This window comes from Hymenobacter terricola (assembly GCF_017921975.2).
Classification (GTDB): Bacteria; Bacteroidota; Bacteroidia; order Cytophagales; family Hymenobacteraceae; genus Hymenobacter; species Hymenobacter terricola.
This window is the reverse complement of the sequence record NZ_JAGEMO020000016.1, coordinates 169,814-226,735: the sequence shown is the minus strand read 5'-3', so window position 1 is coordinate 226,735 and position 56,922 is coordinate 169,814. Positions and strand designations below refer to the sequence as shown.

At 61.8% G+C, this 56,922-nt stretch carries 51 protein-coding genes (2 of these 51 only partly in view); 23 read left to right on the top strand and 28 right to left on the bottom strand.

All coding sequences use genetic code 11. From position 1 onward, the window contains the following. From J4G38_RS14020 to egtB, 3 genes are all read right to left on the bottom strand, one after another. A protein-coding gene (locus J4G38_RS14020) for a pyridoxal phosphate-dependent aminotransferase (RefSeq protein ID WP_210517193.1) crosses the window boundary here: on the bottom strand, positions 1-693 show its 5' portion. Its footprint begins 417 nt before the window's first position; only the first 693 of its 1,110 coding nucleotides appear in the window; it begins with the start codon at positions 691-693; the stop codon falls past the left edge of the window. A 16-nt stretch (positions 694-709) separates the two neighbouring features. After that, positions 710-1,672, bottom strand: a complete 963-nt coding sequence (gene egtD / locus J4G38_RS14015; RefSeq protein WP_210517196.1) for an L-histidine N(alpha)-methyltransferase — start codon at positions 1,670-1,672, stop codon at positions 710-712. Between the two features lie 131 nt (positions 1,673-1,803). Beyond that, a complete protein-coding gene (gene egtB / locus J4G38_RS14010; RefSeq protein WP_210517199.1) occupies positions 1,804-3,111 on the bottom strand; it encodes an ergothioneine biosynthesis protein EgtB in 1,308 nt (435 codons plus the stop codon). A 301-nt stretch (positions 3,112-3,412) separates the two neighbouring features. Between egtB and J4G38_RS14005 the strand changes: the two genes are divergently transcribed. From J4G38_RS14005 to J4G38_RS13990, 4 genes are all read left to right on the top strand, one after another. Then, positions 3,413-3,676 carry a KGG domain-containing protein gene (locus J4G38_RS14005; RefSeq protein WP_210517202.1) on the top strand — a complete coding sequence of 88 codons (264 nt, stop codon included), beginning with the start codon at positions 3,413-3,415 and terminating at the stop codon, positions 3,674-3,676. 39 nt (positions 3,677-3,715) lie between these two features. Further along, positions 3,716-4,786 (top strand): o-succinylbenzoate synthase, encoded by a 1,071-nt coding sequence (locus J4G38_RS14000; RefSeq protein WP_210517205.1) that lies wholly within the window; start codon positions 3,716-3,718, stop codon positions 4,784-4,786. 68 nt (positions 4,787-4,854) lie between these two features. Further along, on the top strand, positions 4,855-6,120 hold the full coding sequence (locus J4G38_RS13995) for an aspartyl protease family protein (RefSeq protein WP_210517208.1): 1,266 nt from the start codon (positions 4,855-4,857) through the stop codon (positions 6,118-6,120). A 49-nt stretch (positions 6,121-6,169) separates the two neighbouring features. Then, entirely contained in the window at positions 6,170-6,556 is a 387-nt protein-coding gene (locus J4G38_RS13990; protein WP_210517211.1) for a DUF423 domain-containing protein, read from the top strand. Positions 6,557-6,668: 112 nt separating this feature from the next. Here J4G38_RS13990 and J4G38_RS13985 read toward each other — a convergent pair whose 3' ends face one another. From J4G38_RS13985 to J4G38_RS13970, 4 genes are all read right to left on the bottom strand, one after another. Then, on the bottom strand, positions 6,669-7,208 hold the full coding sequence (locus tag J4G38_RS13985; protein ID WP_210517214.1) for a DUF1573 domain-containing protein: 540 nt from the start codon (positions 7,206-7,208) through the stop codon (positions 6,669-6,671). Between the two features lie 264 nt (positions 7,209-7,472). After that, positions 7,473-8,903, bottom strand: a complete 1,431-nt coding sequence (locus J4G38_RS13980) for an ATP-dependent DNA helicase (protein ID WP_210517217.1) — start codon at positions 8,901-8,903, stop codon at positions 7,473-7,475. Positions 8,904-8,933: 30 nt separating this feature from the next. Continuing rightward, the gene (locus J4G38_RS13975) at positions 8,934-9,182 is read right to left on the bottom strand and encodes a hypothetical protein (protein WP_210517219.1); all 249 of its coding nucleotides are present in this window, start codon (positions 9,180-9,182) and stop codon (positions 8,934-8,936) included. 6 nt (positions 9,183-9,188) lie between these two features. Beyond that, the gene (locus J4G38_RS13970; protein WP_226163403.1) at positions 9,189-9,644 is read right to left on the bottom strand and encodes a PaaI family thioesterase; all 456 of its coding nucleotides are present in this window, start codon (positions 9,642-9,644) and stop codon (positions 9,189-9,191) included. 214 nt (positions 9,645-9,858) lie between these two features. On the opposite strand from J4G38_RS13970, the gene J4G38_RS13965 reads away from it, so the two are divergent. From J4G38_RS13965 to coaD, 4 genes are all read left to right on the top strand, one after another. Then, positions 9,859-10,452, top strand: a complete 594-nt coding sequence (locus J4G38_RS13965; protein WP_226163401.1) for a DUF4126 domain-containing protein — start codon at positions 9,859-9,861, stop codon at positions 10,450-10,452. Between the two features lie 166 nt (positions 10,453-10,618). Continuing rightward, complete coding sequence (locus tag J4G38_RS13960) at positions 10,619-11,089, top strand: NUDIX domain-containing protein (protein WP_210517222.1); 471 nt, start codon at positions 10,619-10,621, stop codon at positions 11,087-11,089. 101 nt (positions 11,090-11,190) lie between these two features. Continuing rightward, entirely contained in the window at positions 11,191-12,066 is an 876-nt protein-coding gene (locus J4G38_RS13955) for a DUF3822 family protein (RefSeq protein ID WP_210517224.1), read from the top strand. Positions 12,067-12,072: 6 nt separating this feature from the next. Further along, complete coding sequence (coaD, locus tag J4G38_RS13950) at positions 12,073-12,540, top strand: pantetheine-phosphate adenylyltransferase (protein WP_210517226.1); 468 nt, start codon at positions 12,073-12,075, stop codon at positions 12,538-12,540. Between the two features lie 6 nt (positions 12,541-12,546). Here the strand turns inward: coaD and J4G38_RS13945 are convergent, their stop codons facing one another. Both J4G38_RS13945 and J4G38_RS13940 read right to left on the bottom strand, forming a co-directional pair. Next, positions 12,547-13,035: a hypothetical protein gene (locus J4G38_RS13945; protein ID WP_210517228.1), complete on the bottom strand. Its 489-nt coding sequence runs from the start codon at positions 13,033-13,035 to the stop codon at positions 12,547-12,549. A gap of 16 nt (positions 13,036-13,051) precedes the next feature. Continuing rightward, entirely contained in the window at positions 13,052-13,756 is a 705-nt protein-coding gene (locus J4G38_RS13940; RefSeq protein ID WP_210517230.1) for an NUDIX hydrolase, read from the bottom strand. 138 nt (positions 13,757-13,894) lie between these two features. Between J4G38_RS13940 and J4G38_RS13935 the strand changes: the two genes are divergently transcribed. Next, positions 13,895-14,398, top strand: a complete 504-nt coding sequence (locus J4G38_RS13935; RefSeq protein WP_210517232.1) for a metallophosphoesterase family protein — start codon at positions 13,895-13,897, stop codon at positions 14,396-14,398. Between the two features lie 284 nt (positions 14,399-14,682). Here J4G38_RS13935 and J4G38_RS13930 read toward each other — a convergent pair whose 3' ends face one another. Continuing rightward, entirely contained in the window at positions 14,683-15,033 is a 351-nt protein-coding gene (locus J4G38_RS13930; RefSeq protein ID WP_210517718.1) for a hypothetical protein, read from the bottom strand. 225 nt (positions 15,034-15,258) lie between these two features. Here J4G38_RS13930 and J4G38_RS13925 point away from each other — a divergent pair, with 225 nt between their 5' ends. From J4G38_RS13925 to J4G38_RS13910, 4 genes are read left to right on the top strand one after another with little or no spacing between them, the layout of a single operon-like run. Next, the gene (locus J4G38_RS13925) at positions 15,259-16,302 is read left to right on the top strand and encodes a threonine aldolase family protein (protein ID WP_210517234.1); all 1,044 of its coding nucleotides are present in this window, start codon (positions 15,259-15,261) and stop codon (positions 16,300-16,302) included. Between the two features lie 41 nt (positions 16,303-16,343). After that, positions 16,344-17,636 (top strand): cation:proton antiporter, encoded by a 1,293-nt coding sequence (locus J4G38_RS13920; RefSeq protein WP_210517235.1) that lies wholly within the window; start codon positions 16,344-16,346, stop codon positions 17,634-17,636. Positions 17,637-17,681: 45 nt separating this feature from the next. Further along, a complete protein-coding gene (locus tag J4G38_RS13915) occupies positions 17,682-18,374 on the top strand; it encodes a metallophosphoesterase family protein (RefSeq protein ID WP_210517237.1) in 693 nt (230 codons plus the stop codon). Between the two features lie 3 nt (positions 18,375-18,377). Further along, entirely contained in the window at positions 18,378-19,010 is a 633-nt protein-coding gene (locus tag J4G38_RS13910) for a DNA-3-methyladenine glycosylase family protein (RefSeq protein WP_210517240.1), read from the top strand. 108 nt (positions 19,011-19,118) lie between these two features. Here the strand turns inward: J4G38_RS13910 and J4G38_RS13905 are convergent, their stop codons facing one another. Both J4G38_RS13905 and J4G38_RS13900 read right to left on the bottom strand, forming a co-directional pair. Next, positions 19,119-19,679, bottom strand: a complete 561-nt coding sequence (locus tag J4G38_RS13905; protein WP_210517242.1) for a 2'-5' RNA ligase family protein — start codon at positions 19,677-19,679, stop codon at positions 19,119-19,121. 71 nt (positions 19,680-19,750) lie between these two features. Beyond that, positions 19,751-20,308 (bottom strand): DUF1572 family protein, encoded by a 558-nt coding sequence (locus tag J4G38_RS13900; RefSeq protein WP_210517245.1) that lies wholly within the window; start codon positions 20,306-20,308, stop codon positions 19,751-19,753. A gap of 168 nt (positions 20,309-20,476) precedes the next feature. Here J4G38_RS13900 and J4G38_RS13895 point away from each other — a divergent pair, with 168 nt between their 5' ends. From J4G38_RS13895 to J4G38_RS13885, 3 genes are all read left to right on the top strand, one after another. Continuing rightward, the gene (locus tag J4G38_RS13895) at positions 20,477-22,696 is read left to right on the top strand and encodes a hypothetical protein (protein WP_210517248.1); all 2,220 of its coding nucleotides are present in this window, start codon (positions 20,477-20,479) and stop codon (positions 22,694-22,696) included. A gap of 123 nt (positions 22,697-22,819) precedes the next feature. Then, entirely contained in the window at positions 22,820-23,596 is a 777-nt protein-coding gene (locus tag J4G38_RS13890) for an acyl-CoA desaturase (protein ID WP_210517250.1), read from the top strand. 164 nt (positions 23,597-23,760) lie between these two features. Beyond that, complete coding sequence (locus J4G38_RS13885) at positions 23,761-25,671, top strand: ABC-F family ATP-binding cassette domain-containing protein (protein ID WP_210517253.1); 1,911 nt, start codon at positions 23,761-23,763, stop codon at positions 25,669-25,671. Positions 25,672-25,822: 151 nt separating this feature from the next. On the opposite strand, the gene J4G38_RS13880 is transcribed toward J4G38_RS13885, so the two are convergent. The 3 genes from J4G38_RS13880 to J4G38_RS13870 all read right to left on the bottom strand — a co-directional run bounded on the left by J4G38_RS13880 (position 25,823) and on the right by J4G38_RS13870 (position 28,966). Beyond that, complete coding sequence (locus J4G38_RS13880; RefSeq protein ID WP_210517256.1) at positions 25,823-26,245, bottom strand: RidA family protein; 423 nt, start codon at positions 26,243-26,245, stop codon at positions 25,823-25,825. Between the two features lie 242 nt (positions 26,246-26,487). Next, on the bottom strand, positions 26,488-27,333 hold the full coding sequence (locus J4G38_RS13875; RefSeq protein WP_210517259.1) for a class I SAM-dependent methyltransferase: 846 nt from the start codon (positions 27,331-27,333) through the stop codon (positions 26,488-26,490). A 115-nt stretch (positions 27,334-27,448) separates the two neighbouring features. Continuing rightward, positions 27,449-28,966, bottom strand: coding sequence for a pyridoxal phosphate-dependent decarboxylase family protein (locus J4G38_RS13870; protein WP_210517262.1), 1,518 nt, complete (start codon positions 28,964-28,966; stop codon positions 27,449-27,451). Between the two features lie 232 nt (positions 28,967-29,198). On the opposite strand from J4G38_RS13870, the gene J4G38_RS13865 reads away from it, so the two are divergent. After that, a complete protein-coding gene (locus tag J4G38_RS13865) occupies positions 29,199-30,536 on the top strand; it encodes a type IX secretion system plug protein (protein WP_210517265.1) in 1,338 nt (445 codons plus the stop codon). 14 nt (positions 30,537-30,550) lie between these two features. On the opposite strand, the gene J4G38_RS13860 is transcribed toward J4G38_RS13865, so the two are convergent. Continuing rightward, entirely contained in the window at positions 30,551-31,393 is an 843-nt protein-coding gene (locus J4G38_RS13860) for a hypothetical protein (protein WP_210517268.1), read from the bottom strand. 265 nt (positions 31,394-31,658) lie between these two features. On the opposite strand from J4G38_RS13860, the gene J4G38_RS13855 reads away from it, so the two are divergent. Then, complete coding sequence (locus tag J4G38_RS13855; RefSeq protein WP_210517270.1) at positions 31,659-33,122, top strand: M48 family metalloprotease; 1,464 nt, start codon at positions 31,659-31,661, stop codon at positions 33,120-33,122. A gap of 107 nt (positions 33,123-33,229) precedes the next feature. Here J4G38_RS13855 and ychF read toward each other — a convergent pair whose 3' ends face one another. Beyond that, the gene (ychF, locus tag J4G38_RS13850) at positions 33,230-34,330 is read right to left on the bottom strand and encodes a redox-regulated ATPase YchF (protein ID WP_210517273.1); all 1,101 of its coding nucleotides are present in this window, start codon (positions 34,328-34,330) and stop codon (positions 33,230-33,232) included. 168 nt (positions 34,331-34,498) lie between these two features. Then, positions 34,499-34,867, bottom strand: a complete 369-nt coding sequence (locus J4G38_RS13845) for a DUF3276 family protein (protein WP_210517276.1) — start codon at positions 34,865-34,867, stop codon at positions 34,499-34,501. Positions 34,868-35,038: 171 nt separating this feature from the next. Between J4G38_RS13845 and J4G38_RS13840 the strand changes: the two genes are divergently transcribed. The 5 genes from J4G38_RS13840 to J4G38_RS13820 all read left to right on the top strand — a co-directional run bounded on the left by J4G38_RS13840 (position 35,039) and on the right by J4G38_RS13820 (position 37,368). Further along, the gene (locus J4G38_RS13840) at positions 35,039-35,956 is read left to right on the top strand and encodes a DUF58 domain-containing protein (RefSeq protein WP_210517279.1); all 918 of its coding nucleotides are present in this window, start codon (positions 35,039-35,041) and stop codon (positions 35,954-35,956) included. A gap of 107 nt (positions 35,957-36,063) precedes the next feature. Next, a complete protein-coding gene (locus J4G38_RS13835; RefSeq protein WP_210517282.1) occupies positions 36,064-36,285 on the top strand; it encodes a hypothetical protein in 222 nt (73 codons plus the stop codon). Positions 36,286-36,396: 111 nt separating this feature from the next. Then, positions 36,397-36,603: a hypothetical protein gene (locus J4G38_RS13830; RefSeq protein ID WP_210517285.1), complete on the top strand. Its 207-nt coding sequence runs from the start codon at positions 36,397-36,399 to the stop codon at positions 36,601-36,603. Positions 36,604-36,651: 48 nt separating this feature from the next. Further along, complete coding sequence (locus J4G38_RS13825) at positions 36,652-37,110, top strand: hypothetical protein (protein ID WP_210517288.1); 459 nt, start codon at positions 36,652-36,654, stop codon at positions 37,108-37,110. Positions 37,111-37,194: 84 nt separating this feature from the next. After that, positions 37,195-37,368: a hypothetical protein gene (locus J4G38_RS13820; protein ID WP_210517290.1), complete on the top strand. Its 174-nt coding sequence runs from the start codon at positions 37,195-37,197 to the stop codon at positions 37,366-37,368. Between the two features lie 92 nt (positions 37,369-37,460). Here J4G38_RS13820 and J4G38_RS13815 read toward each other — a convergent pair whose 3' ends face one another. From J4G38_RS13815 to J4G38_RS13770, 10 genes are all read right to left on the bottom strand, one after another. Then, positions 37,461-38,222 (bottom strand): SDR family NAD(P)-dependent oxidoreductase, encoded by a 762-nt coding sequence (locus J4G38_RS13815; protein WP_210517293.1) that lies wholly within the window; start codon positions 38,220-38,222, stop codon positions 37,461-37,463. A 77-nt stretch (positions 38,223-38,299) separates the two neighbouring features. Then, the gene (locus J4G38_RS13810; RefSeq protein WP_210517295.1) at positions 38,300-38,719 is read right to left on the bottom strand and encodes a helix-turn-helix domain-containing protein; all 420 of its coding nucleotides are present in this window, start codon (positions 38,717-38,719) and stop codon (positions 38,300-38,302) included. Positions 38,720-39,175: 456 nt separating this feature from the next. Then, positions 39,176-44,596 (bottom strand): beta strand repeat-containing protein, encoded by a 5,421-nt coding sequence (locus J4G38_RS13805; protein ID WP_226163399.1) that lies wholly within the window; start codon positions 44,594-44,596, stop codon positions 39,176-39,178. A gap of 610 nt (positions 44,597-45,206) precedes the next feature. After that, positions 45,207-48,797, bottom strand: coding sequence for a PAS domain S-box protein (locus J4G38_RS13800; RefSeq protein ID WP_210517299.1), 3,591 nt, complete (start codon positions 48,795-48,797; stop codon positions 45,207-45,209). A 34-nt stretch (positions 48,798-48,831) separates the two neighbouring features. Then, positions 48,832-50,178: a sigma-54-dependent transcriptional regulator gene (locus tag J4G38_RS13795; RefSeq protein ID WP_210517302.1), complete on the bottom strand. Its 1,347-nt coding sequence runs from the start codon at positions 50,176-50,178 to the stop codon at positions 48,832-48,834. Between the two features lie 404 nt (positions 50,179-50,582). After that, complete coding sequence (locus tag J4G38_RS13790) at positions 50,583-51,821, bottom strand: DUF1972 domain-containing protein (RefSeq protein ID WP_210517304.1); 1,239 nt, start codon at positions 51,819-51,821, stop codon at positions 50,583-50,585. 75 nt (positions 51,822-51,896) lie between these two features. Next, positions 51,897-53,051 carry a glycosyltransferase family 4 protein gene (locus J4G38_RS13785; RefSeq protein WP_210517306.1) on the bottom strand — a complete coding sequence of 385 codons (1,155 nt, stop codon included), beginning with the start codon at positions 53,049-53,051 and terminating at the stop codon, positions 51,897-51,899. Continuing rightward, the gene (locus tag J4G38_RS13780; protein WP_210517308.1) at positions 53,048-54,298 is read right to left on the bottom strand and encodes a glycosyltransferase family 4 protein; all 1,251 of its coding nucleotides are present in this window, start codon (positions 54,296-54,298) and stop codon (positions 53,048-53,050) included. Before J4G38_RS13780 ends, J4G38_RS13785 begins: the two co-directional genes overlap by 4 nt. Further along, a complete protein-coding gene (locus J4G38_RS13775; protein WP_210517310.1) occupies positions 54,295-55,023 on the bottom strand; it encodes an acyltransferase in 729 nt (242 codons plus the stop codon). The genes J4G38_RS13780 and J4G38_RS13775 overlap by 4 nt, the downstream gene beginning before the upstream one ends. A gap of 9 nt (positions 55,024-55,032) precedes the next feature. Then, positions 55,033-56,922, bottom strand: partial view of a nucleoside/nucleotide kinase family protein gene (locus tag J4G38_RS13770; RefSeq protein WP_210517312.1) — the 3' portion only. The gene runs 579 nt beyond the window's last position; the window shows 1,890 of its 2,469 coding nt (coding positions 580-2,469); its start codon lies beyond the right edge, outside the window; the stop codon is at positions 55,033-55,035.

Here is a 56,922-nt window from a genome sequence, read left to right as displayed (position 1 = left end):
CTCGGGCGGGGCCACCAGGCAGCCCACGCCCCAGCCCGCCAGCGCCAACGACTTCGAAAACCCACTCACGGCTACGTGCCGCTGGTGTGGGTCGGGCAGGGCGAGCAGCGTGGGCACCGGCTCGGGCCCGAAACTGATGCCTTCGTAAATCTCATCGCTGAGCACCCAAAGCTGCGGAAATTCGGCCGTCACGGCCAGCAGCGCGGCCCATTCCGCCCGCGAATACACCCGGCCGGTGGGGTTGTTGGGGTTGCTGATGATGAGCAGCCGGGTAGCCGGCGTGAGGGCGGCGCGCAGCGCTTCGGGGCGCAGGGCGTAGTTGTCGGCCGAGGCCAGCGGCAGGGGGCGCAGCACGCCGCCGGCCCGCCGCACCAGGTCGTAGAACCCGAACCAGTTGGGCGTGGGCAGCACGACCTCGTCGCCGGGCCGCAGCATCTCGCTGAGCAGCGCGAACAGGCCGGTTTTGGCGCCGCTGGTCACCAATACTTGTTCGGCAGTGACGCCCGCCGCGCCGCGCTGGCGGTAGCGTTGCGCCAGGGCTTCGCGCAGCTCCGGCAGCCCGCTCGCCGGGCTCACGGCCAGGGGCGCGTGGCGCTGCCCGGCCTCGGCAAATACGGCCGTGGCCGCCGCCAGGGCCACGTCGGGCACCGCAAAATCTCCGTAGCCCGAGGCCAGGCTGACCGTTTCCATCATGGTTACAGGGGTCAGGTTATTCTTCCTGAGCGGTCAGCACGACATCGGCAAAATCAGAGGCCGCGTCCGTGAACGACGCCACCACCCGCAAGCCGGCTTCGGCCGCCAGGGCTTCAATCTGGGGCAGGGTAAATTTGTAGGAATTCTCGGTGTGAATAACCTCCCAGGCCGCAAAATCAACAGTTTCGTCCAGGGCTTGGATGCGCACCTGCTGGGTGCGGGTGCTCACCAGGTACGAGCGCACGGCCCCGCTCAGGGGGTTATAGTCGGTGTAGTGCTGCCAGTGGGCCAGGTCGAAATCGGCCCCCAGCTCCCGGTTGAGGCGGGTGAGCAGGTTCAGGTTGAAAGCGGCCGTCACGCCCTGGGCGTCGTCATACGCAGCCCGGATGCGGCGCGGGTCCTTCTGCAAATCAAAGCCGATGAGCAGGCGGTCGGCCGGGGTCAGGGGCGCGGCCAGCTGGCGCAGGAAGTCCAGCCGCTCAGCCGGATGGAAATTGCCAATGTTCGAGCCCAAAAACAGCACCGCCTTGCTGCCCGGTTGGGTGCGTAGCTGCGTGAGTGCGGTGGCGTAGTCGGCCACCACCGGCGCCACCCGCAGGGCCGGCAGTTCCCGCCGCAGGGAGTCGACCAGCCCGGTCATGGCTCCCGCCGAAATATCGACCGGCGCGTACGTAAACGCCGTGCCGGCCGCCAGCAGCTCGCGCAGCAGCAGCTTGGTTTTGGCGCCGTCGCCCGCGCCCAGTTCCACCAGCGCGAATTCCCCGCCGGCCGCCGGGCTCAGCGCCGCCGCAATGGCCGCGCCGTGCTCCCGAAAAATGGCGAATTCGGTGCGGGTGGGGTAATACTCCGGCAAATCCATGATTTGCTGGAACAGCCGGCTGCCGGCATCGTCGTAGAAATACTTCGACGATAGGGCCTTGGGCACGCGGCTCAGGCCGTCGGCGACGTGCTGCGCCAATTCAGTTAGAAGTTTCAACATTTAGCAATTACCATTTAACATTCGTGGGTCCCTGCTGTCCGGAAGGAGCTTTGGGCGAATATTTTTTGAAAAAGAAGAGGAAGAAAACCACCGGCACAAGTAGCTGCCAGCCGCGTGTTAAATGATAAATGCTACTTGTTAAATGACCTCGCCAACCGGATGCCGGTGAACTGCCAGCGCTTGTCGGCGTGAAAAAAGTTACGGTAGCTGACGCGGATGTGGTTTTCCGGCGTGGCGCACGAGCCGCCGCGCAGCACCAGCTGGTTCACCATAAACTTGCCGTTGTACTCGCCCAGCGCCCCGGCGGCGCGGGTGTAGCCGGGGTAGGCGTGGTAGGCCGAGTAGGTCCATTCCCAGCAGTCGCCCAGCAGCTGATGGCACTGCGTGGGGTCGGCATCGGCGGGCACGGGCTGCGGGTCCAGCCGGTTGCTTTCCAGCCAGGTGCCGCCGCCGGTGCTGGCCCCGAAGTGCCGGGCGGCGGTTTCCCATTCGGCTTCGGTGGGCAGGCGGGCGCCGGCCCAGTTGGCGTAGGCATCGGCCTCGTAAAAGCTGAGGTGCGTGACCGGCGCGGCCGGCACCACCGCTTGCAGGCCGTGGTGCGTGAAGCGGTGCCAGGCGCCTTCCTTCTGCACCCAGTAGAGCGGCGCTTCCCAGCCCTGGGCCTGGGCCAAATCCCAGCCCTCGCCCATCCAGTAGCGGAAATCGCGGTAGCCGCCGGCCTCGACGAAGGCCAGGTATTCGGCGTTGGTCACCAGGCGGTTCTGCAGCTCAAACGGGGCCACCAGCACGTCGTGGGCCGCCAGCTCATTATCAAAGCAAAAGCCTTTTTCCTGAAAGCCGACGCGGTAAATGCCGCCGGGCACGGGCAGCCAGGCAGCCGGCATTGCGTTCGCGGCGGGCGCGGGCAGGTCGGCGGCCGGCAGGTATTCGGGCGCGAGCGGGCTGGTGCTGAGAATGTATTTGATGTCGGTGGCCAGCAATTCCTGGTGCTGCTGCTCGTGCTGCAGGCCCAGCTCCAATAGCTCGAAGAAGACGGGGGGGAGGTCGTCGTTATCAGTCAGCAACGCCGCCAGGGCAGTATCAACGTGGGCGCGGTAAGCCAGCACCTCGGCCAGGGGCGGGCGCGAAAGCGTGCCCCGGTCGGCACGGTTCACCCGCGAGCCGAGGGAATTATAGTAGGAATTGAACAGAAACGCGTATTCGGGGTGAAACACTTGGTAGCCGGGCACGTATTGGCTCAGCAAAAAAGTTTCCCAAAACCATGTGGTATGAGCCAGGTGCCATTTCGGCGGACTTACGTCGATGACAGGCTGCACCACGGTGTCTTCGGGCAGCAGAGGAGCGCACAGGGCCTGGCTTTGGGCGCGCACGGCCCGGAAGCGGGCCAGCCAGGATTGCGCCACGCGAGGCGCCACCGGAGAAGCATGAACTTGAAGCATAGGGATAAACCGAAATAGAAGCTTCGACACTAACCGTCTTAGCAGGCCGGAGGTTACGTCTGGCGTAAAATATCCCCATCAAACCCGCGTTGTGCCCGCCGGAACCAGGAAACAGGTCCCGCGCGAAACAAACACGCAGAACCTTCCAATAAGTACGTAGAAGCTCTTCCGTAGAAAGCGGTATTTACACTCATTTTCGGCCTAAATCACAACTAAACGAGACTGTTAGAGTAGGATTACAGCCCGGCAGTGCTACCATTGTACTACACAGCATCACACAAAACCTTCTTTCAATATTCCTATGGCAAATTCACCATCTCCCGCCGCTACTTCCGCGACTATCGCCGCGAAAGCTGCCACCCGCCCTGCTAACCGCGTGGGCACCAAAAGCCGGCGCGGCTTCGCAGCAATGAGCCCCGAAACCCAACGCCGCATTGCCAGCGAGGGCGGCAAAGCCTCCCACGCCAGCGGCCGGGGCCACCGTTTCTCCGCCGATGAAGCCCGTGATGCGGGCCGCAAAGGCGGCTTAGTAAGCCGCCGTGGCAAGACGGCCGCCAGCAAATAGCCCCACGGCTGAGCACGCCGCAGCGCGCATCTTTGCGCCATGCTTCGTCTCAGCTTCTCGCGGCGCGCGCTGCGCTTCAATTTTACTGCCCGCACTTCCCGTGGGGCCCTGGCCGAACACGTGGCCTGGTACCTGCACCTGACCGATGAGGCCACTCCCACGGCCGTCGGTTTGGGCGAAGCCGCCCCGTTGGCCGGCCTCAGCCCCGATTACGGACCCGAATTTCCGGTCGCCATCGCGCAGTTGTGTGACCGGTTCAATGCCGGGGCATTTGCCACCTTCACGGCGGCCGATGCCCCGGCATTTGTGGGTTCGGGGTGGCCGTCGCTGGTATTTGCCCTCGAAACGGCAGCCCTCGACCTGGCCGGCGGCGGGCGCCGGCAACTCTACGCCAACGCTTTCAGCCGGGGCGAAGCGGCGCTGCCCATCAATGGCCTGGTGTGGATGGGCGACGCGGCGTTTATGCGCGAGCAGATTCAGCAGAAGCTGGCGGCCGGGTATTCGTGCCTGAAATTAAAAATCGGAAGCCTGGATTTTGCCACCGAGCTGGCCTTGCTGGCCGAAATTCGCGCCGTGGCCGGCCCCGACCGGCTGATGCTCCGCGTGGATGCCAACGGTGCCTTTGCCCCGGCCGATGCTCCCGCGAAACTGGCGCAGCTGGCCGCGTTCCACCTTCATTCCATCGAGCAGCCCATTGCTGCGGGCCAGCTTGTGGCCCTGGCCGCACTGTGCCGCACATCGCCCGTGCCCATTGCGCTCGACGAGGAACTGATTGGTGTGACGGCCCCCGCCCGGCAAGCCGCCCTCCTCGACGAAGTCCAGCCCCCCTTTATCGTGCTAAAGCCCACGCTGCTGAGCGGCCACGCCGCCACGCGCCGCTGGATTGCGCTGGCCCGGGAACGCGGCATCGGCTGGTGGATTACGTCAGCTTTGGAATCAAACGTCGGCCTCAACGCCGTGGCCCAGCTCACGGGCGAATACGACGTGCACGGCTTCGCCCAGGGCCTGGGCACGGGGCAGTTGTACCACAATAACGTGGCCGCGCCGCTGCTCATCAGCGGCGGCATGCTGCGCTACGCCCCGGCGGGCGCCTGGGAGCTGCCGGACTGATGCGGCCCCGAGCGGTAAAGGCGGGTCTTATTCGCTTAATTTACCGCTTCGGTTGTGCCCCCCTCACCATGTTTGTCCTGCGCTTTGTGTGTTTGCTGGTTTCCCTGAGCTTTTGCGGGGAAATACGCCAGGTAGTGCACGCGCAGGTCATCGCGGCGGCAGCGCCGTTCGTTTTTCAGAAAGCCAAGCGCCAGAAAGCCCGGGTGCCTATTCAGCTGCAGCGCAACCTACTGGTGGTAAGCGCCATGCTGAACGGATTCGGGCCATTCAATTTCTTGCTCGATACCGGCGTCGGGACTTCCATCATCACATCCTCCGCGCTGGCCGATTCACTGCATTTACAGCACGGACAAAAATTCCGGGTGATTGGGGCCGGGGGCCTGGACGCGGGCCTGGAAGCCTACCAGACCGACGGCGTGCGGGTGGAGCTGCACGGCGTGGTGGCGCCGCACATGACGTGGCTGGTTCTTTCCGATGACGTGCTGAACCTTTCGGGCTACGTGGGCCTGCCTATTTACGGCATTCTGGGTTCCGAGCTGTTCCACAGCTTTGTGGTGACGCTGCGCCCCGAAGACGGGAGCATGGAGCTCCAGGCACCGGCCACCTACCGGGTGCCCCGCGGCAAGCAATGGAGCAGCATGCCGTTGTCGCTCGAAAACAACAAAGCCTATTTCACGGCCCAGGTGCAGCTCACCGATTCCCTCTCCATGCCGCTGAAGCTGGTGCTCGACACCGGGGCCAGCCACGCCCTTTCCATCGAGCTCGATTCGGACCCGCGCCTGGTGGGGCCCGCCCACCGCCTGCCCGCCGACCTCGGCCGCGGCCTCACGGGCACGGTGCGCGGCTTTTTGGGCCGCGTGCCCAACCTGCACCTGGGCCGCTACTCGCTGCATTCGGTGCTCACCTCCTACCCCGACGCCGCCGACGTGCACCGGCGCGTGGACGTGCCCCGCAACGGCAACGTGGGCTACGAACTACTCAAGCGGTTTTCCCTCGTCATCGACTACCCCCACGAGCGCCTGCTGCTGCGGCCCAACATCAAATTCCGCGACCCGTTCGAGCACGACATGTGCGGCATCGATTTGTTGGCCACCGGCCCCGACTACCGCCGCTTTCTGATACTGCGCGTGGCGCCCGGCTCGCCCGCCGCCACCGCCGGCGTTCAGGCGGACGACGAATTGGTGAGCATCAATTTCATCCCCGTAAACGTGTTTTCTCTTTCCCAGCTCGACCGCATGCTGCGCTCCGAAAACGGCCGCACGCTGCTGCTGCTGCTACGCCGGCCCGATGGCCTCCTGCACACCGCCACCCTGCGCCTCGTGCGGCAAATATGACCCCGGCTCCGGCCTACCTTTGCCGCTTCACCGTCCGTTTATTGCCCATATGACTGCTCGTCTTCTTATTCAGCTCGCGGCCCTGTTTGGGGGGTTGGGGGTGGCCATCGGAGCTTTTGGCGCCCATGCGCTGCACGATATGCTGGTGCGGGCCGGCCGCCTCGAAACCTTCGAAACCGCCGTACGCTACCAGTTCTACCATGCCCTGGCGATGCTGGCCATTGGGGTGCTGTGGGCGGCCCGCCCCGAGCTGCGGGCGCTGGGCACCACCGGCTGGCTGTGGGCCGGCGGCATCCTCGTTTTCAGCGGCTCGCTCTACGGCATCTGTTTCACGGGCATTACCAAGCTGGGCGCCGTAGCCCCAATCGGTGGGCTGCTGTTTCTGGCCGGCTGGCTCAGCCTGGCACTAGCCGTACGCGGCCTGAAACTAGTGTAATGGCCCTTTCTGCGGCCGGTCTTCTGGTTGCTGAGCTTCCTTTTATAAAGCAAAAAGGGACGGTTCGCTTGCGCGAACCGTCCCTTTTCAAATAGTCAGGAGCGTGGGCCGCTTACTTAATCTTGGCTTTCATTTTAGCATCGCCGCTTTTCTCTTTCACTTTTTTGCCGTTGTCTTTCACGGTCGTGGCAGCCGTGGTTTCGGTTACGGCCATTTGCGGAGCCGCGTTGGCGGTAGCCGAAGCTTCTTTCACCTCGCCTACCAGCGACACGGTGGTGCTGCCAGCCGTGGCGTTCGACTCAATGGTCAGCACTTTGTTCTGCATGCCCATTTTGCCGGTCGAGTTGAAGTGCGCGGCGATGGTGCCGGTTTTGCCGGGCATTACCGGCGCTTTGGTCCACTCCGGGGTGGTGCAGCCGCAGCTCACGCCGATGTTGGAAATCACGAGGGGAGCCGTGCCGGTGTTCTTGAATTTGAAGGTGTGGTCAACGGTACCACCCTGCACCACAGAGCCAAAGTCGTACTTCACTTCTTCGAACGTGATAGCGGGACCCGCAGTGGTGCCAGCTTTAGCAGCGGGCGGCGTGGCCTGGGCCTGCGCGGTGTAAGCGGCAGCGGTCAGGCTCAGGGCGAGGAGCAAGGTTTTTTTCATGAATCAGGAAATGTAATGAGTTGTGAAGAAGGGTTGGGTTTAACAAATTTACTGGTTTCGCCCGGTCTCGCAAATTTACGACCAAACTAGCCGGGCCTCCCTGAAGAAACCGTGAAGTTTAAGTAACCCAGTCGCTGGTCGTTAAATTCCTATTGCTCGTAAACGCCCGGAAATCATGACGAAAGTTGTGCCCTTGGGCTTGAATATAGCACTTCATCGGCCGGTACCCGCGCCGATGGCAAAGCGCGGGCCCAGCCGTTTAGCTTACTCTTCCACCGGCGGGTCGCTCAGCAGCTTCTGCTGGAAATTCAGGAGGAACAGCCGCTCCGAGGCCCGCGTGATGGCCGTGTAGAGCCAGCGCGCAAACTCGCCCGCCAGCGGCTCATCGGGCTTCAAAAAACCGTGGTCTACAAACACGGCCTGCCACTGCCCGCCCTGCGCCTTGTGGCAGGTGAGGGCGTAGGCAAACTTGATTTGCAGGGCGTTCAGGTATGGGTCTTTGCGCATTTCCTTGTAGCGCTCGGCCTTGGTCTTGAGGTGGGCATAATCCTCGCTCACAGCCAGGTACAGGGCATTATTCCGGTCCGATGGCAGGGCCGGGCTCTCGGTGTGCAGCGTGTCGAGCAGCAGCTTCACTTCAATCTGGGGCTCATCGGGGTAGTCCACCAGCCGCACCTGGGCCTGCGCAAAATGGAAGCCGTACATCTCCTCGCGCCGGATAATTTTGGTGATTTCCAAAAAGTCCCCGTTGGCCAGAAAGCCGATTTCCGAGTCCTTCGGCAGCCAATAGTAGTTGTTGCGCACCACCATCAGGTAGTCGCCGCCCTCAATCTCCTCCTCGGCATCGAACAACGCCCTGCGGATGAGCTGGTTGTATTGATTGGCGTTCCGGTTTGAGCGGCAGATGATGGTGGTGTTTTCGTGGCCGTAGTTGCGGTAGGCCCAGCGCAGGCCGTCCTCCAGCTTATCGCCGCCCATCTTAAAAATATCACCGAAACCCTTGGTGTGCAGCTGGATATCGGGGTGTTCCTGCCGCAATTCCTCCCGCAGCTCCGTGGCATTCACCAATATGCCCGATTCCTGGGCCTGGCGCATCACCTGGCGCAGCTCCACGCTGCCCACGGTGGCCCGGAAGCGGTGCGCCAGCAGCTCCGGGTCCAGGGCCGGGCTCAGGAGCTGGCCCACCGGCGGCAGCTGCGCCGTATCGCCGATGAGCAGCAGCTTGTTGCTCGTTTTCTCGAACACAAACCCGATCAAATCGTCCAGCAGCCCACTTTCACCGAAGGCTTTCTCGTCCGAAATCATCGAGGCCTCGTCCACGATGTACAGCATTTGCTCGGCGCGGTTGGGCTGGCGCTGGAAGTTGAGCCGCTCGGAGGGCGAGCCGGAGGTCTGGCGGTAAATTTTCTTGTGAATGGTGCTGGCCGGCACGCCCGCGTAGCCCGCCATCACCTTGGCGGCGCGGCCGGTGGGCGCCATCAGCGTGTATTTGCGTTGCAGCTGGTGCAGCCACTGCACCAGGGCGCTCACCACAGTGGTTTTGCCCGTGCCCGCATAGCCGCGCAGCACAAACACCTTGCGGCCCGGCAACTGGTCGCGCAAAAACGCATCAAGCTGCGTGAACAGCAGCGCCTGGTCGTCGGTAGGCTCGTAGGGGAAATAGTCGCGGACGGAAGGATTTCTAACAGTAAGCATTGTTGGTCAACAGATAACCTGCGAAGTAATTCAAGTTGATATGCCCTTTTGGTGTAGGCTGAAAATGTGGCTGCAATTGAATTTGGTACAAATACCTTCCAAGTGCGACTCAAATCTTTCGTCAGTATTTTGCACTTCCATCATTAGCGCCGGCAGGTATTCCAAATCATCGAAAAACCACGCCAGCTCTTCGCTGGGCATTCCTTCGAAGGCCAGGCTTCGGCCGTGCACCAGCAACTTATGCAGCGCTTTTAACGCTTTCTGCTGATTGGAAACCATGACGATTTAGCTAGGTTCAATCACCGCCATCGTGGCGCTGGCTTTGGCAATGAGCACGTCATCGCACCACACCTCGGCTTCGCAGAAGTGCAGGCGCCGGCCAGCTTTCAGCACCCAGCCGACGGCTTTGATTTTCTGCCCGAGGCCGGGGTTAAGATAGGAGATTTTCAAATCGGAAGTCACCACACCAAAGTTGTCGGGGATGAGGGTGACCGACGCAAAGCCGGCCACCAAATCGGCCATTGTGGCGGTGAGGCCGCCGTGGGCAAAGCCGCGCTGCTGCAAGTGCTGCTCGCCCATCCGCAGCTCGGCCTCCACCCGGCCGGGCGCTATCGCCGTCAAATCGGCCCCGATGAGGTGCATGAAATTCTGGCGAATAAGCTTGCGCCGGATGCGCACTTCCAGGTCATCGGTAATACCTGAAGCGGAAGCGGCGGTAGGGTCCTGGTTAATAGAAGACACGAAAAATCGGTTATGTTTGCCTGAGAGAAATTGCGAAAGCCAGCTGCCCAAACCATAGTTTGTACTGCGTTGTACTATCGGTATTTTTTAAAACTTCTTAGAGCCTGAAAGCTGCCTTTGCAGCCCGTGAGGGTAGTTTAACGTTTGGGAGGCCAAAGGTACTGGCTTGGCAGTTGGCTCGTAGCTTCGGCCTTCACTTTAGCATTCAAAACCGATGGAACAGTTGCCGGCAATGCAGTTTCTGGTGGCGGGCGCGCTGGGCCTGGGGCTGGCGGCGTGTAGCGGGTTTCGGGTGTTTGTGCCGCTGCTGGCCGCCAGTCTGGCCTACCACACCGGCTACCTGGCGCCGGCCGCTGGCTTTGCGTGGCTGGGCAGTTGGGCGGCGCTGCTCACGCTGGCCACGGCCACCGTGGTGGAAATAGCGGGCTACTACATCCCCGTGGTCGACCACCTGCTCGACGCCCTCACCACGCCCGCGTCTTTCGTGGCCGGCACCATTCTCATGACCTCGGCCCTCCCCCACCTCGACCCCACCCTGCGCTGGACGCTGGGCATACTGGTGGGTGGCGGCACGGCCGGGCTGGTGCAAACCGGTACGGCCCTGCTGCGCGGGGCCTCCACGGCCACCACCGGCGGCCTGGGCAACCCCGTGCTGGCCACCGCTGAAAACACGCTGGCGGTGGGCGGCGTGGCCCTTACGCTGCTGCTGCCGCTGGTGGCGGCGGGGCTGGTGGTGCTGCTGCTGGTGTTCATTCTGAGCCGGCTGCGCCGCTGGCGGACCCGGCGCCGCCAGGTGGCCCGGCAATAGCCTGGCTTAACCGCAACGCATTTATTTTTCTGAGTTAGGCGGAAAATAATGGCGTCGGCTTGTCGTTTGCCGTACAATGCCGCGCCCCGACCTTGTGGGTGCGCCTTGATGCCCGCCCCGACGCCCCATGCTCAATTCGAATTCAACAACTATTCCCCCTGATACTTTGCTGCAGGCATATTCCGGCAAGGTGCGGGTGCGGGTGGGCGGCCTGTTGCTGCGCGAAGGGGCCATGCTGCTCGCCGGGCACCGCGGCCTGCTGCCGCTGGACGCGCCATTCTGGTCGCCGCCGGGCGGGGGCTGGCAGTTTGGCGAAAGTATCCGAGCGGCTCTGGTGCGCGAGTTTCAGGAAGAAACCGGGCTAGCGGTGAGCGTGGGTCGCTTTCTGCACCTGCACGAATTTAGCAAAGGCAAGCTGCAGGCGTTGGAGCTGTTTTTTGAAGTGCTGGCCGATGAAACTACGCTCCCCCAATTGGGCCACGACCCCGAACACGCCCCTGACCAGCAGGTACTAACGGAGCTGGCGTGGCACACACCCCGGCAGCTGATGCACCTGCCGCCCGCCCAGGTGCACCCCGTGCTGCACCACGTGCTCAGCCCCGATGATGTATTCGTACCTCAGGTACGCTTCTCTTGATGAGGAATCAGGAATTCCGGCCCCAACCGCCAATTCTTTCTTCCTCATTCGGCGAAGCCTTATCTTTAGCCCCGGCCGCTTGGCCGGTTTAGCTTCGATTTGTGTCTGCCTCCGCTGCTTCTGCTTCTTCCGCCCCCACGGCCGCGCCTTCGGCCTTGTTGCGCCTGCGCGACGAGACATTTGAACCCGCCAATACGGCCGCGTACAACCTGTACCTGCTGGCCAGCCCCACGCGCCTGGCCCTGGCCGTTGCGGACGTGGAACGGCGCAAGTTTGTGGCCCTCGAAGAATACGCGCTGACCGCCGGCGGCCTGCCCGCCCTGGCTCCGCAGCACGATTTCCTGGCCCAGCGGGGCTGGAATGCGGTGCGGATGGCCATTACGGGCCGGGCCTTCACGCTGCTGCCCGCGCCCTTGTTCCGGGCCGGCGACGAGGTGGCCGCCCTGCGCCTGCATCACACCCTCGCCCCCACCGAAACCGTGCGCCACACCACCCACCCCGGCCTGGAACTGGTGAATGTGTTCGCGGCCGACGCGGCCCTGGCCGATTGGCTGGCCGCTACGCACGGGGCCGCCGGCCGGCTGCTGCACCACACCAGCGCCCTGCTGGCCGGCCTGGTGCACCAGCGCGGCGCCAATGCGCCCCGCCGCCTCTACCTCAACCCCGGCACGCAGGAGCTGACGCTGGTGGTGCTGGGCCAGCACCTGGAGTACTGCAACGTTTTCCCCTGCACCACGGCCGAAGATGTGGTGTACTACACCATCCTCGTCATGCAGGAACTCAGCCTCGACCCCGACCAGGACGAGGTGACCGTGTGGGGCGAGCTCACGCCTGACTCGGCCGTTTTCAGCCTGCTGCGCACCTATGTGCGCAACGTGCGGTTTGGCTCGCGCCCCGGCAACGTGCAGTACAGCTACCGGCTCAACGATGTGTTCGAGTACCGGTATTTCGACTTGTTCAGCCTGCATTTTTGCTAAGTAGCCATGGCCCGTATCGCCCTCTTTCCCGGCTCTTTCGACCCTTTCACCAACGGCCACCTCGACATTGTACGGCGCGGCGTCGGGCTGTTCGACCAGGTAATCGTGGCCATCGGCACCAACAGCAGCAAGCAGCGCTACCTGCCCGTTGAACAGATGCAGGAGCTCATCGCCCAGCTGTTTCGGGACGAGCCGCGCGTGTCGGTGCGCACCTTCAAGGGCCTCACGGCGGAATTTGCGCGCGAAGTGGGGGCCGCCTACTTGCTGCGCGGCCTGCGCAACTGCCCCGATTTCGAATACGAAAAGCCCATCGCCTACGGCAACCAGCACGTCAATCCCGGTTTGGAAACCGTGTTCCTGCTCACTTCGCCCATTCTGGGCGCCATCAGCAGCACCATTATTCGGGACATTCACCGCTTCGGCGGCAACGTGGATGCGTTCCTGCCCTTCGCGCTGCCCCCGGTGGCCATATAGCGGGCTCTACTCGCTTTGGGCAACGGCTAATACGCGCAGGCCCAGCAGCTGGGTGGGGTGGTGCGTCTGAAAAACCGGCAGCACCAGGTAATGCGGCGCATCCAGCTGCAGCTTGGCGCGCCGCATAAGCTCGTTTTCGTTGCTACCCAGCAGGAGCAGGTCGCTCACTCGGCGCGAGTGGTAGTTATACGTCACCACCATGCTCAGGCCCCGGCTATGAAACACAGTAGTGGAATCGAGGGGCACGTTGCGCTGCACCAGCGGAGCCAGCGTTGGGTCGGTGAAACCGGCCGGGATAGGCCGCTGCGGCCCCACCCGCCGGCCCATTTCGTCAATCGAAAGCGCAAGCAGGCTGGGCACGTCCAGTTCCTCACCGGGCCGGGCCGGAGCGGCCGCGGTGGGCACGGTGTGGTCGTGCGGGGGCTCGTGGGAGCCGGAACAGGCCTCCACGCCAAGTACTCCCGCCACGAATAGCATTACCAAAATCGGCCGCATAAGCCGCAATATAGGTCTATTTCCCGGTGGCGGGTGTTTCCTTGGCGGGCTTGCCGGCCATGTTGCTGAGATAGTACCGCACCACCAGCGCAATGGAAGCGTAGGAGTCTTCCAGCTTGGCCAGGGCCTCCTGGGGCGACATCCAGCGCACCTCTTCGATGTATTCCTCGGTTTGCGGCTTCATCAGACTGTCGTCGAGGCACTTCATGAGGTACCAATTGGTTTTCTTCAGCATTTTGTTGCCCTTGTAGGCATAGCTGTGCCAGGTACTGGGCAGCTTTTCGCCGAGTTCCAGCTTGATGTTCGTTTCCTCTTCTACTTCGCGCAGGGCACCCGCCGCCTCGTCTTCCTCGCTCTTGAGCTTGCCCTTGGGCAGGTCCCACTTGCCAAGCCGGTAAATCATCAGCACCTGGTCGCCTTTGGTCACCAGCCCGCCGCCGGCTTTGGCAATTTTGAACTGGTCCTTGAAGTGCAGGATGAGAAATTTTTTCTTTTTGACCAGCATGGTCAGCGATTTCAGCTTTTTCAGCTTTTTCACCTCCATCAGGCGCAGCAGGCGGTCGATGAACAGCGGGCCGGCGTCGCGCACCAGCACATCGCCCACCAGGTCTTTCGAGGTGAAGTCGTCGTCGGGGCTGAGAATCAGGTCGAACTTGTGCTTGTACACTTTTTCGCTGAGTTTTTTGATGACCAGCGGAATGTCGTTGATGAAAATATTCATCGGAAAAAGCGAATTGAGAGAATGATGACGGGCAACGGAAGAGGCCGAAATCAGAAAATGAATTGAGAATGAAGCCTCGGGCTGCGGCTGCAAGATACGGGGCCGGGCCGATTTGCCGGCGCGCCGCATCTTTGCGGCATGACGCGCATTGGCTTGCTTTCCGACACCCACGGCTACCTCGACGAACGAATTACGCACCATTTGCGCGATTGCGACGAAATATGGCACGCCGGCGATTTCGGCGATTCCCGCGTGGTGGACGAACTGCAGGCCTTAGCGCCGCGCTTTCGGGGCGTGTACGGCAATATTGATGGGACGGACGTGCGCCGGTCGCAGCCACTGGTGCAAGACTTTGAAGTTGAAGGACTGCGAGTGTTAATCACGCACATTGGCGGCTACCCGGGGCACTACGCGCCGGCGGCCCGGCCCCTGCTGGCGGCCGCGCGGCCGGGGTTGTTCGTCACCGGCCACTCCCACATCCTGCGCGTGATGCCTGATAAGAAACTGGACTTGCTGCACCTGAACCCCGGCGCGGCGGGCCGACACGGGTTCCATCAAGTGCGCACGCTGCTCCGGTTCGGCATTGAAGCCGGAAAAGTGGTGGATTTGCAGGCCGTGGAGCTAGGCAAGCGGGCGGGCTAACCCCGGTTCAGCCGTCGCTGGGCGGCTAGTGAAATGGTCCGCAACCGGGGCTAGCGGGTACCGACACCGCATCCACCGGATGGCGCAACTCATGCGGGCTGCTCTCCGCACCGCCGGCCTGCCAGCTGGTGCTGAGCCCGCACGCAATCCGTAATCATAAATAAAACAACAAGCCCCGAGACCTGCAAATCAGGAAACGGGGCTTGTCACGTTATCTATGGCTGGGCGCGGAGCAGAGCACGAAACGAATTGCTTCGTGCGGCGCACAACGACCGCAGGAATCCTTACAGCGCGATTTCGGGCTTGGGGTGTTCGCCTTCCTGGCCGTCTTCGTTCACGGGCTTGGTTTCGGCATCAGCGGCGTCAAAATCAGCGGTGGTTTCCGCAGCGTCAACTTTCGGTGCGGGCGCGGCTTCCTCTTTTTTAGCGGGTGCAGCGGCAGCTTCTTTGGCTGGAGCGGCGGCTGGCGCAGCAGGAGCAACGGCAGCACCAGTGGTGGTGAAACGCGACTTCAGCTCTTCCAAATCCACGTTTTTCAGAACGGGCGTGCGGAGCAACTCCTTGATAATGCTCTTCTTGTTGTTGGCGCGGGCAATGTTCTTGCGGTGTTTGCGCTTGAGGCGGGTAACGGACATGGTGCCGGAATGGTTAAAGTCTAGGGCTTACGAAACGGAGGGCAAAAGTAAGGCTTTCATTTTGAAAGTGCAAGCCCATGAGGCATTTTGCTGAATTACTGCGTATTCGGGCGGAACGCAAGCAGGCGGCGCGGGGCACTACTTTTGCCGCAGCCGTGGCTGGCCATGGCCAGCCACGGCCTCATCCGTAGTGTTTTCCTATTTCCTCCGTCAGTTTTTCCCATTATGCCTGCCGAAACTGCTGCTTTGCCCCTTATCGACCTGCGCTCCGATACCGTGACGCGCCCCACGCCGGCCATGCTGGCCGCCATGTTTGCGGCCCCCGTGGGCGACGATGTATACGAGGAAGACCCCACCGTGCGCCGCCTCGAAGAAACCGCGGCTGCCCGTTTTGGCCTCGAAGCGGGCTTGTTCTGTCCCTCGGGCACGATGACCAACCAAATTGCCATCAAGGCCCATACCGAGCCGCTGAGCGAGGTTATCTGCGAGCAAACGGCCCACGTCTATTTGTGGGAAGTGGGCGGCATTGCCTTCCATTCCAGCGCTTCGGTGGCGCTGCTGGCCGGCAACCGGGGCCGCCTCACCGCCGCGCAGGTAGAAACCGCCATCCGGCCCGAAAACGTGCATTACCCCACCACCCGCCTCGTGTGCCTGGAGAACACCCACAACCGGGGCGGCGGCAGCTGCTACGCGATGGAGGACTTGCAGGCCATCAGCGAAGTAGCGAAGCGGCACGGGCTGGCCCGGCACCTCGATGGCGCCCGCATTTTCAATGCCCTGGTGGCTACCGGGCAGCGCAGCGAGGACTACGGGCCGCTGTTCGATTCGATTTCGGTGTGCCTGTCCAAGGGGCTGGGCGCGCCGGTGGGCTCGGTGCTGCTGGGCTCCGCCGATTTTATTAAGAAGTGCAAGCGCATCCGCAAGGTGATGGGCGGCGGGTGGCGGCAAGCCGGCTACCTGGCCGCTGCCGGGCTGTATGCGCTGGAAAACAACGTGGACCGCCTGGCCGACGACCACCGCCGCGCCGCCCAGCTCGCCGCCACCCTGCGCCTGCAGCCCTACGTGGCCGAGGTACTGAACCCGGAAACCAACCTCGTCATTTTCCGGCTGCATGATAGCCAGCCGGCCGCCGATTTCCTGGCCACGCTGGAGCAGCAGGGCATCCGGGCCAGCAGCTTCGGGCCGCAGTGGATTCGGTTTGTGCTGCACCTCGACGTGGACGACGCCATGGTGGCGCGGATTGAGGCGGCACTTATTCAAAACGGTTAATTCCTTAACGGTTAATCATTAATCATTTCCCATAAACGAGATTGGATTTATACAACGCCTTGGCGCTGCTGCTGGTAACGGCGGCGGTATTTGCCTACATCAACCACCGCTTTCTGCGGATGCCGCCAGCCATTGGCCTGATGGTGCTGGGGCTCACGGCGTCGCTGGGGCTGGTGGGGCTGGGGCAGTTGGGCGTGGCGTCCGTTCTCAGCTTGGTTGAGCTGGTGAAGCGGCTCGATTTCAGCACCATCGTGATGCAGGTGATGCTGGGGTTTCTGCTGTTTGCCGGAGCCATTCACGTTGATGCACGGCGGCTGGGTAAGTTGCGCTGGCCGGTGGGCGTGCTGGCGCTGGTGGGCACGCCGGTGAGCACGGCGCTGGTGGCGGGGGCCATGTACGGGCTGCTGCCGCTATTTGGGCTGCCCACCGCGTTTATCCATTGCCTGCTGTTCGGGGCCTTGATTTCGCCGACGGACCCGATTGCCGTGCTCAGCATTCTGACCAAGGCGAACGTCTCCAAATCGTTGGAAACAAAGATTGTGGGCGAGTCGCTGTTCAACGATGGAGTGGGCGTGGTGCTGTTTGTGGTGACGCTGGAAGTGGCCCTGATGGGCCCCAAAGATGTTTCGCTGATGCACGCGCTGGCCGTATTTGCCCGCGAGGCGCTGGGCGGGCTGGCACTGGGCACGGCGCTGGGCCTGGGCACGGCCTGGCTGCTGCGCACCATCGACAACTACCAGGTGGAGGTGCTGCTGACCCTGGCCGTGGTGGCCGGTGGCACGGCCCTGGCCACGTACCTGCACACGTCGGGGCCGCTGGCCATGGTGATGGCCGGGCTGCTGGTGGGCCACTTCAGCCGCAACGCCAGGGGCGTGTTGTCGGACGAGTCGCAGGACTACGTGGACAAGTTCTGGGAGCTGGTGGATGAGGTGCTGAACGCCCTGCTGTTCGTGCTGATGGGCCTGGAGGTGCTGGTGCTGCACATTCCGGGGCGCACGGTGCTGGCGGGGCTGGCGGCCATTGTGGTGGTGCTGGCGGCGCGGCTGGCGGCGGTATGGGTGCCGCTGGTGCTGCTGCGGCTCGTTCCCTCGTTCCGGCCGTCGGACCACGGGCTGGCGGTGCTCACCTGGGGGGGGCTGCGCGGCGGGCTGTCGGTGGCGCTGGCCCTGAGCCTGCCGGCCACCATGCCGCGCGAGCTGCTGGTGGGCATCACCTACGTCATCGTCGTATTTTCGATTATCGGGCAGGGGCTGACTATTGGGCCACTGGTGCGCTGGCTGGGCGTAGGCCGGCCCGCAACCCCGGCCGATGGCCGATTAAGGGAACCACGGTAGTACCATGGTGCAACCTAAAAAGGCCCATTTAACGTTCTTGTGACCATGAATTTATTCATCATCGGCGACGTGCACGGCTGCTTGCACACGTTCAAGGAGTTGCTGAAACGCTGGCAGCCGGCCACCGACCACCTTATTCAGGTGGGCGATTTGGTGGACCGGGGCGCGCACATTCCCGAAACCGTGGAGCTGGCCCGCACCCTGAACCAGCAGTACCCCGACTCCACCACTTTCCTGATGGGCAACCACGAAGACGCCCTGCTGCACCACTTCGGCCCCGATGGCCCGTACCTGGGCTGGCTGAAATGGGGCGGCCGCAGCACCACCGACCAGTATAAACTCCGGCCCAAGCTGCTGGCCCAGCACCTGCCCTGGCTGGCCGCCCGGCCTTTGTTCTGGCAAAACGACTATGTGCTGGTGAGCCACGCCGGCCTGGCCGACATTCCCCTGGACGTGGCCCTGAACCCGGACAGTTCCGACGGCATCTTGTGGCGGCGCGGCCCCCTGCGGTGCCTGCCGCAGCTGCAAGTGGTGGGCCACACGCCGATGGACGACGGCGACCCGGTTTTTGACCGCGAATCCAATACGCTGTACATAGACACGGGCGCGGTGTTTGGCGGCAACCTGACGGGCGTGCGCCTCTCCCCCACCGGCGACGTGCTCGACATTATCCTGATTCCGGTTTTCCCCCGGGATTTGCTGGAAAAGCCCCGTTTTTCCTACCTGACTCCCCGCTGATTTATGCTCAACCAAGCCGCCATCGAACATCTTTCCGCCGCCGATTCCGTGCTGGGCGGCGTCATTGCCAACGGCCGCGACATTCACCCGCGGCCCCACGAAGACCTGTACCTGGCGCTGCTGCGCGCCATCGTGAGCCAGCAGATTTCGACCAAAGCGGCCGCCGCCATCTGGAAGCGCTTTCAGGCCCTGTTTCCGCCCGAGGGCTACCCCGAGCCGCGCGAAGTGCTGGCCCTGAGCGAGGACGAGCTGCGCGCCGCCGGCCTCTCGCGCCAGAAAGCCGGCTACCTCAAGGCCATTGCCGAGTACAACGAGCGCGGCCTGCTCGACTACGAGCACCTCACCAGCCTTTCGGAAGACGCCTTCACCCAGCACCTCACCGCCATCAAAGGCGTGGGCCGCTGGACGGCGCAAATGCTCCAGATGTTCGCCCTCGACCAGCCCGACGTGTTTGCCGAAGGCGACCTGGGCGTGCAAAACGCCATGCGCAAGCACTACGGCCTGGAGGAAACCGGCCGCGCCCTGCAAAAACGCATGATAGTCATTGCCGAAGCCTGGCGCCCCTACCGCTCGCTGGCCTGCAAATACCTGTGGCAGTCGCTGGACCAGGGCACCCAGATTCCGCCCACGGCCTGAGGCCCCCGCATCCATCGGCCCCGCTGCTTCGGGCTCAAAAAAGTCCCCCGACCCCGGAATCCTGATTCCGGGGTCGGGGACTTTTGATTAGTGGGAGTGACTGCGTTGCTACCTGGCGGCGGGCACGGACTTATGAGATTTCATGTGAAACACTTCCTCCTGAACGAACAGCTCGCCGTCCTGCCGCAGCAGGGCGAGGTTGTCGATGATGATTCTGAGGTTGTAGGTTTCCTGGTTGAGGTAGCTGAGCACGGGGCCCAGCAGGTCGGGGGTGGTGTCGTGCAGGGCCAGCGAGATGTGCGGCAGCCAGCAATCGGGGCCGCTGAACTTGTCGGTGCGCAGGCAGAGCGGCGCGGTGGCTTTCAGAATGCGCTGGTGCAGGGCATTGAGGGCATCGGAGCGCAACACCGGCACGTAGATAACCGGCTGCGCGCCCGGGAACACGCCCAGGCCGGTGGTATAGGCCGGAAACGGCTCGGTAGTGGCGGCCACATCGGCCAGCACTTTCTTGAGGGAGCTGAGTTTTTTGACGCCGGCCAGCTGGTAAGTCAGGTGCGGGTCGAGGGTGGCCTGGACGTCGTCGATGCCGAATTTTTCTTCCAGCCGTTTGATGATGGCGTTGATGCGCAGCACATGGGGCGCGCTGAGCAGCGAGGTGATTGCAAGCATAGGAACGGGTACGGAATTATCGAAAGGTGCGCCGAACGACTGGTCATATTCGGTCTGCTGGAAGAGGTGCTTCATCGGGTACCGGCCATGTGTTGGTTGAATTGTTGGCTCTGCCCACGCGGAATGCTCAGGGATTGGAAGTTTTCGGCCCGAATGATTTTGGCCAGCTGCACGAGCTGGCCGGTGTGGTAGGCGTAGTGGGCTACCTGCCGCTGCACGGCGGCCAGCACTGTGTGGGCCTCCCCCCGAATGGTGACGGGGCGCAGCAAATCAGCCGGTTGCAGCTCATCGAGCAGCGTGAACAGGATGGGCCAGGCCGCGTCCCAGGCCTGCTGAAGCGCCGGCACGGCCGCCACCGAAGCAGGTTCTTCGAACTCCTGGTCCCGCTCGCGGGTGGGCTTTTCGCCGTCGGAAGTCAGGAAACAGGTAAAACGGGAGCGCAGGTTGCCCACCATGTGCTGCACGATGACGGCGGCGCTATTACTCCCCGGCGCGGGCCGGTGCAGCCACTCCGCATCAGAGAGCTGGGCCAGAGCGCGGTCGGCCAGCAGTTTATACGTTCGAAAGTTTTGGCGGAACGTGGCCAGCAGGGCCTCGCCAACGGCGTCGGGGGCGGAGGAAGGGAGCATGGCCCAAAAGTAACAAATTTGGCCAAGGCACGGGCGGCTTATTTCCGGGCGGCTACGTCCCATTGTTGTGCTTCCTGGTCGGGAAACGCCCTTTTTCATCGATTTAACGCGCCCAAACACAACCCAAACCGGGGCTTTTTTCGTTACGCTACTCTTGCCCATCTTTCCGTGTCTGATACGTTAACTACCGCCGACTCTGCTGCCGCACCTGCTCCGGCAGCGCCCGCCCCCCGGCCCCGCCGCCACTGGGGCCGCTGGCTGCTGGGCGCGCTGGCCCTGCTGGTGGTACTGGTGCTGGTGGCCCTGCAGTTGCTGGACCCCTGGCTGCGCCGAACCCTGGAAAAGCAGGTAACCAAGCAAACCCACGGCCAATACCGCCTGCAAGTGGGCGCCCTGCACACCAGCCTGTGGCACGGCGCCATTCGCCTGCGAAACCTGCGCCTGCGCCCCGCTGCCACCGTGGCCGACACCCTGCCCCGCGTGCGCCTCGATGTGGCCCGGCTGAACGTGACCGGCGTGGGCCTGTGGGCCTTGCTGCGCAAACAACTAGTACCCATCGACAGCGTGGTGCTGGATTCGGCCCACATCCAGGTGCTGGCCCTGGCCCGCAAGCCCACCAAACCCGCCACCCAGCCGCTACACGAACGGCTGCCGCTGAAGCTGCCGGGCTTGCGCATCGGCTATTTTGGCCTGCTGCACGTCCAGGCCCGGTATGAGCCGGCCGCACAGCCATCAGGCAGTTTCAAGGAAGCTGATTTGAGCGCCCGCGACCTGCTCATCAGCCGCGCCGGGGCCGCCGACACCCAGCGCATTGCCTACGCGGCCGCCTGGCAACTGGGACTGTTGGCGGCGAGGGCCGAGGTAGCCAGCCACCACCTCACGCTCGGCGCCCTGCGGTTTTCCACGGCGTCGCAGCGCTTGCAGCTTGATTCTTTGCGGATTAAAGAACCCGCGCCCGGCCAGGGCAAGCCGGGCGCGGTGCGCGTTAATTTCACGATGCCGCGCTTGGCCGCTACCGGAATTCGAGCGGCTACCTGGCTGCACCAGCGTCATTTTCGAGCCGATTCGCTGGTCCTGAAGTCGCCCAAGCTGGCCTTCAAGCCCCCCACCAAACGCCCGCCCGACTTCTGGAAGCTGCTGGCCCCCGTGGCGCGCCGCGCCGACGTGGCCCACCTGGCGCTGCACAACGGCCAGATGCGCGTGACTGGCCTGGCCCACACGCCTTCCATTGTGGCGGTGAACGTGACGGGCACCGGCATTCGGGTCGATTCGGTGGCCAAGCAAGCGTCGGACCGCGTGGCCTACGCCCGCGCCTGGACGGCCCACACCGGACGCCTGCAGGCCGCTTTCGACGCGCCCAATTACCAGGCCAGCAGCGCCCACCTGCGCCTGAACACGGCCGCCCACACCCTGAGCATGACCGGCCTGGCCTTGCTGCCCAACCTTACGCCGGTGCAGATGAACCTGCGCGTCGGCTACCAGATTCCGCAGTTTACCGCCCACCTGCCGGAGCTGACCATTGCGGGCCTCGATTTTGCCCTTCTGGTTCGGCACGGCGACGTGCACGCGGCCCGCGTCACGGTGCGCCGGCCGCTGCTCGCCATTGCCTCCGACGGCCGCGGGCCCATCAACCCACACCGCTCCATCATCACGCCCGAGGACATGCGCAAGGTGCAGACCCGCATCGACGTGCGCCGGCTCGACCTCGTGAACGGCAACCTGACCACCCGCTACCGCAGCCCGCTCAGTCCTGTGGTGGGCACCCTCAGCATTAACCGCTTCTCCGGCTCGCTCTACAACGTGAGCAACGAGCCACGCCACCAAACCGCGGCCACGCCCCTCACCGGCACGGCCACCGCCTGGCTGCAAAACACCTGCCGCATGACGGTGCACCTGGCCGTGCCGCTGCTCGACCCCAGCGGCCGGCACCGCGTGTGGGGCAACTTCGGGCCGGGCTCGCTCGCCATCCTCAATTCGATGACCGTGCCCACCCGCCTGGTCGATTTCAAGAAAGGCAACGTGCAAGGCATCAACTTCGCCCTGCAGGCCGATAAGAAGCAGGTAACCGGCACCATGACCACCCGCTACACCGGCCTGCAGCTGGAGCTGCTGAGCTACAAAAAGGGCGAAATCAAGCAGTCGTTGGGCAAAAAAATCATTTCGAAAGCCGCCAACGTGCTGGTCATCCGCGACCAGAACCCGCGGAAGGACGGCCGGGTGGTCACCGGCGACATGACGTCGAAGCGCGAGCCGCGCTTTTCGGTGTTCGTCCTCTGGCGGCAGGGCATCGTGAGCGGCTTGCTCAACAACATCGGCCTGCCACGGGCGCTGGCCCGGAAACTTAGCGAGTCGGAGGACGTGGCGCCCCTGCCAACTACGGCCCGCTAAAAGCTGAACCATACAAAACCTCGTACCTTTCCCAAGCACTAGCCAAAGCGAAGCAGTAGAGCCGTTCTCAGGTCTCCAGGTTTCTTTTTTCGACCTGCGCCTGAACTCACCTCCTCCCGCCCGATGGCTATTTTCCTCTTCTTAACCGCGCACTGGTACCTGTCGCTGTTTACGCAGACGTTTTTCCAGCACCGCTATGCCGCCCATCGCATGTTCACGATGGCCCCGGTGACGGAGCGGCTGTTCTTCCTGCTGACCTACGTTTCGCAGGGCAGCAGCTTCATGTCGCCTCAAGCGTATGCGCTGCTGCACCGCATGCACCACGCCTATTCCGACACGCCCAACGACCCGCACTCGCCCCACAACAGCACCAACGCCTTCACGATGATGTGGAAAACCCGCACCATCTACCAGGACTGCGTGAAAGGCACTTCCGTGGCCGCCCAGCGCTTTCAAGGCAACTATCCGGTCTGGAATTCGCTCGAAGATTTCGGCAACAAGTGGTACTCGCGGGTGGGCTGGGGCGCGGTGTACGTGCTGTTCTACGTCAATTTTGCCACCGCGTGGTGGCAATACCTGCTGTTGCCCATTCACCTGAGCATGGGCGCGGTGCACGGCGCCATCGTGAACTGGGCCGGCCACAAATACGGCTACCAGAACTTCGACAACAACGACAAAAGCCGCAATTCACTGTTTTTCGACTTCCTCACCGGCGGCGAGCTGTTCCAGAACAACCACCACAAGCTGCCCAGCCGCGTCAATTTCGGCGTGAAAAAGTGGGAGCTGGACCCCTCCTACCCCGTCATCTGGACGCTGGATAAGCTCGGTATCATCAAGCTCCGGCTGGTGAGAGTAGCGGCCCAGGAAACCGCCGAAGCCCAGGCAGCCGTGGCGGCCTAAAAACTCCCGCTGCCCCCTTGGATTGCATTATGATTACAAAAAGCCCGGCTGGCAGCCGGGCTTTTTATTTTGCCCCGAAAGGAATATTAACCGGCCTCTGACTGTTTTCGGGGTTCGAGCCCAACGATGCAGGCCGTACCTTTGCCCCTGAATACCCCGCAACAATGATTTCAATCTCCGACCTCGACTTTCACTTTGGCTCCCGTGCGCTGTACGACAATGCCAGCCTGCACATTAAGCCCAAGGATAAAATTGGCCTGATTGGCCTCAACGGCACGGGCAAATCGACGCTGCTCCGCATTCTGGTGGGCGAATACAAGGCCGACGGCGGCTCCATTTCGATGAGCAAGGACGTGAGCCTGGGCTTCCTGAACCAAGACCTGCTGAGCTACGACACCCACGAAAGCATCTTGCACGTGGCCATGCAGGCTTTTGAGGAAGCCCTGGAGCTGCAACATAAGATTGATGACCTGCTGGTGCTGTTCGAAACCGAATACACCGATGATTTGGTCGATAAGCTGGCCACCATGCAGGAGCGGTTTGAGGCGCTGGGCGGCTACACTATGCAGTCGCGCGCCGAGGAAATCCTGGAAGGCCTGGGGTTCACCACCGAAGAGCTGAGCAAGCCGCTGAAAACCTTCTCGGGCGGCTGGCGCATGCGCGTGATGCTGGCCAAAATCCTGCTGCAGCAACCCTCCCTCCTGCTCCTCGACGAACCGACCAACCACCTGGACCTGCCGTCAATTAAATGGATTGAAAACTACCTGGCCGACTACGAGGGCGCGGTTATCATCGTGAGCCACGACCGCGAATTCCTGGACCGCACCACCAACACCACCGTGGAAGTGACCGGCGGCAAGCTGGTGCCCTACGCCGGCAACTACTCCTACTACCTGGAAGAAAAGGAGGAGCGCAACCTCATTCAGAAGGGTGCTTTTGAGAACCAGCAATCGCAGATTAAGGCCGCTGAGCGGTTTATTGAGCGTTTCAAAGCCAAGGCCAGCAAGGCCAAGCAGGCCCAGAGCCGCGTGAAGGCGCTCGACAAGCTGGAGCGCATTGAGGACGTGGCCAGCGACGCGGCCAAGATTAACATGAAGTTCCAGTTCAAGGTGGAGCCCGGCCGGCACATCCTGCGCATGGAGCACGTGATGAAAAAGTACGACCAGAAGCTGATTTTCCGCGACACCCACGTGCACATCGAGCGGGGCGACAAAATCGCGCTGATCGGGGCCAACGGCAAGGGCAAATCGACGCTCATGCGCCTCGTGGCCGGCACCGAAGCCCCCACCGACGGCAAGCACCAGCTCGGCCACAACGTCATCATGTCGTTCTACGCCCAGCACCAGCTGGAGTCGCTCACGATGGAGAACGAAATCATCCAGGAGATGCTGGAGGCCGGCTCGAAGCGCAGCGAAATGGAGCTGCGCTCGGTGCTGGGCTCCTTCCTGTTCTCGGGCGAGGAAGTTTTTAAGAAAATCAAAGTCCTTAGCGGCGGCGAAAAAAGCCGCGTGGCCCTGGCCAAAACCCTGATTTCGGAAGCCAACTTCCTGCTGCTCGACGAACCCACCAACCACCTGGACATGGTGTCGGTCAACATCCTGATTCAGGCCCTGGAGCAGTACCAGGGCACGTTCATCGTCATCAGCCACGACCGGTTTTTCGTGGAAAACGTGGCCACCAAAATCTGGTACATCGAGGATTTCCAATTGAAGGAATACCCCGGCACCTACGCCGAGTACGAGCAGTGGCAGGACGACCGCGAGAAAGCCGCCAAGAAAGCCGGCCTGCCCAGCCCCTCGGCCCCCAAACCCACCCCAAAATCGGAGCCCAAAGCCGAGGCGGCTCCCGCCAAAACCCCTTCGCCCGACCAGAAAAAAGCCCTGCGCGAATTGGCCGAAGTCGAAGCCAAAATCGACACCCTGGAAAAAGAATTAGCCATTTACGAAAAGCAGCTGGCCGACCCGCAGATATATCAAAATGCCGCTCAGCTCAAAGACACCACGGTGAAATTTGAGCAGGTAAAAAAGGAATTAGCCCTATTAAACGACCGTTGGGAAATGCTGGCCGAAGTGTAGGAAACCCTCACCAAACAAAAAGCCTCGCCCGAAGCATAAGTGCTTTGGGCGAGGCTTTTTGTTTGGTCTCTGGCGACGAAGTATGGCGTTTATGGCAAAGTTTAAAAGCCGTCAGGCTACAACCAATGCTTAATTAAAAGTAAATTTTAAATTACTCTACTTGCGCAATACATTCAACCGAAACCAATATTCCAGCAGGAAATGGCATCACTTGGGGGGTACTTCTCGCGGGTGGATTTTCGGGAAAGAATTCTTTGTAAACTTTGTTGACTACGCTGAAATCATTACCATGTACCATAAAAATGGTTGTTTTCAAGACTTTCGACATATTTGAACCTGCATCTTCGAGAATTGTCTGTATGTTTTTAAAGCTCTGCCTTATTTGTTCTTCAAAGTCAGCACTTATAATCTGTCCTGTAGATAAGTCTAATCCAGGCGTGCCGGATAAAAAAATCAAATTGTCTGCAATAACAGATTGAGGGAATACTTCACTCATTTTCGGAACACGTGCAGTATTGAAGTTTTTCCTTGTAGTCATATAAATTTTTCTGTGGTCGAGGCCATTGAGTTGCACGCAGTATTAAGGTGCCCGCTACTATCAGGTTAGAAACCAAGGCTGTTGAGATGGGAGGGTGGGCAGGCGCGCTGGGCCACACGGGAATATATTTCAGCGGGTTTGATGCTATTGTTTCTCAATGGGTCCTGAATGACGCAGATGTCGGTGTCGGCTTCCAGCAAGTGTATAGTGTAGGAATGCACCCGCACGCACTTGCTGGAAGCCAGGGTATACGACCCGGATTTTCAAATTGCGCCGGGCTACTTCTCGCCATAAATCACCAGCGCGCTCGATTCTATTAGCACGTTGCCATCGGGACATTTCTGGTTAATCAACTCCAGTGCTTCCTGCTTAATTTTCGCTTGCGTGCCCGCATCCGCCTTGTTGAGCGCAGCTATAACCGGGGCGGCTACTTCCGTCATCATGGCCCAATAGTTATCGGCCGTGCCGCTATTCAGCTGGCCGCCGACTTCGGCTTCGGAGACGTTTTTCAGGCCGGCCTGCCGGAATAGCTCGGCGATAGAGCCCCTCTTGGCGCACCGAAACATGCCGGGAGCACCGGGCGGGGGCGGGGGCAATTGCATATTTTTATTGATGCTGCCCATCGCGGCAGTCACCCAGAAGTTCTTTTCGGGCACGTTCCACACGGCCGTGGCGAGCCGGCCGCCGGGCTTCAGCACGCGAGCCATTTCGTTGGCGGCAAGCTGCATATCGGGAAAAAACATGAACCCGAAGCGGCAGCTGATGGCATCAAATGTATTGTCGGCAAAAGGTAGCTCGCACACATCGGCCTGCCGGGTTTCAAAATTCCGAATGCCGCGCTGTGCCGCGTGTTCTTTGGCCACTGCCAGCATGCCTTCGGCGATATCGATGCTGATTACCTGGCCATTTTTCACCATCGTGGCGATGGTCAGGCCCGGCTCACCCGTGCCCGAGGCCACGTCCAGCACCACGTCATTGGGCTGGGGCTTCAGCAGCCGGATGATTTCATCGCCCATGGGCTTCATAAAATCCATCAAAAGGCCGTCCCATTTTTTCCAGCCGGGCGAGAATTTATTCCACGATTCCCGTTGCTGCTCCAGGATTTCTTCGAGTTGCGCTTCCATGGTTTTGTTCTGGTTAATGACTTGGTTGTCAATGATTAGAAATGGGTAATACGTGCTACTTGCAAGCAAATCAGTATTCCCATTTTCCTGCATTAATATGCTGCATTGGAAAAACTTATTGCTGTCGTTGCGTAGCCAGATATAGCTGATTATTTTCAAGTTTTTGGTGCATTTTTCTGCCTTCATTAACTATTATTCCAATAGTCTCACTTACATCCCCCCGGGTTGTTCTAAAATTCACAACACAGGCTCTCAGGCAATATTTTTTCATCACCATAGCATTCGACACGAATACCTCACCGCCCTGCTGTAATTTATTAAGCAACGCTTCATTCAGAATATTGAGGTATTCTTCCCCATCTTCATCATGAGGCACATAATGCAAGGGGATGTACCGCAACGTTGTGATGCTTAAGCCCTGCGTAATTGCTTCAAGCTCTGGATGCTTATTCGATTCTGCAAACAACAGCTTTGCCAGCTCAATATCTTCCCGAATCATGGCCTCATAGCCGCGGCGGCCTACTTGTTGCAACGCCAACCACACCTTCAGGGCGCGGAATCCCCGGGAATTCTGCATGCCGTATTCATAATAATTATGCACGCGCTCGTCGCCCTGATTATCAAAATTGTAATAGTCGTGATGGAAGCTATAGGTATTAAGTAAATGCTGCGGATTTTTCACTAACGTGCAACCGGCTTCAAGCGGGCTATACAACCATTTATGGGGGTCGAGGGCAATGGAATCTGCTTCTTTAATTCCATCAAACAGCGTTGCCAGCTCTGGCACCACTGCCGCGGGAATGCCATACGCGCCATCCACATGAAACCATAAATCATACGTCTTGCAAATAGCTGCAATAGCCCGCAGGTTATCAACGGCGCCGGTGCTCACGTCGCCGGCGGTGGCTACCACCATAATGGGGCTGCAGTTGTTTTTCAGGTCGTTTTGTATGGTTTGTTCCAGTGCGTCAACATCCATTTTGTTCGCGGCATCCGTCGGTATCCACCGCACTGATTTGGAGCCCAGGCCGAATAGAATTGCCGCTTTTTCAATCCAGGCATGGGTGGTTTTTGAGCAATAGGCCACCAATTTTGCCGGGGTATTGGCAAGACCTTCTTCGCGGTAGTTTTCAGGAGCTTTGGCAGTTATTGCCGTCACAAATGCAGTGAAGTTGGCCATATTGCCGCCGCTGACCAATATTCCGCCATAATCCGGGGAAACACCAATAAATTCAGCCAGCCACCGGATGGTTTGCTTCTCAATTTCGGTGGCGATTGGGCTTAATATTTGTGCGCCCACATTGGGGTTGACTGAAGCGGCTAATAAGTCGGCCAGGGCGCCAATCGGCGCGGCCGATGAGGTGATATACCCCAGAAATTTGGGGTGCCCGTTCAACAGCGAGTGGTTGAGCAACAAATCAGCGGCGTGGGCCAGGATTTCTTCAGCCGGCGCACCATTTTCCGGCAATGGGGCATTACCCAGGAGCTTTTGCAATTGCGTTGCCGTCTCACCCGTTGTCACGCGCTTGTGCGCGATTGTGCCCATAAAATCGGCAATCAAATCTATCAACTGATAGCCAAGCGCTTTGAATTGCTCCTGACTCATTTCAATTGGGGTTTTTCGAGTCGTCATGCTGCAAGCCTGTTGGTTATTTTATCGCAATGGAGTGGGGAATTTCCCACGTGTCGCACTGCTTTGGCGCGGCACACACAGGAATGCCCTTTAGCCGCTTGGCTGCGGTAGTCAACTCCCTTTCAAGCATTACTAATATAGGAATATTAACTACTAATACAAGCAAACTCATCTGCTAGTTAGTAGCGGCGCATTGCCTGCCGTAAGGCTCCGCAGGCGTTACTTTCGCAGCATGCGCATCCTTCGTTTCGCCACTTTCCTGCTTGCCACTGCCTGCGTGCCCCTGGGCACGCCCATCACCAGCACCGGCCCGGCCACGCCCGGCACCCAGAAGCCGCCGGAATACTACGCCGATAAAACCCTGCGCTACCAGGACTATACCTACGCGCCCGACGTGCGCAGCGTGCAGTGCTTCGTGGCCACGGGCCAGGTGAACGAGGTATTTCAGCCGCCGATAGTGCCGCTGGGTCAAAGCCAGGCCATCACCCTGGAGTTTGACGTGCTGAACGAGCAGAGCCAGCGCTACACGGCCAAGCTCATTCATTGCGACGCAGACTGGCAGCCTTCGGTGCTGACAGACATGCAGTTCCTGAACGAAATCAACGAATTTCTGGTCACCGACTACCGCGTGAGCACGGGCACCAAGGTGCCCTACTTTCATTACCGGCTGCATGCGCCGGCCGTGAAAATCAGCGGCAATTACCTGCTGGTGGTGCAGAGCCCGGGCGGCGTGCCGGTGGTATCGCGCCGGCTGGTGGTGTACGAAAACCAGGTGCAGGTGGGCCTGGCGCCGGGCATCGTGATTGGCGGGCAGGAGCGCTACACCTTGCAGCAGCTCGATTTCAGCATCGGCTACGGCAGCGTGGAGCTGGTGAACCCGGCCGTGGAAGTGAAAGTGGTGTTGCGCCAGAACTTCCGCTGGGACAACGCCAAGTACAACCTGCGCCCCACCTTCGTGCGCGACGCCGAGCGACGCCTCGAATACCAGTATTTTAACTTCGAAAATGCCTTCCCCGGCCTCAGTGAGTACCGATATTTCGACACCCGCTCCATTCAGACGGTGGGCCTGGGCGTGCTGCACGTCGACCCGCGCGCCACGCCCGTAACCACCGTGCTGCTGCAGCCCGAGGTGTCGCGCAGCCCCACGGCCTACAACCAGTACGTGGACGCCAACGGCCAGCGCGTGTTCGAAAGCCGTGAATACGGCAGCGGCGCCACCAATGCCGACTACGCCGACGTGACCTTCCAGCTAAAGGCCGACCAGCCCGCGCCCGGCCCCGTGTACGTGTTTGGCGCCCTCACCGACTGGCAGCTCAAGGACGAGTTCAAGCTGACCTACGACGACACCAAGCAACTGTACACCGGCCACGCCCTGCTCAAGCAAGGCTACTACAACTTTGATTTCGCGGTGGCCGGCGCGCGCGGCATCGCGCCGAATGAAGTGTACTACGAAGGCACCCACTACGAAACCGAAAACCAGTACGACCTGCTGGTGTACTACCGCCCGCCCGGAACCCGTGCCGACCTGCTCATCGGCTACCAAACCGTGGACATGAACAAGCGACTATAGCGCCTGAGCGGTAGCTACTTGCTGCTCAGTTGCACACTGGTTTTTAGCGACAGCCCCGCGCCGCCGCCATTGCCGCCGCCCCCGTAGCCGCCGCGCATGCCACCGCCCCGCATGCCGCCACCCCCGCCGCCGTAGCCGCCACCGCCCCGCATGCCGCCCCCGCGCATGCCCATGCCGCCCTGGCCACTGTCCGTCATCGTGCCGGGGCTGCTTACGGGGCCGGTCCACTTGTTGCCAACCACCGTCATGCCCACCACGGCGGGCTTGCCGCTGGCTAGCGTCGGCAGATGACGGTAGAGCAGGCGCAACGGCACGGCCAGCTCGTAAATCAGGCTTTCCTGGTCGTCGAGGGTCATGGCCAGCTTCACGCCCAGCTGCGACTGCGTATCGGTGAGGGTCGGTTCTTTGCTGCCTTTGTAGTTCAGCAGCTCCATTTCCCGCAGGCCGGCCAGGGTCTGGCGCATGCGGGTACTGCGGTCGAGGCGTTCGCCGGCGGCCTCGTCGGGCCGGGGCGGGGCAGCCCGGTCGCGCAGCGGAAAGCGCACGCCAAACTGCTGCTGGTTGCGCCCGGTGGTGTCGAGCCACACCACGAAGCCCAGGCGCAGGAGCTTGGCCTGGGTGGCGGGGTCGGCGGCTTTGAGGCGCACGTACACCGTGCGGCCGTCGTTCAGCACCTGGTATTGCAGCTTGCTGGTGGGGTCGTAATGCAGCGAGTCGGTCCACTCGGTAGCCAGCCCGTCGATGACCGGCGGAGTAGCGGCAAAACGGCTGGCATTGCTGGCCGTGGGCTGGCGGCTACACGCCAGAAACAAGAAAGCAGCGGGCAGCCACGCGGGCCAGAAACGGGAAATACTCATCGGGTGGGTAAAATGGATACCGGCAAAAATGGCCGCAATATTCCTTTCAGCCGGGTGTGTTTCAGGTGAAAACTTGAATAGATTCCGCAATCTGGCAGGAAAATAGCTTACTCGCTGCTGGTCATGTCCCAGCATGCCCGGCGCGGCGCGGCGGCTGGCGCGCCCGCAGGCCGGTCCCGCCGCGCCGCGTAACCCTTGCCCCCCCTCCCGCCGTTGCAAGCTCATCCGTCGCTCTTCACCGGCAACAACTGCTTTATTTATTCCCATGAATTTTTCTCTTTTCCGTAGCCTGCGCACCGGCGCTCTGCTGGCCCTGCTGGTGCCATTGGCCAGCTCTTCCACCCTCACCAACTGGGCCGGGCACCTCCCGGCCGGGAACGCCCCCGCTGCCCGCCCGCTGCAAGGTGCCAAGCCCGACCCAGCCGTCATCGCACAGTTCGGCCTCTACAACAACGCCACCCTGCAAAGCCTCATCAACGCCAAGGGCAAACAGATGACGGCCGTGTCGGACCGCCCCGGCGATTACGGCTTCACCGTGGTCGACTCGCCCATTATCAACGCCTTCGCCACGCCCGATGGCCACGTGTATTTCACGCGCGGCATCATGGCCTATTTCAATAATGAGGCGCAATTTGCCGGCGTGCTGGGCCACGAATTGGGCCACATCACCGCGCAGCACGGCAAAAAACAGCAAACCCGCTCCACCATCGCCAGCATTTTGCTGGGCGTGGGCTCGGCGGTATCGCCCAATCTGGTGGGCAAGCTGGCCCAGCCGCTCTCGACGGGCATCGGCGTGGTTTTTCTGAAATACGGCCGCGACGATGAGAACGAAGCCGATGGCCTGGGCGTGAAATACTCGACCAAAATTGGCTACGACGCGGCCCAGATGGCCGACTTCTTCCTCACCCTGCAACGCACGGAGGCCCAAAGCGGCGCCGGCGGCGTGCCCACTTTCCTGAGCACCCACCCCAACTCGGCCGACCGCTACACCCGCGTGAAAGGCCTCGCGGCACAGGCCCGCCAGTCGGTGGGCAACCGGACCCTGGCCGTGAACCGCAACCAGTACCTGCGCTCCATCGAGGGCCTGAACTATGGCGAGGACCCGCGCCAGGGCTTCGTGGAAAGCGGCGTGTTTTACCACCCCGATTTGAAGTTTCATTTCCCGATTCCATCCGGCTGGAAGTCGCAGAACTCGCCCGAGCAATTCCAGATGGCCGAGCCCAACGGCAAAGCCCTGCTCATATTTCTGGGCGTGCCCGGTACGTCCCTCGACGCGGCCGGCCAGAACCTGGCCAAGCAAATAGGCCTGACTTCCGCCAACGCCCAGAAAACCACCATCAACGGCTTCCCCGCCCTCACCTTCGAAGGCGACCAAACTGCGTCGGACCAAAGCTCAGCCACACCGGCGCACGTTCTGGCCCAGCTTATTCAGGACGGCCAGAGCGTTTACGCTTTCGTGGGGCTGGCCACGGCCGCGTCATTTGCCACGTACTCGCCGCAATTTAGCCAGACGGCCCAGGGCTTCGGCCGCCTCACCGATGCCAGCAAGCTGAACCGCCAGCCCGAGCACGTTCGCATCAAAACCGCTGCCGCCAACACCACGCTGGCTTCCGCCTTCGCCGCCAACGGCATTCCCAGCAAGCGTTACGAGGAGCTGGCCATTCTCAACGGCATGAAAACCACCGACCAATTGCCCAAAGGCACCTTATATAAAGTGGTGGGTAAATAGCAGGTCAGCAATGCGCTCATGCCAACAAAAAGCCCCGGCCGGAATACGGTCGGGGCTTTTTGTTGGCATGGCAACTTTAAAATTGAGGTTCCTACGCGCGATTACAATTACACATTAAAGCGGAAGTGCATGATGTCGCCGTCCTGCACCACGTATTCTTTGCCTTCCACGGCCATTTTACCGGCTTCTTTGATTTTGACTTCCGTCTTGTATTCCTGGTAATCCGGCAGTTTGATAACCTCGGCGCGGATGAAGCCTTTCTCGAAATCGGAGTGAATGACGCCGGCCGCGGCGGGCGCTTTGTCGCCCCGATGGATGGTCCAGGCGCGCACTTCCTGCACGCCGGCGGTGAAGTAGGTAATCAGGTTCAGCAACTCGTAGCTGGCGCGGATTAGCTTGTTCAGGCCCGACTCGGTGAGGCCGTACTCGCCTAGGAACATAGCTTTTTCCTCGGGGTCCTCCATCTCGGCAATCTGGGCTTCGATGGCGGCCGATACCAGCACTACCTGGGCTCCTTCGGCCTTCACGTGCTCGCGAAGGGCGGCCACGTGGTGGTTGCCGTTGCTGGCAATGCTGGCCTCGTCCACGTTGGCCACGTAAATCACGGGCTTGATGGTGAGCAGCTGCAAATCGGCCACGGCCTCCAGCTCATCGGGCGTGGCGGCCACGGCGCGGGCGTTCTGGCCGGCCTCCAGCTCTGCTTTGAAGCGTTGCAGCACGGCTACTTCTTTCTTGGCCAGGGCATCACCGGCTTTGGCGCTGCGCTCCGATTTCACCAGCTTTTTATCGATGCTCTCCAAATCTTTGATTTGCAGCTCGGTGTCAATAACGTCTTTGTCGAAAACGGGGTCGACGCCGCCGGCTACGTGCACGATGTTGGGGTCGTCGAAGCAGCGCACGACGTGGATAATGGCGTCCACTTCGCGGATGTTGGCCAGGAATTTATTGCCCAGGCCTTCGCCCTTGCTGGCGCCTTTCACGAGGCCGGCAATGTCGACAAACTCAATGATGGTGGGCAGCACGCGCTTGGGATTCACGAGGCCTTCCAGGATTTGCAGCCGCTCGTCGGGCACGGTGATGACGCCCACGTTGGGCTCGATGGTGCAGAACGGGTAGTTGGCCGATTCGGCCTTGGCGTTCGAAAGCGCGTTGAAAAGAGTGGATTTACCGACGTTCGGCAAGCCGACGATACCGCAGCGGAGGCCCATTACTTCTGATTAAGAATGAAGAATTAAGAATGAGGAATGAGGTCATTCGGCCGCAAAGGTACGGCTTGCGGCAACGCAAAACGGCGCGAACGGACTTTTGCCCATTCGCGCCGTTGAAATTGGTCGCAGAAAACTACCCGCTACCCGTTACTCACTAACCACTAAAACTCAGTAGCTGTCGTCGCTCCGGTTGGGGTCGAAGGCGGGGCGGTCGAACTCCGGGCGGGGTTGCTCGCGGCTGTCGTAGTCGCGGGGGCGGTCGAGCTCGGCCACTTCCTCGGCGGTCAGCAGCTCTTCACGCACGTAGTCCACGGCGTCTTGCAGGGCATCCACGAACTTGAGAAAATCTTCCTTGTAGAGAAAGATTTTATGCTTTTCGTAGGATACCGAGTCGTCGCCGTTCTGGCGGCGCTTGCTCTCGGTGATGGTCAGGTAGTAATCCTGACCGCGGGTGGCTTTCACGTCGAAGAAATACGTGCGCTTGCCGGCTTTAATGCGTTGGGAATAAATTTCTTCCTGGTCGTGACGGTCGTCCACGGCGATGGGTTGGGGTATGGGTGGGAAATAGAATCGGTCGGTTAATTGAAAGGCCTAACTTACGAAAGGCTCAGCAAAGATAAACGCGGCGGGCGGGGTTGGTGTTAGAATGCTCGGCATGACGTTCTTTGGTATTCCGAATTTTGCCCCAAAAGCTCCTTCCACCGCCCTATGCCCCTCGACCTCGCCGCCATCCGCTCCTTCGAAAACCTCGAATTTCTGGCCCGCCAGCTGGTCGATGGCTTCATTACCGGCCTGCACCAGTCGCCCTACCACGGGTTTTCGGTCGAATTCTCCGAGCACCGCCTCTACAACCCCGGCGAGAGCACGCGCCACATCGACTGGAAGGTGTTTGCCCGCACCGATAAGCTGTTTGTGAAGCGCTACGAGGAGGAAACCAACCTGCGCGCCCACCTGCTGCTCGACGTGAGCCCCAGCATGTACTACCCCGCGCCGGGCCACGACAAGGTGAAGTTCAGCATTCTGGCCGCCGCCGCGCTCACCACGCTGCTCACCCGGCAGCGCGACGCCGTGGGCCTCGTCACTTTCGCCGACACTGTGGAGCTGCAAACGCCGGTGCGCTCCACCAGCACCCACCGGCACACGCTGCTGCTGGCCCTGCAACAGCTGCTGGAGCGCCCGCCCGCGCCCCAGGCCGGGCGCGGCACCGACGTGGCCGGCACCATCCACGCCATTGCGCAGCAGATTCCGAAACGCTCGCTCGTCATCCTGTTCAGCGACATGCTGGGGCGCGGCGCGGCCGAGCAGGAGGCTGCCCTGGCCGCCCTGCAGCACCTCAAGCACCAGCACCACGAAGTGCTGCTTTTCCACGTTCTGGACCGGGCCACCGAGGCCAATTTCGAGTTCGCTGAGCGGCCCTACATTTTCGAAGACGTGGAAACCGGCCTCGAAATCAAGCTCCAGCCCTCCCAGATAAAGGAGCAGTACCGCGCCGCCATGACGGCCTACGAGCAGGCCCTGGCCCTGCGCTGCGGCCAGCTGCGCATCGACTTCGTGCCGGTGGACGTGCGCGAACCGTTCGAAAAAGTGTTGTATGCTTATCTGGTGAAGCGCGGCAAGGTGCGATAGTGCGGCAAGGCAAAACCTAAACGGCAAAAGACTGTCCTGCTGGGGCAGGCCCGGCATGACAGTCGGTTTTATTCCCTCCCCTCTTCGCTTTATCCCCCCTTCGCTCTGTGTTTTTACTGCGTCTGTTGCTCATTTTCGGCGTTTCGCTGCTGGTCTTCGCACCCATCACCGGCTACATTGCTTACAACTACGGCCGGTCGTTCTGGCGGTGGTTTGGGCTGGGGCTGGTGCTGCCATTTGTTTCGGTTTTCATCGCGCTGTTCATGGCCATGCGCGACCGGTGGGCCGAAGAAGAAGCCCAGCAGCGCCAAATGCCGCCAAAGGCCTAGTGGCTCAAGCCGCTAGGCCGCCGCTGAAACCGTCGCCAAAGTGCTGCTATCGGCCACCGGCCGTACCTTTGCTTTGCTGACTATTGCCAAATCCCCCCCCGCTTATTTGCTATGATTGAAGCCCTCATTGCTATTCTAACGCCGCTGTTTTTCATGCCGCTCATGACGGCCTTTATGGCGTACAGCCACGGCCGGTCGTTCTGGCGGTGGTTTGGGTTGGGGTGTGCCCTGCCCTACGTGTCGCTGTTCGTGGTGATGTTTGTGGTGCACCGCGACAAGAAAAAGCTGGCCGCCGCCGAGCTTGCGCACGCCGCGTAGCGCCGCTGGTGCTGTTGTAGATTTTTTCGTTTCCCTCTTCCCCTTTTTATGTACCAAACGCTGCTCATTCTTCATTCCTGGTCCCGCTGGTTCGTGCTGGTGTTCGGCCTCATTGCCGTGTACCGCGCCTACGTGGGCTGGACCAGCCGCCGCCCGTTCGTGAAGGCCGACAACGGCATGGGCGCCAGTTTCTCGGGCTTTATGTGGCTGCAGGTGCTCATCGGCTTCGGCCTGTATTTCGGCCTCAGCCCCTGGGGCCTGAACGCCATGAAGCAAGCCGGGGCCATGAAAAACCCCACCGCCCGCTTCTTCGGCATGGAGCACGTCGTGGTCATGATTCTGGCCGCCGTGCTGGCGCAGGTAGGGCGCATTGCCATCAAAAAGACCTCAGACAACACCCTGAAACACAAAAAAGCCTTCACGTACTTTGGCATTGCCCTGCTCCTGGTGCTGCTCATGATTCCGTGGGGCATCTGGAATCCGGCCCGGCCGTTATTTCGTTTTTAAGTTTTACATACTAATTTTGAGCGCGCTACGTACTAAGCGCAGTCGCTTCGCTATTTTGCCCGATTATCTCTTGTTGTTAAACCCGTGTCCAGCGCGCCTAAACGCTCCTACTCCGTAGAAGACTTCTCCGAGCTAATCAACTCCCGCCTTCAACAGCTGGAAGGCACGCAGGAAGCCCGGCAGCGCTACGGCGCCTTACTCGCCATATTGCGCCAGCAAGTGGATTCCTACCGGCAGCGCAAGTCGGCCGGCAAATAGCCGATACGGCCGCTGCCTCGCAAGACTACACAAAAAAAGCCTTCCCGCTGCATAGCGGGAAGGCTTTTTTCGTGTCTGGCCGGGCGCGGTGGCTATAGGAACATGCCGCCCGAGGCTTCGAGGCGCTGGGCGTTCACCCACCGGCCCTCGTCGGAGCAGAGGAAAGCCACTACTCCGCCGATATCGTCGGGCTGGCCCACGCGGCCCAGGGCCGTTTGGGAGGCCACGAAGGCATTGAGTTGGGCATTGTCGCGCATCGCGCCGCCGCTAAAGTCAGTTTCGATGGCACCGGGGGCCACCGTATTCACGGCAATGCCGCGCGCACCCAGCTCCTTGGCCTGGTAGCGGGTCAGGACTTCGATGGCCCCTTTCATGGCTGCGTAGGCCGATGAGCCGGGCAGCGTGAAACGGGCCAGCCCGGTGGAAACATTGATGATGCGCCCGCCGTCGGCCAGCAGCGGCAGGGCCTTTTGGGTGAGAAAGAAGGGGCCTTTGAAGTGAATATTCAGCACCTCATCGAACTGGGCCTCGGTGGTATCGGCGAACGCGGCGTGCAGGCCGGTACCGGCATTGTTAACCAAGGCGTAGAACCGCTCGGCCTGAAAAGTGTCGCGAAGCGTAGTTTTTACCTGCTCGAAAAAGGCGTCGAAGGTGCCGGCATTGCTGGCGTCGAGCTGCAGGGCGGCGGCTTTGCGGCCGTGGCCCCGGATTTCGGCCACCACGGCTTCGGCTTCGGCCCGTTGGCTGTGGTAGGTGAGGAGTACGTCGAGGCCTTTGGCGGCCAGGCTCAGGGCCATGTTTTTGCCCAGGCCGCGGCTGCCGCCGGTCACGAGGGCGATTTTGGGAGTGCTCATCGGTTCAATAATTGGCTGGTGAATGATGAGGCAAAGCTCCGGCCCGCGGCCGCCGGGTTTGTGGTGAGTAGTTCAGTTTAAATGGTGACAGCTTCCGCCTGGGCCTCGCGCCGGGCGGCCCACTCCTGCTCGCGGTACTGCTTGGGCGTGGCGCCCTGGAAGCGCTTGAAGAACTTGGTGAAATTGGAAGGGTCGTAGGTGAGGTTGGCGGCGATGTCGGCCACCGAGCGGCCGGGGTCGCGCAGCAGTTCCCGGGCCACGTCCATGATGCGGGCCTCGAAAAAATAGCATGGCGAATGCCCGGTGGCCAGCTTGATGGTGTTGCTCAAATGCGTGGGGTGGATGCAGAGCACCCCGGCCAGGTCACGGACTTCGAACATCTCGGTGGCCCGGCCGGCCACGATGTCGGCCAGGTGCCGGTCTACTTCGCGCAGGAAATCGGCGGTGATTTCGTGCTGCCGGGTCAGGAGCTTTTTGGGGATGGGCGTGGTGGTCATGGTTGGTGGGGTTTGGCAAGAAAACGCCGCAACGTCATGCGGAGCGGAGCCGAAGCATCTCTACCGCAATAGTAATAAATTACTTACGCAGTAAAGATGTTTCGGCTCCGCTCCGCATGACGTTGCGGGCGACCAGACACGCGTTGCACCCGGGCCTGAACCGAAAAAGGCGGGGCCCGGCCCCTGCCCACGGGCAGCGGCCGCGAGCGGGTAAATCTGAACGCGGCCCTCAACGCCCACTGTCCCACCCAGGTGCATGTAGAGGGAAGTACCTGGGGCAATGCCCTGTGCACCCGCCAGCACTACGCGCAGCTAGCTGCTCGATTCGCAACCCACTTCGTGCTGGTCATAAAGCAGTTGCCCTGACGCAGGGGCAGCTTGATGGCCCAGGGTCGAGCGCCCGGCCTACCTAACGCGCACGGGCAGCGACGGCAACGGCGTGATGACCCAGCATGCCTATTGCACCCCGAAACTGGCAGTCAGGATATGGCCATTGGCCAGACGCAGCCGGACCAGGTACCAGCCGGGAAGCAGCCGGGCCGGGACTATGCTACCCATTGCGCCGGGGGCCAGCACGTTCGTGGTCAGGCATTGGCCAGTCAGGGTGTAGACGCGTAACTCGGCCCCGGCGGCCTGCGCGGCCACGGCCTCGCCGAGGGCGTAGTGGAGGGTTTCACCTGTTGCGAGCACAGTTGGGTACACGGCAAAGCTTTCGGCGCTTTCGACTGCTGCTACCATCCGCACCGACGAATAATGACTGGTCCCGTCTCCGTCTACCTGCCGCAAGCGGTAGTACACTATCTGAACGCCATAATTGGGGAGTTGCTCATCCGTGAAGCCATACGTATGGGCGATGGCGCTGGAGCCGTGGCCCGGGACCAACTTCACGAACTTAAATACCTGACCGTCGGTCGAAGCCTCAATTTCAAAATGGTCGTTGTTTACCTCCTGGGCCGTGGCCCAGGTGAGAATGGCCGCATGCCCGCGCGCCACGGCCTGAAACGACACCAGGGTAACCGGCAGGGGCACAAACGCCTCGGCCTGCCCCAGGCCAAACTGGCTGAAGCTGAGCAAGCCGCTGCGCAAAGCATAGCCATCGGCCACGCGGCGGCCCGCGCCGTTGCTGGGGCTAAGGACGCCCCCGCCGGTACTCCAGTCGGCGGCGCTGATGCTGGTATCAGGACGCTTCAGAATACCGAATTCATTGTCGACCAGGCCGGTGAACGGAGCCAGATAGGCCTGCACAGCATACGTGCCGCTGACTGGCTGCGCATCGGGGGTCAGCGTCCAGATACCCGCCGGGTAAACGGCGAGGTAGCGGAGGGCGCTGGGCATGGCTTCGGTACAGCTCAGGCCGGTATCGGGGTCGGTTTTGGGGCCGAATTGGGCGTCAAGAAAGCTGGTGCCGACGAGTTGGCTGCTGAGCAGGTCAAGGCGGGCATACTGGCCAGCCGTGCCCACGGGGAAAGTGTAGGCGGCACTGGTGCCACCGGCAATGCTAAGCCGCAGATTACCCACCACGTAGCTGGCGCTGCCGCTGCTGGTGAGGCTGTTGGCCACCGGATTGGTGTGCAGCCATTTGTACGAGCCCGTGGTGATGAGCCCTGCCGTGAGCGTCAGGCTGGTAGCCGTGCTGGCATCGGTTTGCAGCAACAGGCCGGCGGGGTTGTTCACCACGGCGCGGCCAAAAGCCCCGCCGGCCAGGGCCTGCGCACTGCTGCCCACAAACGATACCTGACTGGCCGGGTCCAGCACCGTGGTGCCGGCGTTCAGCCAGTCGCCCGTTACGGCGAGTTCGGCGGCGCTGCCCAGGGTTAGCTGGCCACCGGGCAGCACGCGCAAGGTGGCCACTGCCGCGCCGGGGCTGTTCAATACGGGCATTAGCGCGCTCGCGGCCACCGTTACGTTCGTGGTGGCGGTGGGCACGGTGCCGCTGGCCCAGTTCTGGCAATCGAGCCAGTCGGGGCCGGCACCGATGCCGGTCCACTGCCCGTCCGGGCCATTCAAGGGCGCATCGGTCACGACCGGGAACGTACCGGCATTGGTCAGGGCGCTGCAATTGGCGCTGCTGGTGGCCACGCTGATTACCTGGTAAGTAGTGGTGGCCGTGCTGTTGGGCACGGGATGGTCGTAAGTAGCGCTGGGCACGGAAATCGTCTGGTTCGTGCCGGCCGTCAGGTTGCGCAGCACCACCGTGAGCGGGAACTGGGCCGCCGCCAGCGTGGTGGGCAGCTGGGTGAGCCGGTCGAGCCCCGCGAAAGTGAAGCGTAGTGTGTGCGCGCCCAGCTGCGGGCATACCTGCTGGCTGCGGGACGCAGCCTGGGGCAGGTAAGCAAAGCTCCAGCCGCTGGTATTGCCCTGGTTATTGGCCTGCTGACCGGTCTCGAAATAAGCGCCGCCCTGGGCCTGGCTGTCGCGCATGTAGATGTAGCTGGCGCATACCGTGCCGGTGGGGCCCACCCCCACCGGCTTGCTCCAGACAAAGGCCTGGCCATTGATGGTGCTTTGCAGGGTGATGACCTTGGTGCCCGTGCCACTGGCCTGCACGCTGGCCCCCGCCGCAAAAGTGGTAGTGGTGCCCGCCCCAAACCGGAAGGTCGAGCCTGGCTCCAGGGTCAGTTGGCTGGTGATGGTGTTGCTGCCGGTGAGAATATTGACGCCGGCCAGCAGCAGGGTGGCAATGGTGCTGTTGCCGCCCACCGCGTGCAGAAATCCGGCGCCCATCTGCACGGCATTGTAGGTAAAGCCGTTGCCATTGAAGAACGTGCCGGTGCTAAGGAAAATGGTCGAGGTGCCCGCATCAAACGTGAGCGAAGCCGGCTGGGTAATGGTCCAGTTGCCGGCCGTGATTTCCACGGTGGAAGTGCCCAGGCGCAGGGTGCGGGCGGGCGGGGCGATGCCCGGCAAGGGGTTGCTCAGCAGGCTGCGCACCCGCATCGGCTGGTCATTTGTAAGGAAGGTACCGGCCAGCAAGGTCAGGCCATTGCCCGCCGTGCGGGGCTGCAAGAAGGCATCGGCCAGCCCCACGGTAGCACCGGGGGCATTGATGGTCAGGGCACCGCCAAAGGCCTGCCCCGCGCTGGTAAGGGTGGCCGCCCCCAGCACCAGGGTTTCGCCCAGCAGCAGCTGGCTCATGGCCGGGCTCCAGGTAATGGAGCCGTGCACGCTGAGTTTGTTGGTGCTGATGCCGCTGAAGGTGGGGGCATTGGTGGCGGTGGCCCAGTTGAGGCTGCGGCAGGCGGCGTGGGCCGCGTCCTGGGTAACTACCTGATTGGGGGCAGTGAAGGATTGGGCGTCAAAAACCGCATCATCGAGTTGATTGGGAGCACAGTTTACACCCGCTCCGCCGCTGCTCAGGGCCCAGTGGCCCGGCGCGCTCCAAAGGCCGGAGCCGCCCACCCAATACAGCGTGCGCGCCACCGGGGGGTTGGTAAATAGTACCCCGGTAGTGCCGCCATTGTTGAGGCTTTGGTTAGCCGTCCAGCTGTTCCCACCCGTGAAAGCGACATTGTGTAGGGCCGCGAATTGCATCACCAGGTCAGGCTGGATGCCGCCGGCAGGCTTGCTAAACGTGGCCCCGGCGGTGGCACTGGCTCCGCTAATGCTCAGAAAGCCGCCGCAGCCGCCTAAGGCGTTGAGCTGCGCGTCGGGGGCAAAAGTCTGAGTGGTGCTGTTAAATGTATAGGCATGGCCCGCCGCCAGCACCAGCTGCTGCGTGAACGTACTGCTGGCATTAATATCGGCCGAGCCGGCAAAAATGAGCTGGTCAAACGTAGCCGCCGCGCCACCGCCCGTTACCAGGGAGGGCAGCGACAGCGCCGCCGGGTCGGTGAAGGCCACCGTGTGGTATTGCTTGCCCAGCCCCGCACGGAAGTACGCCGGCTGGTTGTAGGTCGCGTTGGTGCCAATGCGAATGGTGCTGGTACCGGCGTTGAGCACGGCCCCCGCCGCCACGTCCCAGGTATAGGTGGTGCGCGCGCCCACGTCGCTCGTGGCGGAGGCGGGCGTCAGGGTCAGCGTGCTATTGCCCAGGTTTACCAGCACTGGCGAAGCACTGGCTGGGCCGCCGCCCGCCGTGCCCGTGCCGAACACGGATGACGTGGCAGCGTAGCCACTGGTAAAGCCCTGGGCCGTAATATCCTGATTATTGCTATTGAAGGTGCCGGCTTCGATGTAAATGCGGCCGTTGGGCGAGGTGGCACCGGGGGCCAGCGTCAGGGCATCCAGCAAGGTGTAGGTGCTGCCTGGGGCCCGGAAATACAGATTACCCGTCAGTATCCGGTTGGCGGTCAGGACCGTGGCGGCCGGTGTGCCAGCCTCGTAGCCGTAAAAAACCAGGTCGGCCGCCAGGTCCAGGGCCATCGTCGCGATAAGCGTCAGCGAGCCCCCGATACCCAGCTGCGGCGCGGCCACGGTGGCCGCATCTCCGCTGAAAAACGGGGAATCGGCGCCCGTCCAGTCCAGGTCGCGGCAAAAGGCGTTGGGTCCGTCCAGGGTCACTACCTGGCCGCTGGTGGTAAAGGAATTGGCATCGAAATGCACGTTAGTGGCCAACGAAGGCAAGCAGGTATTGCCGCTGGCGCTGCCGCCGCTGACGGAAGCCCAGTGGCTGGCATCGTGCCAGGCACCCGCGCCGCCCACCCAGTACAGGTCACTGACAGAAAGCCCGCTAAATACGGCGCCTTGGTTGTTGCCCCGGTCCAGGCAGGCCGTTGCCAGCAGCGTAGTGCCCCCACTGAAGATAATATCCTGTACCGCCGCGTAATTCAGTCCGGCATTGCCCCAGCCCCCGGTCCGTTTAAAGGTTGCCGCCTTGCCTGGCACGCTCGATTGCAGGTTGGCCAGCCCGGCGCAGTCACCACCGGATGTCAATTGCGCCGTACTGGCAAAAGACAAGACTTGTCCGGCCGCCGCCCGCAGCACCACGTCGCGGCCCACGGCCAGCGTACCGGCAATGGTGGCCGCGCTGGCTATCGTAGTATTTCCGTTGATAATCAAATTGTTAAAAGCCGAACCCGCCGCGTTAAATGTTGCCGTGGCCCCGGCGGCCACTTCCACCACGTTGTAGGCCTGGGCCGAGCTTATGAACGAGTACCCGTTGGCCGTGGCCCGCGCCGTGGCCCCCAGCCGCAGGGTGCTGGCCCCCGCGTCAAAAACCAGATTCGTGCCCGATACCTCCCAGGTATTGACGGGCGCCAGCAAATTAAATATGCTGCTTGTGAGCTGAATGTTTCGGGACAGTGCGCCCGTGCTGCGCACCCCAAAGCAGGATATCTTGGCGCTGCCAAAGTCGATGGTGCCCGCATTGAGCAGTAAGCTGGGCGTGGCGCCGTACTGCACCAGGTTGGCATCGCTGGTGAACAACCAGCCGCCCGGCTTGCTATCGAAACTCAGCCAGCCGTTGATGGGCACGGCCTGCAAATCAATGAAGTGCCCGGCCGAGGTGGCCAGCAGGCTGAAGCTAGCATCCTGACGGCCCAGGCCAAGGGCCAGGCGCAGGTCGCCGTTTACTTCAACGGTGCCGCTGCCCACGAGGCGCGTGCCGCCGGTGGTGGTGCCACCAGCCACCGCGTGCACGGCCCCGGTCCAGTCCATATCGAGGCAGGTAACGGTCGCGCTGATGGCGACTGTCTGGTTGCTGGCCGTGAAGGAATTGGCATCAAAGTAGACATTATCGGTGCTTTGCGGCACTTGCGTGTAACTGGCGGGACCGCCGCTGCTCATGGACCAGTGGTCCAGGTCGTTCCAGAGGCCGGAGCCGCCCACCCAGTAGTAATTGGCCGCCCGCACCGCGGGCGCAACGCCCAGCAGGAGGCATAAGAGCAGTCCGAAACGCGTCCGCAAAGCCTTAGCCCGAGCGTAAAAACAAAACAACATGTGTAGGGGAATAGAAAGGTAAACGGTACCTGCAACTGCGGCAGGTAGTGGAATCTGGCCGGGGCCAGGGGCAAATGCACCTCGGTGTAGCCGGCCGGACCTGGCCAAAGGGCGCGCCGCGCTCAGGACCATTGCCTCGAAACGCCTAGCCGGATTTTATAGGCCCATAATCAGAAAGGCCGGGGATGGCGCGGCCGGGGGGGAGTAGCACGCCATCGCAGGTAGCAGTACCCGCTGAGCAGCTACCAATGGCACCGGGCACGGGACAACGAAGTGCCCAACGGGGGCAGCCGGCACCGGGCGGAGGGCTACCGTGGGCGGGGGCGGGGTGCGACCCCAGCGGCCCAGCGGCAACAGGCTGAATAGCAGGCTCACCTGCAATAGCCACTTCCGGGAAGAAGTGGGGCCGGCCGATGGGCCGATGGGTCTTTTGTCACGCAGTATAGATGGTTCCATTGCAGGTTTTTTTTCTGCTCTGTAGCCATGCCTATACCAGTTTTTTTATTCGACACAACCAGCTGTTTATGTGATGGTTATATGAACACTGTTTTTGCTGATAAATCTGTTTTTTAGAGCGGCTGTCTGAAAGCTGGAGCCGCTGCTCAGGTATTCAGTTCCCATTGGCGCGGCGCGCTTCCAGCTCGGCAGACATTCCGAGAATTACTTCGCGCAATAGCAGGTCGACGGCTTCGACCAAGGGCTGCAAGTCGTCGTAGGAAAAGGGCCCCGACCAACTTTCCAAAACATCCATTAGTTTAATTGCGGGCTGAATTTGAAGATGCCGCAGGCTGGGGCACATTTTATGGGCCGTAGCCTGCAGCCCGGCCAGGTTGCCCACGGCCAGCGCCGCGTGCAGGTCGCGCAGAGCCGTGCGGGTACTGCTGATAAACGTTTGCAGCATCGACGCGATAAACTTCTGGTCGCCCTGGACCATGCTCTGCAACAGCTTCAGGTCGTAGAGCTGGTGCTGCGGCACCGGGGCCACGTTTGGCGCGGTACTGGGGGCCAGCGGCCGGCCGGGGGGCCGCAGCACCCAGTCGTAGATGAGCTGCAACAGCTCATCCTCGTAAAACGGCTTGGTCAGGTAATCGTCCATGCCCGCGGCCAGGCATTTTTCTTTCTCGCCGCTCACGGCCGAGGCCGTCAGCGCAATAACGGGGATGGTCAGGCCCAGTTCCTGGCGCAGGTGGCGGGTGGCTTCGAAGCCGTCCATCACGGGCATCTGCACGTCCATCAGAATCAGGTCGAACGACTGGTCCCGCATGCATTCGATGGCTATTTCGCCGTTTTCCGCCTCGGTCACTTTCATGTGCGCGTTCAGCAGAAAGGTTTTGGCCATCAGCCGGTTGTATTCGTTGTCTTCGACCAGCAGCACGCGCTTGCCCCGCAATCCCTGGCCGTTGGTGCTGGCCGCCGCCCGGCGCTGCGGCAGGTCGTCGACCGTGCCAATGGGCAGCGACAGGGAGAACTGAATGGTGGTGCCCATGTTCTTATCGCTCTCAATCACGATTTCGCTGCCCATCAGCCGGGCCAGGCTGCGGCAGATGCTCAGGCCCAGGCCCGTGCCGCCAAACTTGCGGGTGATGGAGACGTCCTCCTGGCTGAACTCGGTAAAAATCTGCTTCAGGTAGGCCGCGTCGATGCCGATGCCCGTGTCGCGCACCACGAAGGCGAGCTCCACCGCGCCGGCGTGAAAGCACACCACGTCGCACTCGATGGCAACTTCCCCTTTGGGGGTGAACTTGACGGCGTTGCCGGCCAGGTTGAGCAGAATCTGGGTGATGCGGTGCGGGTCGCCGAGCACCACGTCGGGCACGCGCGGGCTCACCCGGATGAGCAGGCCCAAGCCCTTTTCCTCGGCTTTGTAGAGCAGGGTTTTCTCGACCTGGGCGCAGAGGCGGGGCACGTTGAAGCCCACCTGCTCGATGCTCATCCGGCCGGCGTCGAGCTTGGACAGGTCCAGGATGTCGTTGATGATGACGAGCAGGTTCTGGGCCGAGGTGGTGATGGCGTGCAGGTAGTTGCTCTGGCGGGTGGCCAGCGGGGTTTTGGCCAGCAGCTGGCTCATGCCCAGGATGGCGTTCATGGGCGTGCGGATTTCGTGGCTCATGTTGGCCAGAAACAGCTCCTTGGCTTTGGCCGAGTGCTCGGCCTGCTGCTTGGCCTCGCGCAGGTTCTGCTCCAGCTCCTTCTGGTGCGTGATGTCGAGAATGATGCCGATGGTGCCCGTCACGGCATGGTCCTGGTCGTAGAGCGGGGAGGCGCTGTTGAAGAGCCACTTCGTTTCGCCGTCCTTGGTCACGATGGGCATCTCGTAGGAGATGCTCCCCCCTTGCTCCCGCAGCAGTTTGCCCTGCTGTTCTAGGTGCGGCAGGCTGCCGTAGGGCATCAACAAGGAAGGCAAGGGGTTGCCGAGCAATTCCTCGTTGTCGTAGCCGATGATGCGGCAGTAGTTGGGGTTGGCGTAGAGCACGCGTTTTTCCAGGTCCATCTCCACCAGCCCGAGCTGCATGTTGTCGATGATGGTGCGGTATTTCTCCTCCCGCATGCGCAGGCTGCGCTCGGCATTGTAGCTCTCGGTGATGTCCTCAAACTTCCAGAGGAAACCGATGTCCGTGTCGCCGTCGCGCACCGGGATGAAATCACGCTCCACCAGGCGGCCATTGCGGAGGCTGAACAGGTCCACGCGCGCTTCGATGCGGCGCGCAATCAGCAGGGACATGTCCGGTGCCTCGCCAATTGGTCCCGCGATGCATCTTCTTATCTGTTCTTCCAGCAAGTAGTAATCGGTGCCGATGAGTTTTTCGGGCGACGTATTCAGGTCGAATAGCCGGCAAAGGGAATTATTGGTGAGGACCACCTTGTAGTTTTCGTCCACCAGCAACACGCCCCGCTTCATCTTTTTGATGGTCGTGGTCAGGCGCAGCGCCGTGGTAGTCAGGGCCGCCTGCGCTTGTTTCCGCACCGAAATATCCCCGATAACGCCCGTAAAAATCAGCGGCCGGCCCTGCGTGTCGCGCTTGGTCACCACGCCCCGGTTCAGCACCCATTTGTAGCTCCCATCGTGGCAGCGCACGCGGTGTTCGCAGGCAAACAGCTCCTTTTCATCGCTTTGACAGGCCGTCCATTCCTGGTTCGTGAGCACTAAATCGTCTGGGTGAATATAGTCGGCGAGAACGATGTGCTCGTCAATGCCGGCTTGCTCATGGTAGCCCAGCATGTTCTTGCATTCGGGCGAAACCGTAGTTCGCTTCGTGGCATAGTGGTATTCCCAGCTGCCCATGCCCAGCCCTTCCATCACGAGCAGCCCGCGTAGAGTGCTGCGGCGGGCTTCCTCCTCGGCCAGCTTGCTCAGGGTAATGTCTTCGATGCTACCCCGGTAGTCCACCCCGTGCTCGTTCTGGCCCGACAGCGTCGAAATGGCCCGGCACCAGCGCGGCGGCTGGCCCGGCACCAGCAGGCGGCACTCAATGGCCACCGGCGTATTGACCCCAACGGCCGCGCCGATGATGGCCTCGCAGGCGGCCTTGTCCTCGGGGTGAATGAAATCGCGTAGCTGCTCCACGTCATCGATGCCAAACAGCTCCTTCAGCTTTGGACTACAATAAAGGATGTGCCGCTGCCCGCTGGTGTTCTGATGGCCGTAGTAGAGCACCAGCGGCGCGTGTTCGGTGAGGTCCCGAAAACGCTTCTCGCTTTCGGCCAGGGCCCACTGGGCCTTGCGCTTGAGGGTAATATCCTCCAGAAAGCCCAGGAACATTTCGACCTCGCCCTGGGCGGCGCTGTGCAGGGGCTGCACTTTGAGGCGCAGCCAGTTGCGGGTGTGCTCGGGGTTTTGGTCCGGCAGCTCAAACTGAAAGGCCTTCTGATGGGCCAGCCGGGCGGCCACCGTGGCCTGGATGTCCGCATTGGGCTGCATGCCGGGCGGCAGGTCCGAGAGCGGCCGGCCCACCAGGTCGGCCAGCGTGCAGTGGCAGTGCGCCAGAAAACCGGCATTGGCCCAGGTGATGCGGCCCTGCGGGTCGGCCAATAGAATACCGGCGCAGAGGCCCTGCACCTGCCCCAGGAATTCGCCGGGGTTGCCCACCCCCGGCGGAATGGGGGCCATGACGGCGGCCAGCTGAGCACGCAATTCAACGATTTCGGCACCGCGCTGGTGCAGCGCGTGCTCGAGCATGGCACGGGTCGGCTTGGGAGGCATGGGCACTGTACAGAGAAATGGAAACGCCGGCCGGCTATACTTCGCCGTCCTGTATCATCTTATAAATCGTAGACTTGCCCACGTCCAGCGTTTGGGACACCTGCGGCACATTGCCGTCATACTTGTCGAGGTAGTGCCGCACAATGGCGCAGGTGTAGGCCCGCAGGGTTTTCTCCGAGCTCAGGAAATTGGTGTCGCGCCCGGCCGGGGCAAACATGACGTCGGCGGGCAGAATTTCCGGGCCGTTGCTGAGCACAGCGGCCAGCTCCACAATGGTTTTCAGCTCGCGCACGTTGCCGGGGTAGTCGTAGGCCTGCAGCTTGTCCAGCGTATCCTGGGCCAGCACCAGGGCGGGCTTGCCGTACTCCTGGCAAAACTCGTCCACGAAGTATTTGGCCAGGTACAATGTGTCCTGGCCGCGCTCGCGCAGGGGCGGCAGCAGCAGCGGCAGCCCCATGATGCGGTAGTACAGGTCTTCACGGAAAGTGCCTTTCTGCACCTCGTCGGCCAGGTTTTTGTGCGTGGCCGTGATGAGGCGCACGTCGAGCCGGATGCGTTCGTTGCCGCCCACGCGCTGCAATTCGCGCTCCTGCAATACCCGCAGCAGCTTGGACTGGATGGCGGGGTTCAAATCCCCGATTTCGTCCAGGAACAGGGTGCCGCCGTTGGCCTCCTCAAACTTGCCGATTTTGCGGGCCACCGCGCTGGTGAAAGCGCCTTTCTCGTGCCCAAACAGCTCGCTTTCCAGCAGCTCGGTGGGAATGGCGGCCATGTTCACGGCCACAAACGGCTTGCGGTACCGCCCCGAATTCATGTGAATAGCCTTGGCCACCAACTCCTTGCCCGTGCCCGTTTCGCCGGTTATCGACACGTTGACGGGGGTTTGGGCGGCCTTCTCCATCAGCCCAAAAATGCGCTTGATGGCCGGGCTGTTGCCCTTCATGATTTTGCTGAAGTCGTACTTGGCCTGGAGCTGGCTTTCGAGGCTTTTCACCCGCTGGCGCAGGCCGGTGGTCTCGCGCAGCTTCTGGATGGCATTCCAGAGAAAATCCTTGGTGTTGTCGTCCTTCACCAGGTAGTCGGAAGCACCCATCTTGAGCAGCCGCACGGCCGTCGTAATCTTGTCCTGGGCGCTGATGACGATGACCGGCACCTCGGGCCAGCGCTGCCGCAACGTGCTCAACAGCTTGTCGCCGCTGATATCGGGCAGCGAAAAGTCGATGGTCACCACATCGGGCAGCAAGTGCATGTTGTCCAGGCATTCCTGGCCCGACGTCCACAGGTGCACGGTGTTTTCCGGGTTGAGGGAAAGGTGATAATGCAGTAATTGCCCATACCAAGGGTCATCTTCCACGATGAAGATGATGAAAGGGATGCCCATATTTCTATTCACCGGCTCGGTAATGCGAGGCAATGCGCCTTCAGGACTGGTGAGCTGCGGTAAGGGCTGGCCAGCTGGGCCGAAGCCCACTGGCCCCTTTGGTGGACCAGTACAGGTAAGAGGTTGAATTTAAGTAAATAGCAAATGGCAAACTCCTTAATTGCAGGAATTAAGTTTTTACAAATTGCTTAATAACAAAGATACTTAAATTTACCTCATCACTCGTTTAACATCTCGTTTTAGTCGATATAATCCTGTAATTACACGATGAAAAAAATTTTTGATTCATTGCCCTAAGCCAGGATGGGCGGCATCAGTCCCTTGGCCAGTGAAGCCGCACCCAATGCGGCGGAGAAGCGAACGCCTGTAAAAAGCCGGCCTTCGAGGCACGGATGACCGGGCCCTCAGGCCTCTTCGTCGTAAAACATCTTGAGGGCGGCGTACTGGCCTAACTGGTTCGCCACCAGGTCGGCGGGCGGCAGCTGGCTGATTTGGGAGTGCAGGCCGCGCTTGGCGTTCCGGCTTACCATGCCCGATACTTTGAGGATGAGGTAATTGTACTTGCGGGCGATGACGGCCCAGTTGTAGCGGCGGTTGGCCACACTTTGCATCTGCTGGCCCAGCTCCAGCCAGGTCACCATGCTGGTGTCTTTGATTTGCTGCATCAGCTCCGCTTTGGTGGCGAAGTAGATGGCCTTATTTTCCGTGGTGGCCTTGTTGAACGAGGCGTGGAAGGCCAGCACCGGCCGGCCCAGGCTCATGGCCTCCACCAGCGAGGGATTGGTGCCGCCGGCGCTGTGGCCGTGCACGTACACGGCGCAGTTGCTGCGCAGCATGTCGAGCTGCTCCTGGTTGTAGATGGGGTCGAGCAGGTGCAGGTTGGGGAAGGCCCCGTTGCCGTATTGGGCGTAAATGCGGCGGCCGTAGGGACTGTTTTTCCAGTTGCCCACGATGACGAAGGTGTAGCTCGGCAATTCCGAAAAGGCCTCCAGCACCATACTCACGTTGTTTTCGGGCTCGATGCGGCACACCTTGAAGGCGTAGGGCTGGGCCAGGAACGGATACTGCGCCCGGGCTTCGTCGGTGATGGGCTGCGGGCGGGCGTGGTCGCCGCCGTACTCAATGACGCGGCTCTGGGTGCTGTAGGCGCGGGCCGTGTAGTTCTGAATGGCGTCGTTGTCGGAAATATCGGCGTGGGAATACTTCACCGCCAGGTTCTCGGACCAGCGCAGAAACCGCTTGGCAAAAGGGCTCCACTTCTCGCGCCGCCACTCGATGCCATCAATGGAAACAATGATTTTCTTGTTGGTGAACCAGCGCACAAAAGGCAGTATAAAGGCCCCCGGCACGCCCAGCACCAGCAGCACATCGGCAAAAAACACGGCATGCAGAATGGACAGACAATCGTATATTATGCTTTGCATACCATTGGCCCGCAAGGGCAGGTACACCAGCTTAGCGCCCTCGTAGTGCGAGCGGCGCTCGGCCTTGGGGTAGGTTTTGCCGCTGCAATACACCGTCAGGTCGTGTTGCTCGTGCAGGTACTTGACGAGGTAGGCCGTCAGGGTTTCGAAACCGCCGTAGCAGGCCGGCAGCCCCACAGTGCCGATAATGGCAACTTTCTTATGCGTGTTGGTGGACATCAGTAAAATTCGAACGGAGGGTGCGGGGAAAGGACTTGCTTTTGGCAATGAGTAGTCGGGGTAGTGCGGCGGCGGTCAGGCTTCTGCCAACTCGCCCAGCGCCACGGGCACCAGCGGCAAGTGCGCGGCCACGGGCTGCCCGGCCCGGAACGTGGCGAGCACCTGCCCGGCAAAGCAGCCCGGGGCGAAGGCGGCGGCCCGCTGCCGGGCGGCGGTGGCCATGCGGACGTAGCAGGCGCTGTTGTTGGCCAGCAGCCCAAGGGCCTGCTGCAAGGCCGGCAGGTTGCGGCCATTGATGGCAAAACCGGTATGGGTGTGCACGTTCACTTCGGCCACGCCGCCCACGGGGGGCACAATCACGGGCCGGCCGTAGCTCATGGCCTCCAGAACGGTCATGCCGAAGGTTTCGACCCATTCGTCGGGCCGCGAGAGGTTCACGACCACGGCAGCGCGGTGGTAGTGTGGGTGCATATCGTGCGCCGCTGGAAAAAGCGTGAGGTTGTTCGGCACGGCTACCTTGTCCTGGTAGCGGGCCACGGCGGCGGGCGTGGCGTTCAGCACCAGCTCAAACAGCAGCTCGGGCATGGTGCGGGCCAGGGCAATGAATTCGGGAACACCCTTGTAATCGCGCAACGAGCAGGCCATGAGCACCACGAAAGGCTCGGGGCTGCGGCGCGGCAAGGGCGTCCGGCTGGCGGTGGCCATGAAAGCGGGGGCCAGGGAATTGTACACGACCGCCTGCCGGGCCACCGGCAGCGCCAGCGCCGTGCGCACATGCTCCGACACGTACAGCACCTGGTGCGCCGTGCGGCTGGCCACCGCGCACAGCACCCGTCGCAGTAGCGCCGGCCGCAGCGACACCTCGTGCAGGTGGTACACCACCCGCGCGCCCCGGCAGCGGGCCGCCAGCGCCGCCCCGGCCGGCAGCAGGGTATTCACATACACGGTGCTGTCGGCGGTGGTCATCTTCAGCACCTTCCAGAACAAGAGCAATTGTATCAGCACAAAGTTGAGCAGCGTGCGCCACGCACTGGCCGACCAGTGGTAGGCCAGTGCGTGGGTGGTCACGCCGGGCAGGTCGCTGAGGAAACCCGGCGCGCCGGGCGTGGCCGTGAGCAGGTCGATGGCGTAGCCGGCATCGGCCAGCACTTCGAGCGACTGGCGCAGTACCAGCGGGCTCCCGCTGCGGTCGTTGAGCAGGTGAACGGCGAGAATATGCGGCTTTTTCATGCGGCCAGAATTTGTTGGTACACGCGGTGGAGCTGGTGGCCGCGCCGCTCCCAGGTGTGATGCTGCGCGACGTGGCGGCGGGCCAGCGCTGCCTCGGCCGCTTGCAGCGTGGGTGAATTGTGCAGGCGCATGAGCTGCGCGGCAAAGTCCCCGACATTGGCCTCGAAGGAGCGGTAAGGGACTTTGAGGATGGAGGCGGCCGGGGTGAGCTCGCCGGGGCCGTCGTTCTGGTAGCAGAGCACGGGCACGCCGTAGCTCATGGCCTCGGCCACCACCATGCCGGCTCCCTCGTGCGAGGGAAAGAAGAACACCGACGCCTGACTATACAGCGTGAGCAGCTCCTCGCGGGCCAGCCAGGGCCGGATTATGGTGCAGTTGGTGAGGTTGCTAGCAGCTATCCATTCTTTCAAGCGGCCTTCCTCCGGGCCGCTGCCGATAAGCAGCAGCCGGGCATCGACCCGGGCCGCCGCGGGCAGGGCGTGGTAGAATTTGGCGAAGGCCAGGATGACCATATCGAACCCCTTGAGCGGCACCATGCGGGCCGCAATCATGGCCGTGAAGCCGGGTTTGATGGTTGTTTCTGCCGTCAGTTCAGGCGGCGCAGCCGGCAGGTCGACAGCCACCGAGGGCACGATTTCAAAGTCAGCAGCGGGGCGCCCCAGGCGGCGGCCGGCGGCCGAGTTCATGCACAGCACGCGGCGGGCAGCGCGGCGCGTCACCCACAAAAAAGGGTCGAGGCTCCAGAAAAAGTGCTTCAGGCTGCCAATGAGGCGGTCTTTGCAGAAAGCTACCGTCCCGTAGCGGGCCAAATGGCTGGCCGGGATGGGCGGGTGGTGCCCGATGGGACCCCAGACCAGCGGCCGGCCCAGCAGCCAGAGGAAGCTGGGCGTCCAGTCGTTGTGGAAGTTCAGGTTGTGGACCAAATCCACGGCCGGGCGGCGGGCGCGCAGCCACAGGGCCAGGCCCAACTGCCACATGTAGAAGTAGATGAGCGAGAGCAACGGGCCTTTTTTCCACCAGCGCGTCCAGGCCGGCAGGTCGAAGTAAAGAAACTCGACGCGGGCCGCCTGGGCGGCCACGGCGGGGTTTTCGGCCAGGTAGCGCACGATGTGCGGACCGTTGTTGCGGCGCGTCACGGCCACCACCTTCTGGAAGCGGGCGGCCTGGAGGATGAAATTCCAGCCCATGCCGTCTTCCGAGCCTTTGTAGGGATTGACGGCGTAGGCGGTGATTAACACTGTTTTCATGCGAATTCTTTGACTAATTCTTCGGCTGTTTCGGCTGGTTCGCGGTAGGCGATGATGCGGGCCGGCACGCCCGCCACCACGCAGCCTGCCGGAATTGAGCGCGTGACCACGGCTCCCGCCGCCACCACGCAGCCCTCGCCGATACTCACGCCGTCGAGCACGGTTACTTTGCTGCCAATCCAGCAGTTAGCCCCGATGCTGATGCCCTTGCGCACCACGCCTTGCAGACGAATGGGAGCCTCGAAATCACCATGCAGGTGGTTTTCGGGGTGGCAGCTGAAATACTGGCCGATGATGCAATCATCGCCGATGCTCAGGCCGCCGCCGCCGCCCAGGTAGGCAAATTCGCCGATGCCCACCCGGCTGCCCAGCCGGATAAACCGGCCCGGCTCGCTCAGCGAAGTCGAGACAATAACCTGGCTGAAAGCGCCAATGCTCACGTTGTCGCCCATCGTCAGCCCCTCGGTGCCGAGGCCGCTGAAACGCACCTGGTCGCCCGTTTTCAGCCACTTCCCAAAGCGAATGAGGCTCAGGTATTGAAACCGGACGCCCTGGCCCAGCATGGCCCCGCCCGAGGCCCGGCCCCGCAGCCACAGCCGGCCGCCGCGCAGCAGGCTCAGGGCCGTTTGGGCGCCGAAGCCCAGCAGCACGCCGGGGCTCACGCTGGGGTGCAGGGCAAAGTGCGGGTTGCGCCGGCGCACCCATTTTTCGAGGATAGATTTCATGATTTCCGGTTAGATTTCCTGCTGGATGTATTGGCCAATCAGGGCCAGCGTGGTGTCCAGGTCCTGGTTTTCGATGGGCACGTAGCGCGAGTAACGGTAGCGGGCCCCGAGCTGCCTAAACAGCGTTTTGTACTGCTGCGTGAGCTGGGTAATGGTGCTGGCCGAGAGCTCCTGCTTGCGGCGCAAAATCTCCTGCGGGTCGGCGTAGAGGAAGAAGTTGAGCCGGGGCTTGTTGACGAAGGCATACAGCGCCTGGGTGAGGCGGACGGGCAGGTCGATGTTGCTGCGCCGGCCGTCATTGATGAAGTCGAAATAGTACCGGTCATAGAGCACGACATGGCCGCGCCGGGTGTGTTTTAGCCATATAACTGCCTGACCAAAAACATAATCCACATAATAGTAAGCGAAGCGGGCCAGCGACGAGCCCAGGCTGTAGTTCTGCCCTTGGCGGGGCAGGTTCTGCACGCTGCGCGCCTCGGCACCCCGCTTGCCATACTTCCAGGCGCTGATGATGGGCAGCACCGACGGCCGGTGGCGGATGACCACCACGCGCTTGCGCCACTTCTTTTCAAGCCGCTCCTTCACGTGCTCAATCACCGTGGATTTGCCCGCGCCATCGACCCCGCTGAAGGTGATGACGAGGCCGCCCGGCCGGCCAAACTCGGCCGCCGTGCTCAGCAGGTAGCGCAGGCCGCGGGCCCAGCGGTCGAGCTGGCCATTGGCCGGGACCTGGCGCAGGGTATAGGCCAGGTGCTCGGCTTTGGCCGGTATGTACACGCTGGCCTCGGCCAGGCTGTGGAAGGTGAGGCCATAGGCGGTGGTGAGGTGGGCCAGCAGCTCGGCTTGCTTCGCGGTGGGCAGCTGCTGAAAGTGCCGCAAATGGCTCAGCGGCAGGTTACTCTGATTGAGCCAGTAAAATAGCCAGGTATACACAAAATCATCGAGCAGCGCGGGCACGGGCACGCCGGCCACCGCCCGCTCGGCCTGGTTTAGCACGGCCCCGGCATCGAGCAGGCGCAAATCCGTGCGCTCCAGCTGGTGCAGCAGGTCGACGGACAGCAGCGAGCCGTCCTGAAACAGGCAATCGACGGACTGCATGTGCGCGGCCGGCCGCAGCACCGCCGATTGCGCCAGCGGGTAATAGCGCAGGAAGTGGACGCCGGCCGTCACGTCAGCTTCGTCCAGCAGCAGGTCGAGGTCCGAAGTGGGGGCGGGATAGTAGGCGTTGGCGGCGCGGGGCTTGAGCACCACGCCGGGCTGGGCCAGCAATTGTACGTAGTCGAGCAGGTCGAAAATGGCCAGCTGGCGGTGCTCCATCGCGGGAGCCAGTTCCAGGGTGAGCAGGGCATTCCAGCCATTCAGCAGCCAGGTTACCTGCGGGTGCCAGGCCGTCTGGGCGTGGTAGAGCAGCGCGCCGGTAGCCACCTGGTGCAGCAGATAGAGCTGCCAGGCCACGGCCAGCTCGGCCGCCGGCACCGTTGTGAAGTGCTCCTGGGCCGTGGCCAGCGCCTGCGTCCGGATATCGACCGCCGACCGGCGCGTGGTGAGCAGGGCCTGCTGCACTTCGAAGTGAAACAGGTCGTAGAGCAGCGAGGCTTCGGGCAGGGCCAGTTCCAGGTCGTAGATGGCCAGCTTTTCGGGTCCCAGCCAGCAGTTCCAGGGCGTGAAGTCGCCGTGGGCAAAGCCGACCGAAATTTCCTGGTTGGGGTCGAGGGTTGCGAGCAGGTGTTGCAGCTTGGTGCGCAGGCCGAAGGGCACCCGCGTTTCGTCCAGCTCCTGCAATTCGGCCACTTGCTCGGTGATGCTTTCCCAGCAGTTGCTGGCGGCCAGGGGCTGCCGCGTGCTGGTGGCGGCCAGCAGCTCATTGAGGCAGCTGGCGTGGGCCGGGCCGAAGCGGGT

What these genes read in the sequence shown, in the direction of transcription:
- J4G38_RS13870 (WP_210517262.1), bottom strand. Translation starts at nt 28,966, where the DNA reads ATGACGACTCGAAAAACCCCAATTGAAATGAGTCAGGAGCAATTCAAA.
- J4G38_RS13840 (WP_210517279.1), top strand. Translation starts at nt 35,039, where the DNA reads ATGCCCCTCGACCTCGCCGCCATCCGCTCCTTCGAAAACCTCGAATTT.
- J4G38_RS13900 (WP_210517245.1), bottom strand. Translation starts at nt 20,308, where the DNA reads ATGCTCCCTTCCTCCGCCCCCGACGCCGTTGGCGAGGCCCTGCTGGCC.
- ychF (WP_210517273.1), bottom strand. Translation starts at nt 34,330, where the DNA reads ATGGGCCTCCGCTGCGGTATCGTCGGCTTGCCGAACGTCGGTAAATCC.
- J4G38_RS13945 (WP_210517228.1), bottom strand. Translation starts at nt 13,035, where the DNA reads ATGCGGCCGATTTTGGTAATGCTATTCGTGGCGGGAGTACTTGGCGTG.
- J4G38_RS13860 (WP_210517268.1), bottom strand. Translation starts at nt 31,393, where the DNA reads ATGAGTATTTCCCGTTTCTGGCCCGCGTGGCTGCCCGCTGCTTTCTTG.
- J4G38_RS13940 (WP_210517230.1), bottom strand. Translation starts at nt 13,756, where the DNA reads ATGAATATTTTCATCAACGACATTCCGCTGGTCATCAAAAAACTCAGC.
- J4G38_RS13780 (WP_210517308.1), bottom strand. Translation starts at nt 54,298, where the DNA reads ATGAAAACAGTGTTAATCACCGCCTACGCCGTCAATCCCTACAAAGGC.
- J4G38_RS13865 (WP_210517265.1), top strand. Translation starts at nt 29,199, where the DNA reads ATGCGCATCCTTCGTTTCGCCACTTTCCTGCTTGCCACTGCCTGCGTG.
- coaD (WP_210517226.1), top strand. Translation starts at nt 12,073, where the DNA reads ATGGCCCGTATCGCCCTCTTTCCCGGCTCTTTCGACCCTTTCACCAAC.
- J4G38_RS13805 (WP_226163399.1), bottom strand. Translation starts at nt 44,596, where the DNA reads ATGTTGTTTTGTTTTTACGCTCGGGCTAAGGCTTTGCGGACGCGTTTC.
- J4G38_RS13975 (WP_210517219.1), bottom strand. Translation starts at nt 9,182, where the DNA reads ATGGTTTCCAATCAGCAGAAAGCGTTAAAAGCGCTGCATAAGTTGCTG.
- J4G38_RS13985 (WP_210517214.1), bottom strand. Translation starts at nt 7,208, where the DNA reads ATGAAAAAAACCTTGCTCCTCGCCCTGAGCCTGACCGCTGCCGCTTAC.
- J4G38_RS13855 (WP_210517270.1), top strand. Translation starts at nt 31,659, where the DNA reads ATGAATTTTTCTCTTTTCCGTAGCCTGCGCACCGGCGCTCTGCTGGCC.
- J4G38_RS14005 (WP_210517202.1), top strand. Translation starts at nt 3,413, where the DNA reads ATGGCAAATTCACCATCTCCCGCCGCTACTTCCGCGACTATCGCCGCG.
- J4G38_RS13935 (WP_210517232.1), top strand. Translation starts at nt 13,895, where the DNA reads ATGACGCGCATTGGCTTGCTTTCCGACACCCACGGCTACCTCGACGAA.
- J4G38_RS13885 (WP_210517253.1), top strand. Translation starts at nt 23,761, where the DNA reads ATGATTTCAATCTCCGACCTCGACTTTCACTTTGGCTCCCGTGCGCTG.
- J4G38_RS14000 (WP_210517205.1), top strand. Translation starts at nt 3,716, where the DNA reads ATGCTTCGTCTCAGCTTCTCGCGGCGCGCGCTGCGCTTCAATTTTACT.
- J4G38_RS13925 (WP_210517234.1), top strand. Translation starts at nt 15,259, where the DNA reads ATGCCTGCCGAAACTGCTGCTTTGCCCCTTATCGACCTGCGCTCCGAT.
- J4G38_RS13815 (WP_210517293.1), bottom strand. Translation starts at nt 38,222, where the DNA reads ATGAGCACTCCCAAAATCGCCCTCGTGACCGGCGGCAGCCGCGGCCTG.
- J4G38_RS13875 (WP_210517259.1), bottom strand. Translation starts at nt 27,333, where the DNA reads ATGGAAGCGCAACTCGAAGAAATCCTGGAGCAGCAACGGGAATCGTGG.
- J4G38_RS13775 (WP_210517310.1), bottom strand. Translation starts at nt 55,023, where the DNA reads ATGAAATCTATCCTCGAAAAATGGGTGCGCCGGCGCAACCCGCACTTT.
- J4G38_RS13905 (WP_210517242.1), bottom strand. Translation starts at nt 19,679, where the DNA reads ATGCTTGCAATCACCTCGCTGCTCAGCGCGCCCCATGTGCTGCGCATC.
- egtD (WP_210517196.1), bottom strand. Translation starts at nt 1,672, where the DNA reads ATGTTGAAACTTCTAACTGAATTGGCGCAGCACGTCGCCGACGGCCTG.
- J4G38_RS13930 (WP_210517718.1), bottom strand. Translation starts at nt 15,033, where the DNA reads ATGTCCGTTACCCGCCTCAAGCGCAAACACCGCAAGAACATTGCCCGC.
- egtB (WP_210517199.1), bottom strand. Translation starts at nt 3,111, where the DNA reads ATGCTTCAAGTTCATGCTTCTCCGGTGGCGCCTCGCGTGGCGCAATCC.
- J4G38_RS13965 (WP_226163401.1), top strand. Translation starts at nt 9,859, where the DNA reads ATGGAACAGTTGCCGGCAATGCAGTTTCTGGTGGCGGGCGCGCTGGGC.
- J4G38_RS13995 (WP_210517208.1), top strand. Translation starts at nt 4,855, where the DNA reads ATGTTTGTCCTGCGCTTTGTGTGTTTGCTGGTTTCCCTGAGCTTTTGC.
- J4G38_RS13825 (WP_210517288.1), top strand. Translation starts at nt 36,652, where the DNA reads ATGTACCAAACGCTGCTCATTCTTCATTCCTGGTCCCGCTGGTTCGTG.
- J4G38_RS13830 (WP_210517285.1), top strand. Translation starts at nt 36,397, where the DNA reads ATGATTGAAGCCCTCATTGCTATTCTAACGCCGCTGTTTTTCATGCCG.
- J4G38_RS13890 (WP_210517250.1), top strand. Translation starts at nt 22,820, where the DNA reads ATGGCTATTTTCCTCTTCTTAACCGCGCACTGGTACCTGTCGCTGTTT.
- J4G38_RS13800 (WP_210517299.1), bottom strand. Translation starts at nt 48,797, where the DNA reads ATGCCTCCCAAGCCGACCCGTGCCATGCTCGAGCACGCGCTGCACCAG.
- J4G38_RS13910 (WP_210517240.1), top strand. Translation starts at nt 18,378, where the DNA reads ATGCTCAACCAAGCCGCCATCGAACATCTTTCCGCCGCCGATTCCGTG.
- J4G38_RS13990 (WP_210517211.1), top strand. Translation starts at nt 6,170, where the DNA reads ATGACTGCTCGTCTTCTTATTCAGCTCGCGGCCCTGTTTGGGGGGTTG.
- J4G38_RS13790 (WP_210517304.1), bottom strand. Translation starts at nt 51,821, where the DNA reads ATGTCCACCAACACGCATAAGAAAGTTGCCATTATCGGCACTGTGGGG.
- J4G38_RS13810 (WP_210517295.1), bottom strand. Translation starts at nt 38,719, where the DNA reads ATGACCACCACGCCCATCCCCAAAAAGCTCCTGACCCGGCAGCACGAA.
- J4G38_RS13980 (WP_210517217.1), bottom strand. Translation starts at nt 8,903, where the DNA reads ATGCTTACTGTTAGAAATCCTTCCGTCCGCGACTATTTCCCCTACGAG.
- J4G38_RS13785 (WP_210517306.1), bottom strand. Translation starts at nt 53,051, where the DNA reads ATGAAAAAGCCGCATATTCTCGCCGTTCACCTGCTCAACGACCGCAGC.
- J4G38_RS13795 (WP_210517302.1), bottom strand. Translation starts at nt 50,178, where the DNA reads ATGGGCATCCCTTTCATCATCTTCATCGTGGAAGATGACCCTTGGTAT.
- J4G38_RS13915 (WP_210517237.1), top strand. Translation starts at nt 17,682, where the DNA reads ATGAATTTATTCATCATCGGCGACGTGCACGGCTGCTTGCACACGTTC.